Origin of the sequence: Serratia ureilytica (assembly GCF_013375155.1) — a bacterium.
In the GTDB taxonomy this organism is placed as follows: Bacteria; Pseudomonadota; Gammaproteobacteria; order Enterobacterales; family Enterobacteriaceae; genus Serratia; species Serratia ureilytica.
In genome coordinates this window covers 226,197-281,007 of the sequence record NZ_JABXOF010000006.1, presented here as the reverse complement: position 1 = coordinate 281,007, position 54,811 = coordinate 226,197, and the positions used below count along the sequence as shown (strand labels likewise).

At 59.7% G+C, this 54,811-nt stretch carries 58 protein-coding genes and 4 tRNA genes (1 of these 62 running past the window's edge); 41 read left to right on the top strand and 21 right to left on the bottom strand.

Going from position 1 to position 54,811, the window contains the following annotated elements:
* The first annotated feature begins 5 nt into the window (after nt 1–5).
* From HWW83_RS13535 to HWW83_RS13520, 4 genes are all read left to right on the top strand, one after another.
* Nucleotides 6–179, top strand: coding sequence for a hypothetical protein (locus HWW83_RS13535; protein ID WP_157993253.1), 174 nt, complete (start codon nt 6–8; stop codon nt 177–179).
* Entirely contained in the window at nt 176–958 is a 783-nt protein-coding gene (locus tag HWW83_RS13530) for an MrpH family fimbial adhesin (RefSeq protein ID WP_139120365.1), read from the top strand. The genes HWW83_RS13535 and HWW83_RS13530 overlap by 4 nt, the downstream gene beginning before the upstream one ends.
* Nucleotides 959–1,099: 141 nt before the next feature.
* Nucleotides 1,100–1,636: a helix-turn-helix transcriptional regulator gene (locus HWW83_RS13525; RefSeq protein WP_069100916.1), complete on the top strand. Its 537-nt coding sequence runs from the start codon at nt 1,100–1,102 to the stop codon at nt 1,634–1,636.
* Between the two features lie 137 nt (nt 1,637–1,773).
* Nucleotides 1,774–2,058: a hypothetical protein gene (locus tag HWW83_RS13520; RefSeq protein WP_069100915.1), complete on the top strand. Its 285-nt coding sequence runs from the start codon at nt 1,774–1,776 to the stop codon at nt 2,056–2,058.
* A gap of 974 nt (nt 2,059–3,032) precedes the next feature.
* Here HWW83_RS13520 and HWW83_RS13515 read toward each other — a convergent pair.
* The 6 genes from HWW83_RS13515 to aspA form a co-directional block, all read right to left on the bottom strand.
* Nucleotides 3,033–3,108: transfer RNA gene (locus tag HWW83_RS13515), tRNA-Phe, on the bottom strand.
* Nucleotides 3,109–3,268: 160 nt separating this feature from the next.
* On the bottom strand, nt 3,269–3,844 hold the full coding sequence (gene dicD, locus HWW83_RS13510) for a division control transcriptional repressor DicD (protein WP_015376374.1): 576 nt from the start codon (nt 3,842–3,844) through the stop codon (nt 3,269–3,271).
* Between the two features lie 39 nt (nt 3,845–3,883).
* Nucleotides 3,884–5,608: a protein-disulfide reductase DsbD gene (locus HWW83_RS13505; protein ID WP_069100393.1), complete on the bottom strand. Its 1,725-nt coding sequence runs from the start codon at nt 5,606–5,608 to the stop codon at nt 3,884–3,886.
* A complete protein-coding gene (gene cutA / locus HWW83_RS13500) occupies nt 5,584–5,907 on the bottom strand; it encodes a divalent cation tolerance protein CutA (RefSeq protein WP_004929657.1) in 324 nt (107 codons plus the stop codon). Before cutA ends, HWW83_RS13505 begins: the two co-directional genes overlap by 25 nt.
* 109 nt (nt 5,908–6,016) lie before the next feature.
* Complete coding sequence (locus HWW83_RS13495; protein ID WP_046897952.1) at nt 6,017–7,318, bottom strand: anaerobic C4-dicarboxylate transporter; 1,302 nt, start codon at nt 7,316–7,318, stop codon at nt 6,017–6,019.
* 249 nt (nt 7,319–7,567) lie between these two features.
* Entirely contained in the window at nt 7,568–9,004 is a 1,437-nt protein-coding gene (aspA, locus tag HWW83_RS13490) for an aspartate ammonia-lyase (RefSeq protein WP_176589361.1), read from the bottom strand.
* Nucleotides 9,005–9,373: 369 nt separating this feature from the next.
* Here aspA and HWW83_RS13485 point away from each other — a divergent pair, with 369 nt between their 5' ends.
* The 5 genes from HWW83_RS13485 to HWW83_RS13465 all read left to right on the top strand — a co-directional run bounded on the left by HWW83_RS13485 (nt 9,374) and on the right by HWW83_RS13465 (nt 14,536).
* Nucleotides 9,374–9,862: an FxsA family protein gene (locus HWW83_RS13485; protein WP_046688094.1), complete on the top strand. Its 489-nt coding sequence runs from the start codon at nt 9,374–9,376 to the stop codon at nt 9,860–9,862.
* A 189-nt stretch (nt 9,863–10,051) separates the two neighbouring features.
* Nucleotides 10,052–10,345: a co-chaperone GroES gene (locus HWW83_RS13480; RefSeq protein WP_004929661.1), complete on the top strand. Its 294-nt coding sequence runs from the start codon at nt 10,052–10,054 to the stop codon at nt 10,343–10,345.
* Nucleotides 10,346–10,389: 44 nt separating this feature from the next.
* Nucleotides 10,390–12,036, top strand: coding sequence for a chaperonin GroEL (groL, locus tag HWW83_RS13475; RefSeq protein ID WP_004929662.1), 1,647 nt, complete (start codon nt 10,390–10,392; stop codon nt 12,034–12,036).
* A gap of 226 nt (nt 12,037–12,262) precedes the next feature.
* The gene (locus tag HWW83_RS13470; protein ID WP_176589360.1) at nt 12,263–13,888 is read left to right on the top strand and encodes a methyl-accepting chemotaxis protein; all 1,626 of its coding nucleotides are present in this window, start codon (nt 12,263–12,265) and stop codon (nt 13,886–13,888) included.
* A 303-nt stretch (nt 13,889–14,191) separates the two neighbouring features.
* On the top strand, nt 14,192–14,536 hold the full coding sequence (locus HWW83_RS13465; RefSeq protein WP_025305007.1) for a DUF4156 domain-containing protein: 345 nt from the start codon (nt 14,192–14,194) through the stop codon (nt 14,534–14,536).
* A gap of 90 nt (nt 14,537–14,626) precedes the next feature.
* Here the strand turns inward: HWW83_RS13465 and epmB are convergent, their stop codons facing one another.
* The gene (gene epmB, locus HWW83_RS13460; protein ID WP_116286962.1) at nt 14,627–15,655 is read right to left on the bottom strand and encodes an EF-P beta-lysylation protein EpmB; all 1,029 of its coding nucleotides are present in this window, start codon (nt 15,653–15,655) and stop codon (nt 14,627–14,629) included.
* 42 nt (nt 15,656–15,697) lie between these two features.
* On the opposite strand from epmB, the gene efp reads away from it, so the two are divergent.
* The 4 genes from efp to sugE all read left to right on the top strand — a co-directional run bounded on the left by efp (nt 15,698) and on the right by sugE (nt 17,228).
* Nucleotides 15,698–16,264, top strand: a complete 567-nt coding sequence (efp, locus tag HWW83_RS13455; protein WP_004929666.1) for an elongation factor P — start codon at nt 15,698–15,700, stop codon at nt 16,262–16,264.
* Between the two features lie 70 nt (nt 16,265–16,334).
* Complete coding sequence (locus HWW83_RS13450) at nt 16,335–16,466, top strand: entericidin A/B family lipoprotein (protein ID WP_004929667.1); 132 nt, start codon at nt 16,335–16,337, stop codon at nt 16,464–16,466.
* Between the two features lie 120 nt (nt 16,467–16,586).
* The gene (locus HWW83_RS13445) at nt 16,587–16,718 is read left to right on the top strand and encodes an entericidin A/B family lipoprotein (protein WP_004929668.1); all 132 of its coding nucleotides are present in this window, start codon (nt 16,587–16,589) and stop codon (nt 16,716–16,718) included.
* A 192-nt stretch (nt 16,719–16,910) separates the two neighbouring features.
* Nucleotides 16,911–17,228, top strand: coding sequence for a quaternary ammonium compound efflux SMR transporter SugE (gene sugE / locus HWW83_RS13440; protein WP_004929669.1), 318 nt, complete (start codon nt 16,911–16,913; stop codon nt 17,226–17,228).
* Here sugE and blc read toward each other — a convergent pair.
* The 5 genes from blc to frdA all read right to left on the bottom strand — a co-directional run bounded on the left by blc (nt 17,222) and on the right by frdA (nt 21,142).
* On the bottom strand, nt 17,222–17,755 hold the full coding sequence (gene blc, locus HWW83_RS13435) for an outer membrane lipoprotein Blc (protein ID WP_101453608.1): 534 nt from the start codon (nt 17,753–17,755) through the stop codon (nt 17,222–17,224). The genes sugE and blc overlap by 7 nt on opposite strands.
* Before the next feature lie 84 nt (nt 17,756–17,839).
* A complete protein-coding gene (gene frdD, locus HWW83_RS13430; RefSeq protein ID WP_004929672.1) occupies nt 17,840–18,199 on the bottom strand; it encodes a fumarate reductase subunit FrdD in 360 nt (119 codons plus the stop codon).
* 12 nt (nt 18,200–18,211) lie between these two features.
* Nucleotides 18,212–18,604, bottom strand: coding sequence for a fumarate reductase subunit FrdC (frdC, locus tag HWW83_RS13425; protein WP_025305010.1), 393 nt, complete (start codon nt 18,602–18,604; stop codon nt 18,212–18,214).
* A gap of 14 nt (nt 18,605–18,618) precedes the next feature.
* Complete coding sequence (locus HWW83_RS13420; RefSeq protein ID WP_033648713.1) at nt 18,619–19,353, bottom strand: succinate dehydrogenase/fumarate reductase iron-sulfur subunit; 735 nt, start codon at nt 19,351–19,353, stop codon at nt 18,619–18,621.
* Nucleotides 19,346–21,142 carry a fumarate reductase (quinol) flavoprotein subunit gene (gene frdA, locus HWW83_RS13415; protein ID WP_047573004.1) on the bottom strand — a complete coding sequence of 599 codons (1,797 nt, stop codon included), beginning with the start codon at nt 21,140–21,142 and terminating at the stop codon, nt 19,346–19,348. The genes HWW83_RS13420 and frdA overlap by 8 nt, the downstream gene beginning before the upstream one ends.
* A 385-nt stretch (nt 21,143–21,527) precedes the next feature.
* Here frdA and epmA point away from each other — a divergent pair, with 385 nt between their 5' ends.
* A complete protein-coding gene (epmA, locus tag HWW83_RS13410; protein ID WP_004929681.1) occupies nt 21,528–22,505 on the top strand; it encodes an elongation factor P--(R)-beta-lysine ligase in 978 nt (325 codons plus the stop codon).
* A 73-nt stretch (nt 22,506–22,578) separates the two neighbouring features.
* Here epmA and mscM read toward each other — a convergent pair whose 3' ends face one another.
* The 3 genes from mscM to rsgA all read right to left on the bottom strand — a co-directional run bounded on the left by mscM (nt 22,579) and on the right by rsgA (nt 27,959).
* Nucleotides 22,579–25,926 (bottom strand): miniconductance mechanosensitive channel MscM, encoded by a 3,348-nt coding sequence (gene mscM / locus HWW83_RS13405; protein WP_033641615.1) that lies wholly within the window; start codon nt 25,924–25,926, stop codon nt 22,579–22,581.
* Nucleotides 25,927–25,939: 13 nt separating this feature from the next.
* The gene (gene asd / locus HWW83_RS13400; protein ID WP_176589359.1) at nt 25,940–26,833 is read right to left on the bottom strand and encodes an archaetidylserine decarboxylase; all 894 of its coding nucleotides are present in this window, start codon (nt 26,831–26,833) and stop codon (nt 25,940–25,942) included.
* A gap of 76 nt (nt 26,834–26,909) precedes the next feature.
* The gene (gene rsgA / locus HWW83_RS13395) at nt 26,910–27,959 is read right to left on the bottom strand and encodes a small ribosomal subunit biogenesis GTPase RsgA (protein ID WP_033641617.1); all 1,050 of its coding nucleotides are present in this window, start codon (nt 27,957–27,959) and stop codon (nt 26,910–26,912) included.
* A 245-nt stretch (nt 27,960–28,204) separates the two neighbouring features.
* On the opposite strand from rsgA, the gene orn reads away from it, so the two are divergent.
* From orn to HWW83_RS13375, 4 genes are all read left to right on the top strand, one after another.
* The gene (gene orn, locus HWW83_RS13390; protein WP_033641618.1) at nt 28,205–28,750 is read left to right on the top strand and encodes an oligoribonuclease; all 546 of its coding nucleotides are present in this window, start codon (nt 28,205–28,207) and stop codon (nt 28,748–28,750) included.
* Between the two features lie 192 nt (nt 28,751–28,942).
* Nucleotides 28,943–29,018 (top strand) — tRNA-Gly (locus HWW83_RS13385).
* Between the two features lie 66 nt (nt 29,019–29,084).
* Nucleotides 29,085–29,160, top strand: a tRNA-Gly gene (locus HWW83_RS13380).
* Between the two features lie 54 nt (nt 29,161–29,214).
* Nucleotides 29,215–29,290, top strand: a tRNA-Gly gene (locus HWW83_RS13375).
* 311 nt (nt 29,291–29,601) lie between these two features.
* Here HWW83_RS13375 and queG read toward each other — a convergent pair.
* Complete coding sequence (gene queG, locus HWW83_RS13370) at nt 29,602–30,741, bottom strand: tRNA epoxyqueuosine(34) reductase QueG (RefSeq protein ID WP_069100391.1); 1,140 nt, start codon at nt 30,739–30,741, stop codon at nt 29,602–29,604.
* On the opposite strand from queG, the gene nnr reads away from it, so the two are divergent.
* The 16 genes from nnr to HWW83_RS13290 all read left to right on the top strand — a co-directional run bounded on the left by nnr (nt 30,740) and on the right by HWW83_RS13290 (nt 49,365).
* The gene (gene nnr, locus HWW83_RS13365) at nt 30,740–32,254 is read left to right on the top strand and encodes a bifunctional ADP-dependent NAD(P)H-hydrate dehydratase/NAD(P)H-hydrate epimerase (protein ID WP_047572999.1); all 1,515 of its coding nucleotides are present in this window, start codon (nt 30,740–30,742) and stop codon (nt 32,252–32,254) included. The two genes, queG and nnr, sit on opposite strands and share 2 nt — an antisense overlap.
* Before the next feature lie 10 nt (nt 32,255–32,264).
* On the top strand, nt 32,265–32,735 hold the full coding sequence (gene tsaE, locus HWW83_RS13360) for a tRNA (adenosine(37)-N6)-threonylcarbamoyltransferase complex ATPase subunit type 1 TsaE (RefSeq protein ID WP_025305017.1): 471 nt from the start codon (nt 32,265–32,267) through the stop codon (nt 32,733–32,735).
* A gap of 7 nt (nt 32,736–32,742) precedes the next feature.
* Nucleotides 32,743–34,539 carry an N-acetylmuramoyl-L-alanine amidase AmiB gene (gene amiB, locus HWW83_RS13355; protein ID WP_169539841.1) on the top strand — a complete coding sequence of 599 codons (1,797 nt, stop codon included), beginning with the start codon at nt 32,743–32,745 and terminating at the stop codon, nt 34,537–34,539.
* Between the two features lie 22 nt (nt 34,540–34,561).
* Nucleotides 34,562–36,445, top strand: a complete 1,884-nt coding sequence (mutL, locus tag HWW83_RS13350; RefSeq protein WP_069100486.1) for a DNA mismatch repair endonuclease MutL — start codon at nt 34,562–34,564, stop codon at nt 36,443–36,445.
* Nucleotides 36,438–37,379 (top strand): tRNA (adenosine(37)-N6)-dimethylallyltransferase MiaA, encoded by a 942-nt coding sequence (gene miaA, locus HWW83_RS13345; protein WP_047025079.1) that lies wholly within the window; start codon nt 36,438–36,440, stop codon nt 37,377–37,379. The genes mutL and miaA overlap by 8 nt, the downstream gene beginning before the upstream one ends.
* Nucleotides 37,380–37,493: 114 nt before the next feature.
* On the top strand, nt 37,494–37,802 hold the full coding sequence (gene hfq / locus HWW83_RS13340; protein WP_004933678.1) for an RNA chaperone Hfq: 309 nt from the start codon (nt 37,494–37,496) through the stop codon (nt 37,800–37,802).
* 98 nt (nt 37,803–37,900) lie between these two features.
* Nucleotides 37,901–39,181 (top strand): ribosome rescue GTPase HflX, encoded by a 1,281-nt coding sequence (gene hflX, locus HWW83_RS13335; RefSeq protein ID WP_033641625.1) that lies wholly within the window; start codon nt 37,901–37,903, stop codon nt 39,179–39,181.
* A 68-nt stretch (nt 39,182–39,249) separates the two neighbouring features.
* Nucleotides 39,250–40,500: an FtsH protease activity modulator HflK gene (gene hflK / locus HWW83_RS13330; RefSeq protein WP_033641626.1), complete on the top strand. Its 1,251-nt coding sequence runs from the start codon at nt 39,250–39,252 to the stop codon at nt 40,498–40,500.
* 3 nt (nt 40,501–40,503) lie between these two features.
* Nucleotides 40,504–41,508 (top strand): protease modulator HflC, encoded by a 1,005-nt coding sequence (hflC, locus tag HWW83_RS13325; protein WP_004933669.1) that lies wholly within the window; start codon nt 40,504–40,506, stop codon nt 41,506–41,508.
* A gap of 63 nt (nt 41,509–41,571) precedes the next feature.
* Nucleotides 41,572–41,772: a DUF2065 domain-containing protein gene (locus HWW83_RS13320; protein WP_004933666.1), complete on the top strand. Its 201-nt coding sequence runs from the start codon at nt 41,572–41,574 to the stop codon at nt 41,770–41,772.
* Between the two features lie 98 nt (nt 41,773–41,870).
* Nucleotides 41,871–43,169, top strand: a complete 1,299-nt coding sequence (locus HWW83_RS13315; protein WP_025159583.1) for an adenylosuccinate synthase — start codon at nt 41,871–41,873, stop codon at nt 43,167–43,169.
* Between the two features lie 233 nt (nt 43,170–43,402).
* A complete protein-coding gene (gene nsrR / locus HWW83_RS13310) occupies nt 43,403–43,828 on the top strand; it encodes a nitric oxide-sensing transcriptional repressor NsrR (RefSeq protein ID WP_015376391.1) in 426 nt (141 codons plus the stop codon).
* A gap of 59 nt (nt 43,829–43,887) precedes the next feature.
* The gene (rnr, locus tag HWW83_RS13305) at nt 43,888–46,362 is read left to right on the top strand and encodes a ribonuclease R (protein ID WP_033651494.1); all 2,475 of its coding nucleotides are present in this window, start codon (nt 43,888–43,890) and stop codon (nt 46,360–46,362) included.
* 61 nt (nt 46,363–46,423) lie between these two features.
* Complete coding sequence (gene rlmB, locus HWW83_RS13300) at nt 46,424–47,155, top strand: 23S rRNA (guanosine(2251)-2'-O)-methyltransferase RlmB (RefSeq protein WP_004933653.1); 732 nt, start codon at nt 46,424–46,426, stop codon at nt 47,153–47,155.
* A 116-nt stretch (nt 47,156–47,271) separates the two neighbouring features.
* A complete protein-coding gene (locus HWW83_RS13295; RefSeq protein WP_176589358.1) occupies nt 47,272–48,900 on the top strand; it encodes an isovaleryl-CoA dehydrogenase in 1,629 nt (542 codons plus the stop codon).
* A gap of 66 nt (nt 48,901–48,966) precedes the next feature.
* Nucleotides 48,967–49,365 (top strand): DUF350 domain-containing protein, encoded by a 399-nt coding sequence (locus HWW83_RS13290; RefSeq protein ID WP_015376394.1) that lies wholly within the window; start codon nt 48,967–48,969, stop codon nt 49,363–49,365.
* On the opposite strand, the gene HWW83_RS13285 is transcribed toward HWW83_RS13290, so the two are convergent.
* Nucleotides 49,362–49,637, bottom strand: a complete 276-nt coding sequence (locus tag HWW83_RS13285; protein ID WP_025305027.1) for a YdgH/BhsA/McbA family protein — start codon at nt 49,635–49,637, stop codon at nt 49,362–49,364. The genes HWW83_RS13290 and HWW83_RS13285 overlap by 4 nt on opposite strands.
* Before the next feature lie 123 nt (nt 49,638–49,760).
* Nucleotides 49,761–50,069, bottom strand: coding sequence for a biofilm peroxide resistance protein BsmA (bsmA, locus tag HWW83_RS13280; RefSeq protein WP_033651492.1), 309 nt, complete (start codon nt 50,067–50,069; stop codon nt 49,761–49,763).
* Nucleotides 50,070–50,196: 127 nt separating this feature from the next.
* Here bsmA and yjfP point away from each other — a divergent pair, with 127 nt between their 5' ends.
* Complete coding sequence (gene yjfP, locus HWW83_RS13275) at nt 50,197–50,949, top strand: esterase (protein WP_042783520.1); 753 nt, start codon at nt 50,197–50,199, stop codon at nt 50,947–50,949.
* Between the two features lie 124 nt (nt 50,950–51,073).
* Nucleotides 51,074–51,448, top strand: coding sequence for a hypothetical protein (locus HWW83_RS13270; RefSeq protein ID WP_129993663.1), 375 nt, complete (start codon nt 51,074–51,076; stop codon nt 51,446–51,448).
* A gap of 99 nt (nt 51,449–51,547) precedes the next feature.
* On the opposite strand, the gene HWW83_RS13265 is transcribed toward HWW83_RS13270, so the two are convergent.
* Together HWW83_RS13265 and HWW83_RS13260 are read right to left on the bottom strand one after the other, a co-directional pair.
* Nucleotides 51,548–51,814: a YdgH/BhsA/McbA family protein gene (locus HWW83_RS13265; protein ID WP_033638913.1), complete on the bottom strand. Its 267-nt coding sequence runs from the start codon at nt 51,812–51,814 to the stop codon at nt 51,548–51,550.
* 10 nt (nt 51,815–51,824) lie between these two features.
* On the bottom strand, nt 51,825–52,031 hold the full coding sequence (locus HWW83_RS13260; RefSeq protein ID WP_127897167.1) for a hypothetical protein: 207 nt from the start codon (nt 52,029–52,031) through the stop codon (nt 51,825–51,827).
* 236 nt (nt 52,032–52,267) lie between these two features.
* Between HWW83_RS13260 and rpsF the strand changes: the two genes are divergently transcribed.
* The 5 genes from rpsF (at nt 52,268) to HWW83_RS13235 (ending at nt 54,182) form a co-directional block, all read left to right on the top strand.
* Nucleotides 52,268–52,666, top strand: coding sequence for a 30S ribosomal protein S6 (rpsF, locus tag HWW83_RS13255; RefSeq protein ID WP_004933634.1), 399 nt, complete (start codon nt 52,268–52,270; stop codon nt 52,664–52,666).
* An 8-nt stretch (nt 52,667–52,674) separates the two neighbouring features.
* Complete coding sequence (gene priB, locus HWW83_RS13250) at nt 52,675–52,992, top strand: primosomal replication protein N (protein ID WP_049233092.1); 318 nt, start codon at nt 52,675–52,677, stop codon at nt 52,990–52,992.
* A gap of 4 nt (nt 52,993–52,996) precedes the next feature.
* The gene (rpsR, locus tag HWW83_RS13245) at nt 52,997–53,224 is read left to right on the top strand and encodes a 30S ribosomal protein S18 (RefSeq protein ID WP_000135199.1); all 228 of its coding nucleotides are present in this window, start codon (nt 52,997–52,999) and stop codon (nt 53,222–53,224) included.
* Nucleotides 53,225–53,263: 39 nt separating this feature from the next.
* Entirely contained in the window at nt 53,264–53,716 is a 453-nt protein-coding gene (gene rplI / locus HWW83_RS13240) for a 50S ribosomal protein L9 (RefSeq protein ID WP_004933629.1), read from the top strand.
* A 112-nt stretch (nt 53,717–53,828) separates the two neighbouring features.
* Nucleotides 53,829–54,182 carry a DUF488 domain-containing protein gene (locus tag HWW83_RS13235; RefSeq protein WP_042783523.1) on the top strand — a complete coding sequence of 118 codons (354 nt, stop codon included), beginning with the start codon at nt 53,829–53,831 and terminating at the stop codon, nt 54,180–54,182.
* 3 nt (nt 54,183–54,185) lie between these two features.
* Here the strand turns inward: HWW83_RS13235 and HWW83_RS13230 are convergent, their stop codons facing one another.
* Nucleotides 54,186–54,811, bottom strand: the 3' portion of a protein-coding gene (locus tag HWW83_RS13230) for an OapA family protein (RefSeq protein WP_176589357.1). 49 nt of this gene lie beyond the right edge of the window; the window shows 626 of its 675 coding nt (coding positions 50–675); its start codon lies beyond the right edge, outside the window; the stop codon is at nt 54,186–54,188.

Genomic DNA, 54,811 nt, shown 5'->3' with positions numbered 1-54,811 from the left:
GAAAGATGACGCGGCTCAGTTTGGTCACCGTGATAGGGTTGCCGCCGACTGTTGCGGATAACCTGCAGCTGGAGAAAGCGCTGGGCGTGAGCGGCAAGCCGCTGTCGCTGACGTCGGGTGGCAATGCCCTGAAATGTAAATGTGAAAATCGCCAGTTCGATAGCGAGAAGAAAAAATGAAAAAAATACTCTTTTTATGGTTGTTGTTGCACGTTCCACAGGCGACTGCCAGTTGGGAGGTAGATGCACAATACTCGCCTTCTCAAAATAGGTTTATCGTGAAAGTAATTCGGTGGGATGAGTACGATCCTGCTCCGAATCCATTAAAAGATTGCAGGGGGCTTGATAACTGTAAACTGGCTTTTACGTACTCTAACCGCTCACATGCTATATCTACTTTTGGCGAAATGGATATGTCTGAGGCGGCAGGTTTAGAGACGATGGGAGAATTAGCCCAGGTATTCGCACGGAAAGGTTTTATCAATAAGGAAGCCAAATCGCAATTTGGCCTATACGCGGAGCCTTGTCTGGGTTTGGCTTATCCTTTGTTTAGCACTGGAGGGAAATCTTTTGTTCCTTTGCCCGGTGGCGAGTTTGAATGCTTTGCACCACAAATAGATCCAACCTATTGCAGGATTGCCGATTCTTATATCGAGCTGAATCACGGCACGATAGACACTAATTCAGTTAATGGGGATGTTGCAGCGAAGCAATTTCGCGTTGACTGCAATAATAAATTTAGCTTGGCTATCATCGCTGTAGATAAAAATGGTTCCGTCTCTCTTGGTGGTAGCATTATCAGTCATCTTAAAGTAAATGGTGTCGATATTGGTTCTGGTTATTTCGACCGGATTGGCCCTGAAGGGAAAACCCTCACATTGACGTCAACATTAAGCGGGTACAGCGGTGGCACTGGCGATTTTCAGGGGTATAAGGTCATTATGCTGACCCTTCCCTGATTTATAATCTTAGATTTATAAGGGTAAGTAAAAAAATGAGTTGAAACGTCCGTTGCAAATGATGGGCACAATAACGCTGTCAATCGTTTTTTTACTAAAATTTTAATCTAAATAGGGTGATGGATAAATTAGGAGGGGATAATGAAATCTCTCAATATCGTCATCGATGACGAGAACCGCTATTTTGCCGCCGGCTTGCGGTTAAGCATTGCGACATATGCGCAGCAGCATAATAACGTCGTGCATTTCCTGTCGCCAGGCAGTGATGAGCGGCCTGACATCGTGCTGACCTCGCCGGCACGCCGCATCCGGCGCTGGGCCGCCTATTCTGGAGCACATGTCGTCACCATTAAGGAAAAGCAGACCGTTGCCTCCGGGCGCGCGAGCCGGGTGCTGTACCGTACCGACGATCAGCAATGCCTGTTTAGGCTGCTGTCTGATACGCTGGCTAATCCGAGGCCGGTGTGTCGGTTTCCCGCTAAGCTGTTGACCCCCCGTGAGCGACAGGTTATCGGCTATTTGCGGCGTGGGTTTGACCAATCGCAAACCGCCAGGGTAATGGGGGTGAGCGTTAAAACGGTGCACAGCCATAAACGTTCGGTGATGGGTAAGCTGATGTTAAACCGCAGCCATGATTTTATTTATTGGCTGCTATCCCCTGAGGCAGAGTATTCCTAACCGTGATGGGGAATAATTTTAGTTGTTCTCATCTGCTATCTTTATAACGCTAAAAGACAATGGATTATGATTAATATTCCCCAGAGGAATATTAAATCTTGTTTTATTCAATTGCTAAATAACACAAAGGGAAAATTATGAAAAAGACAGCAACTTTGCTTTTCGGCGCCTGCATCATGATGGCGTCTTACGCGCATGCCGGTTTTAACGGTAATCAGAATGTGCAGGGCAATAATGGCAACGCCAGCGGTGCCGGCAATAGCGACTTTGGCCAATGCATCAATGGCCAGGGGAAAAATGGCGGGCAATGTGCAAGCAGCACCAACTCAGGCGCCAAGCCTAAAGAGAAAGATAAAGGCGAAGTCATGAATGCGATCTGCGAATCGCCGTTTATGAAAAAATACTCGCCGCTATGTCAATAATATTGATTTTTAAATCACAAGCAGGGTCATCCTCCCTGCTTTTTTTGTGACTATTGATTAAATAGCCTGTTGTTTCGACTCAAAGCATAATTTCGGTGAATTATTGTCGTTGGCAGCGAGGGTAGCTGTACGTAATTTACGTTAGGTATTATCTACACCAAGGGAAAGGTGAAGTGGATTTGTTTTATTTTGCGATATTCTTGTTCTGTTTAAGCATCTATTCATTCTACAAACATGCGCAGCGGATGAAGAAAAGGCAGTTGTCTATCCAAGACTACGGCCATTCTTCCTGGTGGTTGGCATTACTACGTCATCATTGACGCTGCTGCACATTGTATGAGGTAGCGTTTTTTACCAGAGAGTGAGTATCCGCCTCAACGAAATTGGGCATTGCTCGCCTGACGTCGCCACTTTCACGCTTAATGCCGAGAATGCGGTAATTCGCTTACCCTTGGAGCCAACGTTTCTGGGGGGGAGGGGGCCAAGTAGCAAGGGAACATTCGCCCTATGTCGCTCGCTGGCGCCGTGTTGAACAGCGCTTCAGCGCTGGCCCGCAAGGTGAGGTCTTTAGACCGAATAATCGAACGCAGTTCGATGGAGAGTCCAGTCCCTGAAAAGCAAAAACCCAGCCATAGGCTGGGTTCTCTAAATAGTGGTGCCCGGACTCGGACAACCGGCGCTGGCGCCGCGTTGAACAGCGCTTTAGCGCTGGCCCGCAGGGTGAGGCCCTTGGCCGAATAATCGAACGCAGTTCGATGGAGAGTCCAGTCCCTGAAAAGCAAAAACCCAGCCATAGGCTGGGTTCTCTAAATAGTGGTGCCCGGACTCGGACAGCCGGCGCTGGCGCCGCGTTGAACAGCGCTTCAGCGCTGGCCCGCAGGGTGAGGCCCTTGGCCGAATAATCGAACGCAGTTCGATGGAGAGTCCGTACCCCAGAAAGCGAAAAACCCGCCATAGGCGGGTTCTTCTGAATATGGTGCCCGGACTCGGAATCGAACCAAGGACACGGGGATTTTCAATCCCCTGCTCTACCGACTGAGCTATCCGGGCAACGGGCAGCATTAAACCGTATTGGCCGAAAGCCGTCAACGGCTTTATGCGTGAAATACGCGAAAATGCCTCCGGTTGCTGGCTTTTCAGGCAAAGGGCGCAAAAAATGCGCCTGTTGGGGCTATCGCCTCGGGTTGGTGGCGCTGCCAACCCTGCCGATTCAGCTCAACGCCCCGTTGCGGCGGCACTGCGCCACCTGCAAGATGTCTTCCGCCAGCCGTTTGGCGACCGATACGTCCTGGAGCTGGCGTTTTACCAGCAGTTTGCTCAGGCAGCCTTCCTGAATCAGCTCCATTTGCTGCGCCACCATGTCGGCGTCGTCGGCATCCATGTCGCGCAGCAGCTCGCGGGTCAGCTCCAGCGAGGTCAGCTTCTGTTGCTCCGCCAGTTGGTGGATCGGATGATCCGTTTCCGGGAAGAAGCTGCAGGCGGCGATAAACAGGCAGCCGGGGTAGCGGTCTTGCTGCACGTATTCCGCCAGCACGTCATAGCGCGCCAGCAGTTTTTGCTGCGGGCTCAGATTTTCGTCCAGCAGCAGCTGGCGGCGCCAGGTGTCGATCTGCTGGCCGTGGTAGCGCAGGCAGTCGTACAGCAGCGCTTCGCGATCCGGCCAGAACCGTTTGAGATCGCCGGGCTGAACGTCGAGTTTTTCCGCCAGCATCTCTAATGTGGCGGTCGCCAGGCCCTGTTGTTCCAACAGACCCAGCGCGGTATCAAGGACGTGTTCACGTTGCACTTGTGCTTCCTCCCATTCGCTTCCGATCTTCAGTGTCAGTTATCGCATCACTTTCTGCAAATGCGCGTTGAAGGCTTCTGCCTTCATAAAACCGGTGACCCGCTCGGCCGTCAGCTCGCGGCCCGCCGGATCGAAAAACAGGATCGTCGGCAGCCCCAACACCTGCAGGTGCTTCAGCAGCGCCGCCTGTTCCGCACCGTTGGCGGTCACATCCGCCTGCAGCAGCACCGCGTTGGCCAGGCTTGCCTGCACCGCGGCGTCGCTGAAGGTGTATTTTTCGAACTCTTTACAGGCCACGCACCAGTCGGCGTACAGATCCAGCATCACCGGCTTGCCCCGCGCCTGTTGCAGCGCGAGATCGAGCTGTTCGACGTTGTTGATGCGGGTAAAGGCCAGGTGCGGCTGAGCCGCCTGCTGCGCCTGGTCGGTGCCGAAAGCCCAGTCCTGCAGCGGCCGTGCGGCGATCACCGCCGCCGCCAGCAACAGAAGTTGCAGGGCGCGTGCCCAGCCGCGCGCGCTTCTCAGGCTCAGGGCGAAGGCCCAGCCGAAGAACGCCAGGCCGAGCAGGCTCCACAGGCGCATGCCCCACAGATCGCCGATCACCCGCTCCAGCAGGAACACCGGCAGCGCCAGAATGACGAAGCCGAAGGCCTCTTTCACGTACTGCATCCACGGGCCGCTACGCGGCAGCAGGCGGTTGCCGAACAGGGTGACGATCACCAGCGGAATGCCCATCCCCAGCGCGTACAGGTACAGCGTGCCGCCGCCGGCCCACAGATTGCCGCTCTGGGCGATATACAGCAGGATGGCGCTGAGCGGCGCGGTGGTGCAGGGGGAACAGATCAGCCCGGCCAGCGCGCCCATCAGGAATACGCCGGTCAGTGAGCCGCCGCGCTGGGTGTTGCTCCAGCTCGCCAGCCGGGTTTGCAGCGCCGAGGGCAGCTGCAGGGAATAGAGGCCGAACATCGACAGCGCCAGCGCGATGAACAGCGCCGACAGGCCAATCAGCACGTAAGGATGCTGCAGCGCCGCCTGGAACTGCAATCCGGCGGCGGCCACCACCAAGCCCAGCAGGGTGTAGGTGAGCGCCATGCCCTGCACGTAAACCAGCGCCAGCGCCAGAATGCGGCCGCTGCTTTGCGGCCGGTCTCGGCCGAGGATGATGCCGGAGATCAGCGGGTACATCGGCAGTACGCAGGGGGTGAAGGCGATGCCGATACCGATCAGCAATGCCCACAGCGGCGAGAACGGCAGGCTGGCTGGTGTTGCGGATTGTTCGGCTGGCTCAGAGGCAGCCGCCGGGAGCGGCGCGGCTGCGGTGGCGCTGACCGCGTCCAGCGGGATGGTTCGGGTTTCCGGCGGGTAGCAGAAGCCGGCCTCGGCGCAGCCCTGATAGGTGACGCTGAGGCTGGCGTTGGCCGCCGCCTGTTGCAGCGGCACCTGCAGATTCAGCTGCTGTTTGAAAATCGCCACTTCGCCGAAGAACTCGTCCTTGTGGCTTAGCCCTTCGGGCAGGGTAAAGGCGCCGAGCGTCGCCTGCTGCGGCACCAGTTTGATCTGCTGGCGATACAGGTAATAGCCGGGGCGGATCTGCCAGTTCAGCGTCACCTGGCCGCCTTGCTGTTTGAAATCGAAGGCGAAGGCCTGATCGACGGGCACGAACTGGCTGCCGCCCTTCGGCGCGAACAGCGAAGCCTGCGCCGCCTGCGGCAGGAAGCACAGGCTGCACAGCAGCAAAATCAGTTTAATGAAGCGTTGATCCATAACAGGTAGTCTTTATCTCCGGCCATCACCGGCAAGACCAGCAGCTCAGGCGTCTGGTATGGGTGATGTTGTTTCAGGGTGTCGAGCAGGGCTTGCTGACGGCGGCGATCGCTTTTGAACAGCATCTGCACTTCGTATTCCTGTTCCAGTTTCCCTTCCCAGTAATACAGCGAGGTGGCGCCGGGCAGCAGCGTGGCGCAGGCCGCCAGCTTATCGCCCAGGACCCGCGCCGCCAGTTCCTGGGCGCTGGCTTCATCGGGTGCGGTACAGAGTATGACGACAGCTTCGCAATCAGACATCTTCAGCCCTCTCATCGGTTCGAATGGGCACTATACCCTGAAGGCGGATTGGCTAGAAGGCGAGTTTATCGCCAGAAAGAAAACCGGGGCCGCAGCCCCGGTCGACGCCTTACAGCATGACGCTGCCGAGCAGGAAGCCGAATACCACCGCGAAAATCACGCCCATGGTGCCGGGAATGAAGAACGGGTGGTTGAACACGAAGCGGCCGATGCGCGTGGTGCCGGTATCATCCATCTGCACCGCGGCGACCAATGTCGGGTAGGTCGGCAGGATGAACAGGCCGGAAACGGCGGCGAAGGAGGCGACGGCGGTCAGCGGCGACACGTTCAGCGCCAGCGCCATCGGCATCAGCGCCTTGGCGGTGGCGGCCTGCGAGTACAGCAGCGCCGAGCAGAAGAAGAAGATCACCGCCAGCAGCCACGGGTGCGCCTGAATGACGCTGCCGGCCGTCTCTTTGATCCAATCGATGTTGGCCTGGACGAAAGTATCGCCCAGCCAGGCGACGCCGAGGATACAGATACAGGCGCTCATGCCGGCCTTGAAGGTGCTGGAGTTCAGCACCATGTCGGTGTCGACGCGGCACAGCAGGGTGGTCAGCGTGGCGACGCTCAGCATGATGATCAGAATGGCGTTGGTGGTGTTCATCAGCGGCTTGGCCACCAGACCCAGGCCCGGGCTGTTGATGATGGCGTAGGCGACCACGCACAGCACGCCGAGCAGGAACAGCAGCACCGAGGTTTTGGCGCGTGGTTTGATCGCCAGCGCGTTGTTGCCGCGCAGGGTGATCAGGCCTTCTTCCAGGCGTTTCAGGTACACCGGATCGTTAGACAGTTTGGAGTCGAACAGCCAGGTTACCAGCAGCGACATCACCAGCACCGCGCAGAAGGTGGACGGGATCACCACCATCAGCAGGTGCAGGTAGCTGACGCCGTGGCCTTCCATCACCGAAGACATGTACACCACCGCGGCTGAGATCGGCGAGGCGGTGATGGCGATCTGGGCGGACACCACGGCGGTCGACAGCGGGCGGCAAGGCTTGATGCCCTGTTCTTTCGCCACTTCGGCGATCACCGGCAGCGCCGAGAGCGAGATGTTGCCGGTGCCGGCGAAGATGGTCAGGAAGTAGGTGACGATAGGGGCGAGAATGGTGATGTGCTTGGGGTTCTTGCGCAGCAGTTTTTCGGTCTGTTGCACCAGGTAGTCCATCCCCCCGGCGACCTGCATGGCGGAGATCGCCGCAATCACCGCCATGATGATGGAGATGACGTCGAAGGGAATGTTGCCCGGTTTGACGCCGATCAGCGCCAGCGCCAATACGCCCAGTCCCCCCGCGAACCCGATACCGATACCGCCCAACCTGGCCCCTAAAAAGATGGCCAGCAGAACGATAACCAATTCTACGGCTAGCATAGTGTTTACTCCTTAAAATGAGATTTCCCGTCATCCTTGAAACTGCATCGGTGTTGGCTGCGAGCGCTCACCCCAGTCACTTACTTGAGTAAGCTCCTGGGGACTTGCGCTCTTGCCGCCTTGATGCAGTCCCAATGATTTAGGGTGTAAATTGAAAATAAAACGTTAAAATTTTGTGGGCGCCTAAAAGTAAAAAGGCACGCTATCCAGAGGATTTAGCGTGCCTTTCAGGGCTACCGGGTAGGTCTGTTATTGTTCATTTTCATCCGTATAGCGTTTAGCTTTATAGGCCGGGTGCATCAGGTTCTCCACGGAGAAGATGTCATCCAGCTCGGCTTCGGTCAGCAGGCCGCGTTCCAGCACCACTTCGCGCACGCTCTTGCCGGTTTCGGCGCAGATCTTCCCGACGATGTCACCGTTATGGTGGCCGATGAACGGGTTCAGATAGGTGACGATACCGATCGAGTTGAAGACGTAGTGTTCGCAGACTTCTTTATTCGCGGTGATGCCGTTAATGCATTTTTCCAGCAGGTTGTAGCAGGCGTTGGTCAGGATGTGGATCGACTCGAACATCGTCTGGCCGATCACCGGCTCCATCACGTTCAGCTGCAGCTGGCCCGCTTCGGCCGCCATGGTAACGCAAGTGTCGTTGCCAATCACCTTGAAACACACCTGATTGACCACTTCTGGCACCACCGGGTTCACTTTGGCCGGCATGATGGACGATCCCGCCTGCAGCTCCGGCAGGTTGATTTCGTTCAGGCCGGCGCGCGGGCCGGAGGAGAGCAGGCGCAGGTCATTACAGATTTTGGACAGTTTCACCGCCAGGCGTTTGAGCGCGCTGTGCACCATCACGTAGGCGCCGCAGTCGGAGGTGGCTTCGATCAGGTCTTCCGCCGGCACCACCGGCAGGCCGCTGACTTCCGCCAGTTTTTGCACCGCCAGCGGCTGGTAGCCTTCCGGGGTGTTGAGCGCGGTGCCGATGGCGGTGGCGCCGAGGTTCACTTCCAGCAGCAGCTCCGCGGTGCGGTGCAGGTTGCGGGTCTCTTCGTTCAGCAGCACGCTGAAGGCGTGGAATTCTTGGCCGAGGGTCATCGGCACCGCGTCCTGCAGCTGGGTGCGGCCCATTTTCAGGATGGTTTCGAACTCTTTCGCCTTGCGATCGAAGCCTTCGCGCAGCTGGTTGATGGCGTCGATCAGTTTCTGGTTGGAGGCGTACACCGCGATGCGGAACCCAGTCGGGTAGGCGTCGTTGGTGGACTGGCATTTATTGAGGTGATCGTTCGGGTTCAGGTACTGGTATTCGCCTTTTTGATGGCCCATCAGCTCCAGGCCGATGTTCGCCAGCACTTCGTTGGTGTTCATGTTCAGCGAGGTGCCCGCGCCGCCCTGGAATACGTCCACCGGGAACTGATCCATGCACTTGCCTTTATCCAGCACCTCGTCGCAGGCCTGGATGATCACGTCGGCGATTTTGCGCGGGATGGTTTTGAGTTCTTTGTTGGCCATCGCCGCGGCCTTTTTCACCATCACCATGCCGCGAACGAACTCGGGGACATCGCTGATTTTGCTGTTGCTGATGTAGAAGTTTTCAATCGCACGCAGAGTGTGAACTCCGTAGTAAGCGTCTGCGGGGACTTCACGTGTTCCTAACAGGTCTTCTTCGATACGAATGTTGTTTGACATGAGAACCTTCTCTATGTGTTGCTGCCGAATTAATAATTTGTCAGGTCAAGGCTAGTAAGGGCACAGCCTAAATTAATATTGCCGAAGGCTTGGGGCGTGAAACGATTAACCAAATCGCCCGTAGCTGCCCAGATCATATGCTGGTTGGTAAGAAATGACTGAATCCAGATCACCTTATGGTGTTTAAGGATATGCCCTTTTTCGGTTCTGTGACTTCTTTCACGTTTGTGAACTTTAGCAATAAAAACCGGCTCTCGGTTGAAATGGTGGGGGGATGCCCTCATTGTAATAGTGTCGGCCGTTTACGGCCTCTTTTTTCGCGCCGTCGCCCCGTGGCGGCCGTGCCTTACCTACCGATAGGAGAACCAGGTGCGCTGGTTACCGCTACTGCTGATATTTCTGCTGGCTTACATAGAAATATCCATCTTTATCAAAGTCGCCGCCGTGCTCGGCGTGGCTGTCACCCTGCTGCTGGTGGTGTTCAGCTCCTGCGTCGGCATTTCGCTGGTGCGCAATCAGGGCATGAAAACCTTCGTGCAGATGCAGCAAAAACTGGCGGCCGGCGAAAGCCCGGCGGCGGAAATGGTGAAAAGCGTTTCGCTGGTGCTGGCGGGCTTCCTGCTGCTGATACCGGGTTTCTTCACCGATTTCCTCGGCCTGTTGCTGCTGCTGCCGCCGGTGCAAAAATCGCTGACGCTGAAACTGATGCCGCACCTGTCGGTGTATCGCCCCGGCGGTTGGACGGGCGGCGACGCCGCCAACGGCAATACCTTCGACGGCGAATTCCAGCGCAAGGACGACGAACGCCCGGTGCTGGAACACCGCTCGGACGAGGATCGCAAACCTCACGATCGTTAAGCAAACGCGGCTCTGGCCGCGTTTTTCATCTCTGCGGCACTCGTCGGACCAAAAATGCGAAATTTTTTTTGTTCGCCCCCTTGAAGGGGGCTGGAACGCCCCCATCTCAAATGCCACGAGGCCGGTAATAACAACCATCCGGTGTACAACCCTAAATCTGATAGAGACCTTCTTACAGGAGAGCGTTCAATGAGTATTCGTCCATTGCATGACCGCGTTATCGTCAAGCGCAAAGAAGTTGAATCAAAATCTGCTGGCGGCATCGTCCTGACTGGCTCTGCTGCGGGTAAATCCACTCGCGGTGAAGTGGTTGCAGTGGGTAAAGGGCGTGTGCTGGAAAACGGCAACATCCAACCGCTGGATGTGAAAGTTGGCGATATCGTGATTTTCAACGACGGCTACGGCGTGAAAGCAGAGAAGATCGACAATGAAGAAGTGTTGATCATGTCCGAAAGCGACATTCTGGCAATTGTTGAAGCGTAATTGCGCTTTATCTTCTGAACTGAACGAGTTGAAGGGAAATACCAATGGCAGCTAAAGACGTAAAATTCGGCAATGACGCTCGCGTGAAAATGCTCCGCGGCGTGAATGTTCTCGCTGATGCAGTAAAAGTGACCCTGGGCCCGAAAGGCCGCAACGTAGTGCTGGATAAATCTTTCGGCGCACCGACCATCACCAAAGACGGCGTTTCCGTTGCGCGTGAAATCGAACTGGAAGACAAGTTCGAGAACATGGGCGCACAGATGGTGAAAGAAGTGGCCTCCAAAGCGAACGACGCGGCGGGCGACGGCACCACCACTGCAACCGTACTGGCTCAATCCATCATCACCGAAGGCCTGAAAGCGGTTGCTGCAGGCATGAACCCGATGGACCTGAAGCGCGGCATCGACAAAGCGGTTGTCGCTGCGGTTGAAGAACTGAAAAAACTGTCCGTACCTTGCTCCGATTCCAAAGCTATCGCTCAGGTCGGCACCATCTCCGCCAACTCCGACGAAACCGTGGGTAAACTGATCGCGGAAGCGATGGAGAAAGTGGGCAAAGAAGGCGTTATCACCGTTGAAGAAGGCACCGGCCTGCAAGACGAGCTGGACGTGGTTGAAGGTATGCAGTTCGACCGCGGTTACCTGTCCCCATACTTCATCAACAAGCCGGAAACCGGTTCTGTTGAGCTGGAAAGCCCGTTCATCCTGCTGGCTGACAAGAAGATCTCCAACATCCGCGAAATGCTGCCGGTGCTGGAAGCCGTTGCCAAAGCAGGCAAACCGCTGCTGATCATCGCTGAAGACGTTGAAGGTGAAGCGCTGGCGACCCTGGTGGTCAACACCATGCGCGGCATCGTGAAAGTGGCTGCCGTTAAGGCGCCTGGCTTCGGCGACCGTCGTAAAGCCATGCTGCAGGACATCGCTACCCTGACTGCCGGTACCGTTATCTCTGAAGAGATCGGTCTGGAGCTGGAAAAAGCCACCCTGGAAGACCTGGGTCAGGCGAAACGCGTTGTCATCAACAAAGACACCACCATCATCATCGATGGCGTGGGCGACGAAGCGACCATCCAGGGCCGCGTTGCTCAAATTCGTCAGCAGATCGAAGAAGCGACCTCTGACTACGATCGTGAAAAACTGCAGGAGCGCGTAGCGAAACTGGCCGGCGGCGTTGCCGTTATCAAGGTTGGCGCAGCCACTGAAGTTGAAATGAAAGAGAAGAAAGCCCGCGTTGAAGACGCCCTGCACGCGACCCGCGCCGCAGTGGAAGAAGGCGTGGTTGCCGGCGGCGGCGTAGCGCTGATCCGCGTTGCAGGCAAAATCGCCGCGCTGAAAGGCGACAACGAAGACCAGAACGTGGGTATCAAAGTTGCGCTGCGCGCAATGGAAGCCCCTCTGCGTCAGATCGTGGTCAACGCCGGTGAAGAAGCTTCCGTTATCGCCAACCAGGTGAAAGCGGGCGAAGGCAGCTACGGCTACAACGCTTACTCTGAAGAATACGGCGACATGATCGCGATGGGTATCCTGGATCCAACCAAAGTGACCCGTTCTGCTCTGCAGTACGCGGCTTCCGTGGCTGGCCTGATGATCACCACCGAATGCATGGTCACCGACCTGCCGAAGGCTGACGCACCGGATCTGGGCGCAGCAGGCGGCATGGGTGGCATGGGCGGTATGGGCGGCATGATGTAATCATCCCCCACACGCTTGTGTGCTGAAGGCCCCGGTCAAATGACCGGGGTTTTTTTTTAGCTTAAAAATCAATAAAAAGAATGTTTATTTAGCTTGTTATTAGTTCACTGAATGAATTATTGCATTATTTTTCTTTTACCCTAAACCGTTGTCGTTTCGTACCGATATAGCCCTTACCGAGCGGGGAATTTCCCCTCGCCGGTGTGACTGTCAACGGAGACGACTTATGCTGAAAAATATGAAAATAGCCACCTGGCTGATGTTAATGCTGTTGCTGCTGGGCTTGATGCCCATGGGAACCGGCGCCATCGCCTTCTATTTCATGCAGCAAAACGGCCACAGCATCGACAGGATGAGCACCTTCTCCGACGAGGAAGCGGCGCTGAACCGCAGTTGGCGTGCTTTGCTGCAAACGCAGACGCTGATCGACAACATGGCGTTCGAGCGCTGGGCGCAGACCAGCAGAGCCGATATTCAACAGGGTATCGATGAGGCGCGCGTTGAGCTGCGCAGCGCCGACGTCGCTTTCAATCTGTTTTGGGAGACGCCGGGCCTGACGGTATCGCGCCCGGATCTGGGCGAGGCGATGAAAAAGGTCTATCTGGCGCAGCAGGCGGTGCTGAAGCAAGAACTGACGCTGTTGGCCGACACGCCGCAGGCGGCGCTGATCGAGCGGCTGCACGCCATGGCGGCAGAGAAGCGCCAGGTGCGCCAGCGGCTGGATAACCAGTTTGCCGACTACATGCGGGCCACGGTGGCCGCCCACCGTCTGGCAGTGGAAGAGGCGGAGCAGACCCAAAAAGTCTTCGCCCGTCTGCTGAGCGGCACCCTGGCGGTGATCCTGTTGCTGCTGGTCGCCGTGCAGCGTGATTTCCGCCGGCGCTTGATTCTGCCGCTGCGCCAGATCGCCGAACACTTGCAAAAGGTTGGGCGCGGCGATCTACGCAGCGAGATCGCGGTACGCAACAACAATGAGATCGGCATGCTGTTCGCCAGCCTACGCGCGATGCAGCAGGAGCTGAGTGCCACCGTGCAGCAGGTGCGTGACGGTGTGGAGTCGATCAACCACGGTACGCACGAGATCGCCGTCGGCAACGCCGATCTCTCCAGCCGCACCGAAGAACAAGCCAGCGCGCTGACGGAAACCGCCGCCAGCATGGAGCAGATTACCGCCACGGTGCGGCAAAACGCCGATAACGCCACTCAGGCCGCCGGCATGGTCAATCAGACCGCCGCCATTGCCCGCAACGGCGAAACGCTGATGGCCAGCGCGGTCGACAAGATGCGGGCGATCAACGACAGCGCGCGTCAGGTGGGGGATATCACCAGCGTGATCGACGGCATCGCCTTCCAGACCAACATTCTGGCGCTGAACGCCGCCGTCGAGGCCGCGCGTGCTGGGGAGCAGGGGCGGGGTTTTGCGGTGGTAGCCGGCGAAGTGCGCAATCTGGCGCAGCGCTGCGCGACTTCGGCCAAGGAGATCAGCGGTCTGGTCGACGGCGTAACCGGCGATATCGCCGCCGGCGTGCGGCTGGTGGAACAGGCGGGCGAGACGATGAATGCCATCGTCGGCTCGGTGAACCAGGTGACGTCGCTGATGGATAACATCTCCTATGCGTCGGAAGAGCAAAGCAAAGGCGTCGAGCAGGTCGGGGTAGCGGTGACCCAGATGGATCAGGTGACCCAGCAGAATGCCGCCCTAGTGGAGGAGGTGGCGACCACCGCCGTCGGCGTGGAGGAACAGGCGGCCCTGCTGGCGCAGGCGGTGGCGGTATTCAAACTGGCGGAGGGGGAACCGCGTCAGGGCGAAGAGCTGGCGCAGGCATCGGCGGTCGTTGCCGGTTGGGTATAACGCCGCCGCACTGTATTTGATGATATTTTTGCCGCCCGGGGCGATTTAGCTGGTAAACTGGTAAGTCATCAGCTGTCGCTCAAGACGTTGGCCCGCTCGCGTGGCAACGGATGCTTAAGAGATGGCATCGCTTTCTGATATACCCTATGAATTTCAAGTTGTAGCTAGGCGGCCAGCTCGTGAGTCCCCAGGCGCTTACTTGAGTAAGTAACTGGGGTGAGCGAGTGCAGTCAACAACGCTACAGCTTGAAAGGCGACGGGTAGAAGATTTTGCGTAATTCTCAACATCGAATGGGGAACAAGATGCGGATTAAAGCCTTACTGGGTCTTTCGGCAGCGATGCTGCTGGCGGGTTGCAGCACCACTCATGAACTGACCGCTGCGGGTCAGCAGATCAAGTTCACCGACAGCAAGCCGGCGGCGGAATGCCAGCTGCTGGGGGAAGTGACCGGCACCCAGAGCAACTGGCTGTCCGGCAACGGCGGTGAAGGCAGCTCCATGCGCGGTGCGGCCAACGATCTGCGCAACAAGGCAGCGGCGATGGGCGGCAACGTCATTTACGGCGCCAACAGCCCAAGCCAGAACCTGCTCTCCAGCTTCGCGCCGCTGGACAGCAAAATGGTCGGCCAGGTTTACAAGTGCCCGTAAGGCGCTGAGGCCTAACGCCGCGAAGAGATAAAAAAAGAGGAATGCCACGGCATTCCTCTTTTCGTTTCGTCGAGCCCTGTGGCGCGCGCGTCACTCCTGCATCAGGCGCAGGTCGATCGGCGTTTTGCTCGGTTCGCCGCCCACTTCACGCGTCAGGCGCGGCACCAGATAACCGGACACCTTGCTCAGCAGCGCCTGCATGATGACGCGCGCTTCATCGTCGCTGACCATGAAATGCGCCGCGCCCTGCACCTTGTCCAGCACGTGGATGTAATAGGGCAGGATGCCGGCGTCGAACAGCGCGTTGCTGAGCGCCGCCAGCGTATCGGCATCGTCGTTGACGTCGCGCAGCAGCACGCTCTGGTTGAGCAGCGTGACGCCGGCGAGGCGCAGCTGGGCCATGGCGCTCTGCAGCTCGCGGTCGATTTCGTTGGCGTGGTTGATGTGCGTGACCATCAGCACCTGCAGGCGCGAGGCCGACAGCAGGCGGCACAGCGCCGGCGTAATGCGCGCCGGGATCACCACCGGCAGACGGGTGTGAATGCGCAGGCGTTTCAGGTGCGGGATGGCCTCCAGCTCGCCGACCAGCCACTCCAGCTCGCTGTCTTTGGCCATCAGCGGATCGCCGCCGGAAAAAATGATCTCGTCCAGTTCCGGGTGTTGGCGGATATAATCCAGCGCCTGCCGCCAGTTGTTCTTGTTGCCCTGATTATCCTGATAGGGGAAGTGACGGCGGAAACAGTAACGGCAGTTGACCGCACAGCCGCCTTTGACCAGCAGCAGCGCGCGATTGCGGTATTTGTGCAGCAGGCCCGGCACCACGCTGCGCTGTTCATCCAGCGGATCGGTGGTGAACCCTGGGGCGTTGATGAACTCCTCTCTGGCGGTCAGCACCTGGCGCAGCAGCGGGTCGTTGGCATCGCCGGGGCGCATGCGCGCAGCGAAGGCGCGCGGCACGCGCAGGGCAAACAGCCGACGGGCATCGCGCCCCCGCGGCAGTTCCGGGTGCGTATTCAGTGACAAAAGCTGCAGTAATTCATCGGGATCGGTAATAACATCGGCGAGTTGATGCAACCAATCTTCTCTATGTGCCGTACTTTGGGTTATAATGTGTGCCATTTTTTTGGCTAAGCTACCAGTTCAAATATTCAGAGGGCCATCATGGCGACTTATTCTAGCAACGATTTCCGTCCGGGTCTTAAAATCATGTTCGAGGGCGAACCTTACGCCGTCGAAGCCAGTGAGTTCGTTAAGCCGGGCAAAGGCCAGGCGTTCGCGCGCGTGAAAATGCGCCGTCTGCTGACCGGCACCCGCGTGGAAAAAACCTTCAAGTCTACCGATTCTTGCGAAGGCGCAGACGTGATGGACACCAACATGAACTACCTGTACAGCGACGGTGAGTTCTACCACTTCATGCACCCTGAGTCTTTCGAACAGCATCAGGTTGACGGCAAAACCGTCGGCGACGCGGCCAAATGGCTGCAGGATAACGCAGAGTGCATCATCACCCTGTGGGATGGCCGTCCAATCGCCGTTCAGCCGCCGAACTTCATCGAAGCGGAAATCACCGATACCGATCCTGGCCTGAAAGGCGATACCGCAGGGACTGGCGGCAAGCCGGCTACCCTGAGCACCGGCGCCGTGGTAAAAGTGCCGTTGTTCGTCCAGATCGGCGAAGTGATCAAGGTTGACACTCGCTCTGGCGAATACGTCTCTCGCGTCAAGTAAGTTTCAAAACAGAGGAACCCCCGCGGTTCCTCTGTTTTATCCCATCCCCGTTCGTTGGCAGAAAATCCGCATGTTCAAGAAAACGCTGTTGGCCGTGCTCTCCCTGTTGTTCCTTTTCTCCCTCAGCAGTTGCAATACGTTTCGCGGTTTCGGCGAAGACGTTCAGCATCTCGGCGGCGCCATCTCCCGCACGGCCAGCTGATCCCGCCTTTAACCCGATGTATTTGCGCCACAAAGCCGGTCACGATCCTACACCCTCCGTCAATTTTGACTACGCTTAGAAAGCCGTACTTTTTCATCAACGACAAATAAGGACTTTCTTATGCTGAAGAAAAGTATTATCGCGATCTTCTCTTTGATGATTTTGAGCTCGCTGACCGCCTGCAATACCACCCGCGGTGTGGGTGAAGACATTCAGGCCGGCGGCAAGGCTATTCAGCGCAGCGCGGAATAATCCGCATTCCACCCGGCGGCGTTCCGGCTGCGGAGAGCCGCCACATTTCTATCCCTTGCCTGAGCGTTAACGCTGCTGCTATCCTGCCGCAGTGCGGGTGAGGTTACCCGTCATGCATCACCTCGCTAAACGGGACGACCCGTTTACGCGTCATTTTATCGGGGACGACCCCAGTGGTAGGGAGGCCGTCTCATGGCCTGGATTATTCTGCTTATCGCCGGTTTGCTCGAAGTGGTTTGGGCTATCGGTCTGAAATACACCCACGGTTTTACCCGGCTGACGCCGAGCATCATCACCATCGCCGCGATGGTGGTCAGCATGTTGCTGTTGGCCAACGCCATGAAAACGCTGCCCGCCGGCACCGCCTACGCGGTGTGGACCGGCATCGGCGCGGTGGGTGCGGCCATCATGGGCATGGTGCTGTTGGGCGAATCGACCAATATCGCGCGCATCATCAGCCTGTGCCTGATCGTGGTCGGCATACTCGGGCTGAAGTTCAGCAGTCACTGATCGGCGGACTGCTGCACCCAGATCAGCTTGTCGGTGGCGAAACCGTAGCCTTTGGCTGTCTGCAATAAACGGTCGCGCACGGCGGCGTCAAGCGTCGGCGTGCGCGACAGGATCCACAGATAGTCGCGGTTCGGGCCGCAAACCAGCGCGTAGCCATACGCCGGATCCAGGGCAATCACGTTGTAGCCGCCATAGAAAGGGCCGAAGAACGACACTTTCAGCGCCGCGACCTGCGGTGAACCGATAAAGTAGGCTTTGCCTTCGCTTTCTTGCCATTGCTGTTTCTGCGGATTGAAGCCGCGATTGATGACGTTCAGTCCGCCGTCGGCGCGCGGGCTGTAATGGGCGGTCACCTGCTGCAAACCGCGTTCAAAACGATGATCCAGACGTGCGATCTCATACCAGGTGCCGAGATAGCGCTGGCTGTCGAAATTGTTCACGACCTTGATGTCTTTAGGCGGGGAGACGCTGCAGGCGACGGAGAGCAGGGCGGAAAGCATGACGCAAAGCTTTGACCATAAACGCATCGGTGACTCCTGTTTACCGGGGGCGAGTAGACAGTGTAGCCGATGAGAAAAGGGCGGCCAACGGGCGTTGGCCACCCGAGCGGTTTACAGAGTGACGACGCCGATGACGGTGACGACGCTGAGGATTGCCGCCAGACCGTAGAACACCCACTTGCCGGCCGGCACGTGGATCTTCAGATCGTGCATCGCATGGTGGATGCGGTGCAGGCCGCACCACAGCGGCAGAATGATCATCAGCAGCAGGAACAGGCGGCCGATCAGGCTCTGGCAGAACGCCAGCACGCGCTCGTAACCCAGCGCTTCACCGGGGAACAGCCCCAGCGGCAGCAGAATGCCGACCAGCAGTACGATAGCCGGCGCGACGATCGCGCCCCACATGCCGCCGGCGCCGAACAATCCCCAGAAAACCGGCTCGTCGGAGCGTTTAGGTGCTTGATTTATCATGTTTCCTCCGGATTAGAACAGGGCCACGGCCAGGATGACCACGCTGACGACGATCGTGACGGCCCACAGCCCTTTCACGATGGGGCCCGGTCCCATTTTCTCGCTGTTGACCACGATATTGGCGGCCTTCGGCGCCAGATCGAACCAGGTTTTGGTGTGCAGCGCCGCCGCCAGCAATGCGACGACGTTGATTAACAGCACCAGCGGATTCTGCAAGAAACCGACGAAGCCGGCCCAGCTCTCGGCGCCGCCCTTCAGCGCGAACACGCCGTAGAGCAGCACGATGCTGAACCAGACCGCCAGCACCGAGGTGCCTTCGCGCAGCATGTAGAAACGGTAGAAGCCGAGCTTTTGCCACCAGGTGGGCGTCATGGTGCGCACATAGGGCTTACGTTGAGTTGTCATGGCAATTTTCTCCCTTATTGCGGCTTCAACATGGCGATCATGAAGTCTTTGGCGCTCTCCACCTTGCCTTGCTGGATAGCGGCGGCGGGATCGACGTGTTTCGGACAGACTTCGGAGCAATAGCCGACGAAGGTGCAGCTCCAGACGCCGTTTTGGCCGTTGAGCTGCGGCATGCGCTGTTTCTTGCCGTGGTCGCGGTTGTCCAGGTTATAGCGGTGCGCCAGCGTGATCGCCGCCGGGCCGATAAACTCGGGGTTGAGGCCGAACTGCGGGCACGCCGCATAGCACAGGCCGCAGTTGATGCAGCCGGAGAACTGGTGGTATTTGGCCATCTGCGCGGGAGTCTGCACGTTCGGGCCATCCTCCGGTTTGCGATCGTTGCCGATGATGTACGGTTTGATCGCCTCCAGGCTTTCGATGAAGTGGGTCATGTCGACCACCAGATCGCGCTCGATCGGGAAGTTGCCCAGCGCTTCGACCTTCATGCCGCCGACGTAGTCGCGCAGGAAGGTTTTGCACGCCAGCTTCGGCACGCGGTTGACCATCATGCCGCAGGAGCCGCAGATCGCCATGCGGCAAGACCAGCGGTAGGAGAGGTCCGGCGCCAGGTTATCCTTGATGTAGCCCAGCGCATCGAGCAACGAGGTCTGTTCGTCGTAAGGCACGGCGTAAGTGACGAAATGCGGCTCGGCGTCGCTTTCCGGGTTATAGCGCATGACTTCGATCTTCAGGGTTTGCATCTCAGCCATTTGCCTGCTCCTTATTCTTTTTCTCCTGCGCTTCGGCTTCTGCGCCGTAGACGCGTTTGGCCGGCGGCAGCTTGGTGATTTTCACGTCGCTGTATTCAAGACGCGGCGCGCCCTGCGGATTGTGGAATGCCAGCGTATGCTTGAGGAAGTTGACGTCGTCACGCTCGGTGCAGCCTTCGTCCAGGCGCTGGTGGGCGCCGCGCGACTCTTTGCGGTTAAATGCGGAGTGCGCCATGCATTCAGCGACGTCCAGACCATAACCCAGCTCGATGGTGTACAGCAGATCGGTATTGAACACGCTGGTGTTGTCGGTGATTTTGACGCGCTTGAAACGTTCTTTCAGCTCGGCCAGCTTATCGATGGTTTTTTGCATCAGCTCCGGCGTGCGGTAGATGCCGCAGCCTTCTTCCATCGACAGCCCCATTTCGTCGCGGATCTTCGCCCAGTTTTCGTTGCCTTCCTGCTTCATCAGGTTGCCCAGGCGGGTTTCGACGTCGCGGGTTTGCGCATCCAGCGCGCTGCCGTTGGCCGGCGCGGTTTCCAGCGCGCGGCGCGCGGCGTGTTCACCGGCGACGCGGCCGAATACCACCAGTTCCGCCAGCGAGTTGGAGCCGAGACGGTTGGCGCCGTGCAGGCCGACGGAGGAACATTCGCCGACTGCGAACAGCCCTTTGATGCGGGTTTCGCAGTTCTGGTCGGTTTCAATGCCGCCCATGGTGTAGTGCGCGGTAGGGCGCACCGGGATCGGATCTTTCACCGGATCGACGCCGACGTAGGCCTTGGCCAGTTCGCAGATGAACGGCAGCCGCTCCAGCAGCTTTTTCTCGCCCAGATGGCGCAGATCGAGGTAGACCACGTCGCCGCGTGGGGTGGCGATGGTGCGGCCGGCGCGCCATTCGTGCCAGAAGGCCTGGGACACTTTGTCGCGTGGGCCCAGCTCCATGTATTTGTTCTTCGGTTCGCCCAGTGGGGTTTCCGGGCCCATGCCGTAGTCTTGCAGGTAGCGGTAGCCATCCTTGTTCACCAGGATGCCGCCTTCGCCGCGGCAGCCCTCGGTCATCAGGATGCCGGAACCGGGCAGGCCGGTCGGGTGATACTGCACGAACTCCATGTCGCGCAGCGGTACGCCGTGGTGGAACGCCATGCCCATGCCATCCCCGGTCACAATGCCGCCGTTGGTATTGTAGCGGTAAACGCGCCCGGCGCCGCCGGTGGCCATCACCACCGCGTTGGCGCGGATCTGCACGCGGGTGCCTTCCATCATGTTGAGCGCCACCAGGCCGCGCGCCTGGCCGTCATCCACCAGGATATCCAGCACGAAGTGCTCGTCGAAGCGTTGGATTTGCGGGTATTTCAGCGAGGTCTGGAACAGGGTGTGCAGCATGTGGAAGCCGGTCTTGTCGGCGGCGAACCAGGTGCGTTCGATCTTCATGCCACCGAAGCGCCGCACGTTGACCGAACCGTCCGGTTTACGGCTCCACGGGCAGCCCCACTGCTCAAGCTGGGTCATCTCGCGCGGGCACTGATGCACGAAGTGATCGACCACGTCCTGCTCGCACAGCCAGTCGCCGCCGGCGACGGTGTCGTGGAAGTGATAGTCGAAGGTATCGTGATCCTGGGTGACGGCGGCGGAGCCCCCCTCGGCGGCGACCGTGTGGCTGCGCATCGGGTAGACCTTAGAGATCAGCGCGATTTTCAGTTGGGGATTGGCTTCCGCTGCGGCTATTGCTGCACGTAAACCAGCGCCCCCGGCCCCAATAATGGCAAGATCGGCGTTAAAGGTTTGCACTGCATTCCTCCAATGTTCTTGTTAAGAACGGCAAGTTAAATATCTATGCTTAAAATTTAGCGAACTCTTCGGGTGCTAACTAATTGAACCGATTAATGTTGCTTAAAGGTTAAGGATAGATATCTCCCACCAATAATGGGGAATTAACTATACCTAAAGTTAAGTAGTCGAAATTTGATGTGATCGATTGTTTTGTCGATTAACGCTTGCCCGGCAGGCTTGTCTGTTTTTTTGCGCGTTCGGCCGGCTTTACCCTTTTTAACGCGCTTTTGCCGCCCTTTTATCGGAAATTGGCGTTATCGCCGGTTGCGCATCGTGAAGAATTTGTTTGGCTGCAAGGATGCGAGTAGACTGCATCCCCTGTTTGATTTCGGAGTTAATTACCATGAGCGAAACGGCAAGCTGGCAGCCTAGTGCACCCATCGCCAATTTGTTGAAACGCGCAGCGATTCTGGCTGAGATCCGGCGTTTCTTCGCCGATCGTGGCGTGCTGGAAGTTGAGACGCCCACCATGAGCCAGGCGACGGTCACCGACGTTCACCTGTTCCCGTTCGAGACGCGTTTCGTCGGGCCGGGAGCGGCAGAGGGCCTGACGCTATACATGATGACCAGCCCGGAATATCACATGAAGCGCCTGTTGGCGGCGGGCAGCGGCCCGATCTACCAAATGGGGCGCAGCTTCCGCAATGAAGAAGCCGGGCGGCATCACAACCCGGAATTCACCATGCTGGAGTGGTACCGTCCGCACTACGACATGTACCGCCTGATGAATGAGGTGGACGATCTGCTGCAACAGGTGCTGGACTGCGAGAGCGCGGAGACCCTGTCCTATCAGCAGGCGTTCCTGCGCCATCTGGACATCGATCCGCTGTCGGCGGAGAAGGCGCAGCTGCGCGAAGCGGCGGCCAAACTCGATCTGAGCAACATCGCCGATACCGAAGAAGATCGCGATACGCTGCTGCAGCTGCTGTTCACCGTGGGCGTGGAACCGCATATCGGCCGTGAAAAACCGGCGTTCGTGTACCACTTCCCGGCCAGCCAGGCGGCGTTGGCGGAGATCAGCACCGAAGACCACCGCGTGGCGGAGCGTTTCGAGGTGTACTTCAAGGGTATCGAGCTGGCGAACGGTTTCCGCGAGCTGACCGACGGCCGTGAACAACAGCAGCGCTTCGAGCAGGACAACCGCAAACGCGCGGAGCGCGGCCTGCCGCAGCAACCGATCGACTACAACCTGTTGGCGGCGTTGCAGCACGGCATGCCGGAGTGTTCCGGCGTGGCGCTGGGCGTGGATCGTCTGGTGATGCTGGCGCTGGGCGCCGAGAGCCTGAGCGACGTATTAGCCTTCCCGGTCGGGATCGCCTGACGTTTCAGGACGGGTCAAAAGCAAAAAAGGGGGTCGGCATTTGCCGACCCCCTTTTTTTATCGCGAGAAGCGCTTATAGCCCCCCGGCGTCGCGCTTGGTGTTCGGCGCCGGCGTGGACGGCGGCGTGCGGCCGTTGTTGGTTAGCCGCGACAGCGTCTCGGTACGCACCTGGAACGGCGGGTACGGCAGCGTGATGCCGTGCTCGCGGTAGCCCGCCAGGATCAGTTGGTGGATCTCATGGCGCAGCGGCATACGGTGGCCCATCTCGGCGGCGTAAATACGCATCTCGAAGATCTGAATGCCTTGTTGCAGATCGACCAGATAGACCTCCGGCGCCGGGTTATCCAGCACCAGCGCGCAGCGCTCGGCGGCGTTCATCAGGATCTTGGTCACTTCTTCGCTGTTGGCCTCGCCCGGCGCCGGTACGGTCAGCACCACACGGGTCAGGGTATCCGACAGCGACCAGTTGACGAACTGCTCGGTGATAAACGCTTTGTTCGGCACGATGATCTCTTTGCGGTCCCAGTCCGAGATGGTGGTGGCGCGGGTATTGATCTTGGTGACGGTGCCGGTCAGATTGCGGATCGTCACGGTGTCGCCGATGCGGATCGGTTTCTCGAACAGGATGATCAAGCCGGAGATGAAGTTGGAGAAGATCTCCTGCATGCCGAAGCCCAACCCCAGACTGAGCGCGGTAACCACCCACTGCAGTTTCGACCATTCGATGCCGATCCAGGCGAAGCTGAGCACCGCGCCGAACAGCAGCAGCAGGTACTTGGTGATGGTGGTGATGGCGTAGCCGGTGCCCGGGGACAGATCCAGGTGCTGCAGCACCGCCAGCTCCAGCAGCGCCGGCAGGTTGCGCACCAGCTGCATGGTGATGATCAACACCAGAATGGCGATCAGAACCGCGCCGAGGGTGATCGGATGGGCGGTTTCCACGCCGTTCACCGTCGAGGTCACATCCCACAGCGAGATGTTTTCCAGGAAGGCGAACGCGGAGTGGATCTCCGACCACAGTACGATCACCGACACCAGCGCGATCAGCGTCAGGATCGAACGCACCAGCCGCAGCGACTGGGCGCTGATGGTGTCCAGATCGAAGTCCGAATCGTCCGGATCGATGGCGCCTTCGGTGCTGTTCGGGGTATGTGAAGTTTCGTCTTCGCCGCGGGCGCGCTGGGCCAGAATGTCGGCGCGGCGCTGCTTGGCGCGATCGAAGGCGATGCGCCGCCGCTGGATCAACATCCAACGGCGGATGATGTGGTAGACGACCAGCAGCAGGAACCAGATCGCCACCGAAGTTTCCAGACGCGCCAACAGCGCCTGCGCGGTGGTGAGGTAACCGACGGTCGAGGCCAGCGCCGCCAGCAGCGGCGCCGACAGCAGCAGCCCCCAGAAGGCGCTGTTGAGCATGTTGTCGCCGGAGCCGTTTTTATCCAGATACAGCGGAATGCCGGCGCGTTTCAGGCTGTGGGTGACCAGCGCCAGCGCCAGACACAGCAGGATGAAGCACAGCCGCCCCAGGGTGTTGGCGAACTCGCGTTCTTTCAGGCTATCGAAGGTGATCAGCGCCATGATCAGCGGCACGATCAGCCAGATCGACATCTTGTAGTAGCGCATGGCGCGCGAAACCTGCTTCGCCGGCCAGCGGAAGTGCACGATGAACAGCCCCTGCGGGTGGGCGAAGGCGGCGCAGATCATGCAGATCCACAGGATCGGCAGCGTGGCGGTTACCCCTTTGCCGATCGCTTCCGCCACCGGGTAGTTCCAGGCGCTTTGCAGGCCGTAACCGAGCGCGGCCCACAGCACCGGCAGCGGCATCGCCACCAGAATCGACCAGAACACGGTGCGCACCGTCAGGAAGAATTCGTCCTGCGTCACCTTGCCGACGCGGCTGCTCGCGCGCTCGAGGAAGGCGTGGTAGTGCTTGCGCGAGCTGATGCTGAAAATCACCAGCAGCAGGGCGCCGAAGATCGGGATCAGCGTTTCGCGGCTGGTCACCATCATCATGAAGGCGCCGCCGAGTTGAGACAGCGTGTCCAGCGACAGGACGCGCGTCAGATCGTGCGCCACGTTGAGCGGGTAGGAGAAGTTGATCGGATTGACGTCCGGCACCCAGAACAGATAGCGGTGGGTGGCATCGCGAATTTCGTTCAAGGCTTCGATCAGCTGGGTGTTGGCCACCTTCAGCTTGGTCAGCTCGAGGATTTGGGTGTCGCAACCGGACAGCAGCGAATTGAGCAGCTCGCGCTGGGTGCGCAGCTGGGCATCGACGATGCGTTGCTCCTGGTTGGTCAGCGCGCTGCCGTCGTCGCGTTTGAATTCGCGCTGCGACAGTTTTTCCAGCTGGTTTTCAAACTGCAGGCGCTGCACGCGCAGTTGGGCCATGTCGCCGTCCAGCTGTTGCGGCTTGGGCATTTCCGGCAGTGTCGCCACCTGGGCGCGCAGGGTTTCCCCCAGCGCCGACGACGAACCGAGCCACTGGGCCTGCTCGATGATGGTGCTCAGCGCCTGGCGCACCTGCAGCGTCTGCGCCGCCGCCTGCCGCTGCTGCGATGAAATCAGATCCATGCGCTGCGCCTGGCTGTTCAGCGCGGCGGACAGTTCGCGGTTGATCTGCAGCTGCTGGCTGATGCTTTTTGGCAAATCGCCGTTCTGCTCGGCTAACTGCTCGGTTTTTTCCAGCGCCAGCTCTGCTTCGCGTTGGCGCTGGGCGTTGAGGTTATTGCGCAGCGCCTGCAGCTGAACGTCTATTTTCTCGTGGCGCTTTTTATAGACCTCGGCGCGCATGCGCGCCAGCTCCTGACGGTTGTTGGCCGACAGCTGCGCCAGCTCCAGCTCGTCCACTTTGGCTTTGCGCGCCGCGGCTTCGGTCTGCAGCAGGGCCAGGGCGGCCTGCGCATACGGCGTGGTCGGGTTGGCGGGCTGCGCCTGCAGGCGGCGCTGCACTTCCGTCAGCGCACGGCGGGCGTCGGTCTGCTGCTGCGGCAGCTGGCCGAGCGAATCGCTGATCTCCCGCGTGCGATCCTGTTCTTGCTGCAGCAGGCGCGCCTGTTCCAGCAGCAGGCTGCTGGTTTGCAGGATCTGCTGTTCCAGCTCGGCGGCCGGCAGATCGTCGCCGTTAGGCAGGATCTTGTTGCTTTCCAGCACCAGCTGACGGCGCAGCTCCTGCGTCATCTTCGGAAAATCGTCGATCACCCTCTGATACTGCTCGGAGCGAGTCTGCGACTCTTTGCGCTCCGTCAGCCAGTTGAGGGCGCTTTGCAGCGCCTCGGTGGTTTCCGCCTGATTCGGCGCGTTTTTGCTGCTTTCCGCCTGCTTCAGCTCCTGTTTGAGCTGGGTCTCGGTCGGCACGGGGGCGGCCAGCGCCGGTTGCCACAGCAGGCAACCGAGCAAAAGCGTGATGAAAAGGCGCACGGCGTCGATTCCTTTAGAGCGGGGTCTGTGGCGTTTCAGCGGCGGCCGGGATTTCGGCGAAGGCCTCACCCATGCGGGTGACGGTGCCGTTATGCAGCTGCGGCGCGAACTGCACGCTGCCTGCGGTAAACAGGTTGATCACCGTGGAGCCGAGTTTGAAGCGGCCCATCTCGGCGCCTTTTTCCAGCGCGATGGCGCCTTCTTCACCGGCGGCCGGGTAGGTCCAGCGTTTGATGATGCCTTCGCGCGGCGGCGTGACGGTGCCGGCCCAGACGGTCTCGATGCTGCCGACGATGGTGGCGCCGACCAGGATTTGCACCATCGGCCCGATGTCGGTGTCGAACACGCAGATCACGCGCTCGTTGCGCGCGAACAGGTTAGGCACGTTGGCGGCGGTGAGCGGGTTGACCGAGAACAGATCGCCCGGCACATAGATCATCTCGCGCAGCACGCCGGCGCACGGCATGTGCACGCGGTGGTAGTCGCGCGGCGCCAGATAGGTGGTGGCGAACAGGCCGTTGCGGAACGGCTCGGCCAGCAGGTAGTTGCCGGCCAGCAGCGCTTCCAGGCTGTAGTGGTGGCCTTTGGCCTGGAAGATTTGATCGTCGCGGATCGGGCCGAGCTGGCTGATGACGCCATCGGCAGGCAGCGCCAGCCAGTTGGCGTCGGCGACGATCGGGCGCGCGCCGTCGCGCAGCGGGCGCACGAAGAAGTCGTTGAAGGTGGCGTAAGACGCCAGGTCCGGATTTTGCGCTTCCTGCATGTCTACGCGGTAGAAGCGGGCGAAGGCCTTGACCACCAGTTGGGTCAGCCAGCCGGCCCGTTTGTCGGCGCCCCAGCCCGCCAGGCGGGTCAGCGCCAGCTTCGGCAGCCAATATTGCAGTTTAATCTTGATGCTATCCAGCACGTTAACCTCGTGAATCAGGGTAAAGGGCGCGCATTGTAACGAGGGCTCCGCCGTCGTCAATGCTCGCTCGTCAGTGTCAGTCTGCGGCGTCCGTGAAGTTCTTGCGAACCTTCACCTGCGCCATGCTTTCCAGAATACGGTGATAGTTGTCGAACCGCTCTTGCGCGATATCGCCTTTCTCCATCGCCGCGCGAATGGCGCAGCCGGGATCGGTATCGTGGCGGCAGTCGCGGAATTTGCAACCGCCTAAATAATCACGGAATTCGACAAAGCCGCGGGTGATTTGTTCCGGCTCCAGGTGCCACAGGCCAAACTCGCGCACCCCCGGGGAGTCGATCACGTCGCCGCCGTGCTGGAAATGGTACAGCCGCGCGGCGGTGGTGGTATGTTGCCCGAGGCCCGAGACGTCGGAAACCTGATTTACCAGAATTTGCTCTTCAGACGGCGGCAGCAGCGCGTTCAGCAAGCTGGACTTGCCGACCCCGGACTGACCGGCGAAGATGCTGATGCGCCCGGCCAGCGCCTGTTCGAACTCCGCCATGCCTTCCCGCGTTTGGCTGGAGACTTCCAGCACCCGGTAGCCAATCTTGCGATAGATATCCATCATGCCGTCGACCAGCTTGCGCGCTTCGGCGTCCAGCAGGTCAATTTTGTTGAGCACGATCAGCGGCTCGACTTCGAGCGTTTCGCAGGCCACCAGATAACGGTCGATGATGTTCAGTGACAGCTCGGGCAGGATCGCCGACACGATGACGATCTGATTGATATTGGCGGCGATCGGCTTCACGCCGTCATAGAAGTCCGGGCGCGTCAGCACCGAGGTGCGTTCGTGCACCGCTTCCACAATGCCTTTTACCCCTTCATGGGCGCCCAGGCCGGGGCGCCACACCACGCGATCGCCGGTCACCAGCGAACGCAGCGTGCGGCGGATGTTGCAGCGGTGCTGAGTGCCATCCGGCGCCTCAACGTCGGCGTGCATGCCGAAACGGCTGATGACGACGCCTTCCTGCGGCTCGCCCAGCTGGGAATCATCCGGTTCCGGTTTGTTATCGGCGCGCTTCAGACGGCGCTGATGGTTCGCCTGCACGCGGCGTTGCTGACCTTTGGACAGTTTGTTCTTACTCACTGCGCCTCACTTGAATCGGTTTTATACCTTTACGTATACGCACAGCCGCGGCGGGGGACTTGCCCCGGGCGCAGCCTTGAACCCGTCAGGGTATATGTCGCCCATGGCGACCAAAAAGACTATGATACACGCTATTTTATATTAAATAACCGTTGTTAGCCGCCGGCTGCGGCGCGTCGCCATCGGCGGCGGCCGTCGTCTCGTCCGCACAGCGTTTTTCTCTCGGCTTTTAGGCAGGAAACATCATGACAGCAAACGAAAATAACCTGATTTGGATCGATTTGGAGATGACCGGGCTGGATCCCGAGCGTGACCGCATTATCGAGATCGCCACGCTGGTCACCGACGCCAATCTGAACATCCTGGCGGAAGGGCCGGTGATCGCCGTGCACCAATCCGACGAGCAGCTGGCCTTGATGGACGAGTGGAACGTGCGCACCCATACCGGCAGCGGGCTGGTGGAGCGGGTGAAAGCCAGCCGGCAGGACGATCGCGCCGCCGAGCTGGAAACGATAGCCTTTCTGCAGCAATGGGTGCCGGCCGGCAAATCACCGATCTGCGGCAACAGCGTGGGCCAGGATCGCCGTTTCCTGTTCCGCTACATGCCGGAGCTGGAGGCCTACTTCCATTACCGCTACCTGGACGTCAGCACGCTGAAAGAACTGGCGCGCCGTTGGAAGCCGGAAATTCTCGGCGGCTTTAAGAAGCAGGGCACCCATCAGGCGCTGGATGACATCCGCGAATCGGTGGCCGAACTGGCTTATTACCGCGAACATTTCATTCAGCTTTAAGGCGATGGCGGCCTCTGCGGGGAAAAAACGCCGTTTTTAGCCGCTTAATTCGCCAATCTGGCGCTTTAATCGGCAATCAAACAAAAATCGCGTTTTTTTGCTTTCAGGGGCTTGCGACAAAAAGGATTTCTCGTATAATGCGCACCCCGTACCGATGAAGAATTTCGTAACGTTCCACCATCGATACGCCGGGCGGGAATAGCTCAGTTGGTAGAGCACGACCTTGCCAAGGTCGGGGTCGCGAGTTCGAGTCTCGTTTCCCGCTCCAAATTCAACAATGTCGCGATGCGGCATGATGAATAAATAAAGCAGTATCAAGCAGTACCTATGCGACGCGGGAATAGCTCAGTTGGTAGAGCGCAACCTTGCCAAGGTTGAGGTCGCGAGTTCGAGCCTCGTTTCCCGCTCCAAAAATTCAAAGGTCACGCCAGTGTTTGGTGACCGGATGCCAAAAGCATCTCAATGCGGGAATAGCTCAGTTGGTAGAGCACGACCTTGCCAAGGTCGGGGTCGCGAGTTCGAGTCTCGTTTCCCGCTCCAATTTTCTCTTCGTTTCAAACTCAAATCCAACGCCTTATCCGGCGCGGGTTTTTGTCCCGTTTTACACACCTGCTAAAAACGTTGTGAACAGAGTTATCCACAGCCTCTGTACATAAACCCGCCAGCCTGAAAAATCAACGTCATACAAATTAAATATTTATACATTTGATTTATAAGCTTATTTATTTATCCCAAAACGTTATGCCGATCACTTGCTCTTTTTGTTGCAGTTGAAAGACAACGTGTTTTTATTTTTATGCACAAATCCACAGAGTGAGATTTCGGGCGATACGCCCGCGCGGCGCACCCCGTCAGGCATCCCTTGGCAAACCTTTTTCCACAGCCCGTATCAACCGTTTTTTCTGCGCCGTTTGCACCTCGATGCCCTGTGCTTCACGGCGAGCGAGCTGTTGCGCCAGTGCCCAGTGGATATGTTCGTCCAGCATGGCGTCCTGGCCCAAACGCGTGCGCAGCGCGAGCACGATGCTGTCCTCATAAGGCGCATTGCCCAGCGCCACGGCGATATTGCGCAGCCAGCGCAGGTGACCGATGCGGCGTATCGCCGAGCCTTCGGTGATGCGCAGGAATTTTTCTTCCGTCCAACTGAACAGATCGATCAGCTGCGGCGCATGCAGCGCGGCACGCGGGCTGAAATCGTCTTCGTCGGTGAGTTGCGAAAATCGGTTCCACGGGCAGATCAGCTGGCAGTCGTCGCAGCCGTAGATACGGTTGCCGAGCAGCGGCCGGAATTCCTCCGGGATCGCGCCTTCCAGTTCGATGGTCAGATAGGAAATGCAGCGCCGGGCATCGACGGTGTAGGGCGCGACGATGGCCCCGGTCGGGCAAGTGGTGATGCATGCGACGCAGCGGCCGCACTGCTCTTCCTGCGGCTTATCCACCGGCAGCGGCAGGTCGATCAGCAGTTCGCCGAGGAAAAACCAGGATCCGGCTTCGCGGTTAAGAATTAGTGAGTGTTTACCAACCCAGCCGATGCCCGCCTTGGCGGCCAGCGCGCGCTCCATGACCGGCGCCGAGTCGACAAAGGGGCGGAAATTCAGTTCGCCGCAGTAGGCCTGGATCTGATCGCCCAACTTTTTCAGGCGCTGACGCAACAGCTTGTGATAATCGCGCCCCAGCGCATAGCGGCTGACGTAGCCCAATTGCGGGTTCTGCAGGGTGCTGGCGAACGCCGCCTTGGCCGGCAGGTAGTTCATGCGCACGCTGATCACCCGCAGCGTGCCCGGCAACAGCTCGTGGGGGCGCGCGCGCAGCATGCCGTGGCGCGCCATCCACTCCATCTCGCCGTGGTACTGTTTGTCGAGCCAGGCCTGCAGCTTCGGCTCTTCCAGGCTGAGATCGGTATCGCAGATGCCAACCTGCTGGAATCCTAGCGATTGCCCCCATTGCTTGATATGTTGGGCGAGTTGATGGAGATCGAGGGGGTGCGTCATGACGGGCCACAGTGAAAAAGCATACGCTGACAGTTTACCACACTCTATCTGGCCTGCGGATTGGATCCGTCGTTCGGAACCTGCGGCGGCGGCCTCGCTCGGTCTTTCTCTTTACGATTTAATGCTGCGCGCCGGTCAGGCGGCCTACGTACTGGCGCGCGACACTTATCCCTGCTGCAACCACTGGCTGGTGCTCTGTGGCCACGGCAACAACGGCGGCGACGGCTATGTGGTGGCGCGTTTGGCGAAGGCGGCGGGCGTGCAGGTGACGGTGATCGCCTGCGAAGGCGCACGCCCTTTGCCGCCGGAGGCCGCAGCGGCCCGCGAGGCCTGGCTGGCCGCCGGCGGCGATATTCTGCCGGCGAACAGCCGCTGGCCGGCATCCGTCTCTCTTATTATCGACGGTCTGTTAGGCACCGGCCTGGGCAGTGCGCCGCGTGCGCCTTACGATGCGCTGATCGAGGCCGCCAACCGCCATTCGGCGCCGGTGGTGGCGCTCGATATTCCGTCCGGGCTGCTGGCGGAAAGCGGCGCGGCGCCGGGCGCGGTCGTGCGTGCCGCGCATACCGTCACGTTCATTGGCCTCAAGCCGGGCTTGCTGACCGGGCAGGCGCGCGACTGGGTCGGGCAACTTCATCAGAATACGCTAGGCTTATCGGATTGGTTGGCGAAGCAACCGGAACAGATTCAGCGGCTTACCGCCGAGGCGTTGCCGCGCTGGCTGCATCCGCGGCGCCCCTGCGCCCATAAGGGCGAGCATGGCCGTCTGCTGCTGGTGGGCGGCGACCGCGGATTCGGCGGCGCCATTCGCATGGCGGCGGAAGCGGCGCTGCGCAGCGGGGCTGGATTGGTGCGAGTGCTTACTCACATTGAGCACGTCGCGCCGCTGCTGGCGGCCAGGCCGGAGTTGATGGCGCAGGCGCTGGACGAGACGACCTTGCGGCAGGCGATGCAATGGGCGGACGTGCTGGTGATTGGCCCGGGGCTGGGCCAGGCTGAGTGGGGCAAAAACGCCTTGAACGTGCTGCAAACCAGCGATAAACCGGCCTTGTGGGACGCCGATGCGCTGAACTTGCTGGCATTAAATCCCGAGAAACGGCAGAATCGCGTGATGACTCCGCATCCCGGAGAGGCGGCGCGGCTGTTGAGCTGCAGCACTGCCGACATCGAGAGTGATCGCTTACTTGCCGTGCGTAACCTGACGGCGCGCTATGGCGGCGTGGCGGTGCTGAAAGGCGCCGGCACGCTGATCGCCGATGAGCAGGGCCAGATGGCGATCGCCGACGTCGGCAATGCCGGCATGGCCTCCGGCGGCATGGGCGATGTGCTGTCGGGCATCATCGGCGGTTTGCTGGCGCAAAAGCTCTCGCTGTATGATGCCGCCTGTGCGGGCTGCGTCGTACACGGCGCGGCCGGCGATCGCGTAGCGGAAAGACAAGGAACAAGAGGCATGTTGGCGACCGATTTACTGCCGGACATCCTTCATTTCGTTAACCCTGAGTGGGCAAAATAGACTTTATCGAATGAAAGAACTCGTTTTACCTCTGCCGGACGAGGCAGCGACTGTCGCTTTGGGCACCACTTTGGCCAAGGCCTGCGATCGCGCCAGCGTCATCTATCTCTACGGCGACCTGGGCGCCGGTAAAACCACCTTCAGCCGTGGCTTCCTGCAGGCGTTGGGACATCAGGGCAATGTCAAAAGCCCGACCTACACGCTGGTGGAGCCCTATGCCTTGCAGCCCTTGGCGGTATATCACTTCGATCTGTATCGCCTGGCCGATCCGGAAGAGCTTGAATTTATGGGCATTCGCGATTACTTCGCGCAAGACGCCATCTGCCTGGTCGAATGGCCGCAGCAGGGCACTGGCGTGCTGCCGGAGCCGGATCTGGCGCTGCACCTCAGCTATCAGGGCGAGGGGCGAGAGGCGAAGATCGAGGCGATTTCTGCTTACGGCAGCCAGCTGTTAGACCGTATTCATGGATCACAGGGATGATGCTGCAATGACGCATGCGTTGAAAAAATTTGCGGTCATCATGCTGATCGCCGTGCTGGGGCCGCTCGGCGCGTTGAACGCGCTGGCGGCGTCCTCGCTGTCCGATATCAAAGTGTCCAACGCCCAGCGCGAAGCGACGGTGTCGGTGAACTTCAATGGCCCGCCGGACTACGCGTTTTTCCCGCTGCACGGCCCGGAGCGCGTGGTGCTGGACGTCAACCAGAAAGGCAAGGTCGGCGGGCTGCCGCTCAATTTCAGCGGCCAAAACCTGGTGAAAAGCATTCGCTCCAGCGCGCCGAAAGACGCTCAGAGCGTGCGCCTGGTGTTTGATCTGACTCAGCGCGCTAAAACCCGCGTCTCCACCCGCCAGAACGGCGGCGTGCACACCGTGGTATTCACCCTTACGGCCGAAGGCGGCGTCAATACCGTGGCGCGTAAAGCGCCGGTCCAAACGCCTGCGCCGGTCGCCGTCAGCCAACCGCCGCGTCAGGCGCCGGTCGCGGTGCGTGAAGCGCCGGAGCCGCCGCTGCGCAAAGCGCCGACGGGATCGAATCCCTTTACCAATAAACAGAGCGTTGTCGCGGGCACCGCCACTGAGGTGACGCCGCGCAGCAGCCGCGTTTCCGCCGGTTCCGGCGATCGGGTGGTGGTGGCTATCGACGCCGGCCACGGCGGCCAGGATCCGGGCGCCATCGGCCCGAGCGGGTTGAAGGAGAAGAATGTCACTATCGCCATCGCGCGCCGCCTGCAGGCGATGCTGGACGCCGATCCGCAGTTCAAGCCGGTGCTGACGCGTAACGGCGACTATTTTATTTCGGTGATGGGGCGCTCCGACGTTGCGCGTAAACAGGGCGCCAACGTACTGGTCTCCATCCACGCCGACGCCGCGCCAAACCGCAGCGCCAGCGGGGCTTCCGTCTGGGTGCTGTCCAATCGCCGCGCCAACAGCGAAATGGCCGGCTGGCTCGAACAGCATGAGAAGCAGTCCGAGCTGCTCGGCGGCGCCGGCGACTTGCTGGCCAACAGCCAGGCCGACCCTTATCTGAGCCAGGCGGTGCTGGATCTGCAGTTCGGCCACTCGCAGCGCGTCGGGTACGATGTGGCGGTGAAGGTGCTGCAGCAGCTGCAGAGCGTCGGATCGTTGCATAAACGCCGGCCGGAACACGCCAGCCTGGGCGTGCTGCGTTCGCCGGATATTCCATCGCTGCTGGTGGAAACAGGATTTATCAGTAATAGCACGGAGGAGCGGCTGCTGGGCAGTAGCGCGTATCAGGAGAAGATTGCCAAGGCCATTCATAACGGCTTGCGCAGCTACTTCCTGGCGCATCCGCTGCAAGCCGACCCAAAGGTGGAAAACCGACCGCTGGACGTCGCAGCGGCGGTTAACACTTCAACACCAGACGTGCGCCAGCCTGAGCCTATCGTCAGCTCGACCGGCGCGAGCCGCAGCGTAAGCGGCAAGACCCAGATCCACGTGGTGAAACGGGCGGAGACGCTGTCCGGCATCGCCGACAGCTACGGCACGACCATGGCGGCGCTGCGGGATCTGAACAAACTGAAGAAAGACGGCGTGTGGGTCGGGCAACGCCTGAAGGTGCCGGCGGGGAAAACCGCCGCCGTCACCGCCGTCGCCAAAGCGAAAACGCCGGCGAAGAAGCCGTCTAAACATAAAGTGGCCCGCGGGGACACGCTGTCCTCCATCGCTTCTCGCTACGGGGTCAGCGTCGGCGATTTGAAACGGGTCAATAATCTGAAGTCGGACGTCGCGCCGCTGGATCGGACGCTGACCATTCCGCAGGCCTAGCGCCACCGCTACAGGAGTCAGCATGCCTATCCAGGTGTTACCGCCACAGCTCGCCAACCAGATCGCCGCCGGAGAGGTGGTCGAACGCCCCGCGTCGGTCGTCAAAGAGCTGGTGGAAAACAGCCTGGACGCCGGTGCGACGCGCATCGATATCGATATCGAACGCGGCGGCGCCAAGTTGATCCGCATTCGCGACAACGGCTGCGGCATCGGCAAGGACGATCTGGCGCTGGCGCTGGCGCGGCACGCCACCAGTAAAATTAGCACGCTCGACGACCTGGAAGCGATCGTCAGCCTCGGTTTTCGCGGCGAAGCGCTGGCCAGCATCAGCTCGGTTTCCCGTTTGACCCTGACGTCGCGCACAGCAGACCAGAGCGAAGCGTGGCAAGCCTATGCCGAAGGGCGCGAGCAGGCGGTGACGGTCAAACCCGCCGCGCACCCGGTCGGCAGCACGCTGGAAGTGCTGGATCTGTTTTACAACACCCCGGCGCGCCGCAAATTCATGCGCACCGAGAAAACCGAATTCGGCCATATCGATGAAGTGGTGCGGCGCATCGCGCTGGCGCGCTTCGATGTGGCGATCAACCTCAGCCACAACGGCAAACTGATCCGCCAATATCGGGCGGCGAAGGAAGAAAGCCAGCACGAGCGCCGTTTGGGCAGCATCTGCGGCCCGGCGTTTTTGCAGCATGCGCTGAACATCGACTGGCAGCACGGCGATCTGAGCATCCGCGGTTGGGTGGCGGATCCGGACGGGGCGCGCCAGCTGGGTGAAATGCAGTACTGCTACGTCAACAGCCGCATGATGCGCGATCGCTTGATCAACCACGCCATTCGTCAGGCCTATCAGGATCAGCTGAAAGACGATCAGCAGCCCGCTTATGTGTTGTATCTGGAGGTGGATCCGCACCAGGTGGACGTCAACGTTCATCCCGCCAAGCACGAGGTGCGTTTCCATCAGGCGCGGCTGGTGCACGATTTTATCTACCAGGCGGTGACCACGGTGCTGCAACAGGCCGGACAGACGCCGTCGCTGCCGTTGGCGGAAACGCCTGACGAGGCGCCTGCGCCGGTCTGGCAGCAGGAAAACCGCGTCGCCGCCGGCGGCAACCATTTTTCACAGCCGGCGCCGCGTCGCGAAACGCCGCCACCGGCCGACGCCGCCCGCGAGCGCGCGCCGCAGCCCGGTTGGCAAACGGCGGGCGGTTACCAGAAACGCGAAGGCGAGCTGTACGGCAAACTGATGCGGCCTGCCGCCGAGCCGCAGGCCGAGGCCGCGCCGGAAGCCCCGAGTCGGCCGCCGCTGTTCCCACCGGTGAAAGCCGCCGTGGAAACGCCGTTGGCGAGCGGGCAACACAGCTTTGGCCGGGTGCTGATGATCCATCCGCCGTGCTACGCACTGATTGAACAGTGCCAGCAGCCGGCGTTGCTCAACCTGACGGTGGCCGAGCGCTGGCTGCGCCAGGCGCAGCTCAATCCGCCGACGGAAGGGCTGCGGCCGCAGCCGCTGCTGATCCCAGTCAAGCTGACGTTGGACAAGAACGAAGCGGCGGCCATCGCGCGGCATCAGGCGCTGCTGACGATGATGGGGCTGGACTTGCAGACGGATCACGGCCGTGTGACGCTGCGCGCAGTGCCTTTACCATTACGCCAACAAAATTTACAAAAACTGATACCCGAACTGTTAGGCTATCTGGCCGAGCATCAGGAGATGTCGCCCGCGGTGTTGGCCACCTGGCTCGCTCGCCGTCTCGGCAGCGAACATGAACAGTGGAACACCTCGCAAGCGATACAATTGCTGACCGACGTTGAACGACTTTGCCCGCAGCTGGTCAAATCGCCACCGAGCGGACTTTTACAACCCGTTGATTTACAGGCCGCACTGGCGGCCCTCAAGCATGACTGAAACTGAAATGACATCACGTCCCCCGGCTATTTTCATCATGGGGCCGACCGCCTCGGGCAAGACCGCGCTGGCGATCGCGCTGCGCGAGCGCCTGCCGGTGGAACTGATCAGCGTCGATTCCGCGCTGATTTATCGCGGCATGGATATCGGCACCGCCAAGCCGAGCGCCGAAGAATTGGCGCAGGCGCCGCATCGGCTGATCGATATTCGCGATCCCGCCGAAGCTTACTCGGCTGCGGAGTTCCGCGCCGATGCGCTGAAAGAGATGGCCGACATCACCGCCGCCGGCCGCATTCCGCTGTTGGTGGGCGGCACCATGTTGTATTTCAAGGCGTTGCTGGAAGGATTGTCGCCGTTGCCGTCCGCCGATCCCGCGGTGCGCGAGCGCATCGAACGGCAAGCGGCGGAGCAGGGCTGGGAGGCGCTGCACCGTCAGTTACAGGCGATCGATCCGGTCGCGGCAGTGAGAATTCATCCGAATGATCCGCAGAGACTGTCCAGAGCACTGGAAGTTTTTTTTATTTCGGGTAAAACTTTAACGGAACTGACTAAAATTTCGGGTGAATCGTTACCGTATCAAGTTCACCAATTTGCGATAGCGCCGACCAGCCGTGAGTTGATCCATCAACGCATCGAGCTGCGGTACCATCAAATGTTGGCGGCGGGTTTTGAGACGGAAGCGCGTGCACTTTTCGCACGGGGTGATTTGCATACGGACTTGCCCTCCATTCGCTGTGTCGGTTACCGCCAGATGTGGTCATACTTGTCTGGTGAAATTAGTTACGATGAGATGGTTTATCGTGGTATTTGCGCAACACGTCAGTTGGCTAAACGCCAGATGACCTGGTTACGGGGTTGGGAGTCGGTCCATTGGTTGGACAGTGAAAAGCCGGGAGAGGCTTTGGACTCGGTGACACAGGTTGTTAGTGCATAGGTTGGGTGATTGTGTACAATTGCTGAGTATTCAGCGCGCAAATTTTTTACGTCGTTTATTTTAGAGCCGACAGGTTCTTAGTTACAAACAACAAGCAAATAAGGAAAAGATAGAATGGCTAAGGGGCAATCTTTGCAAGATCCGTTCCTGAACGCATTGCGTCGTGAACGTGTTCCGGTTTCTATTTATTTGGTGAATGGTATTAAGCTGCAAGGCCAGATTGAGTCTTTTGACCAGTTTGTCATCCTGTTGAAGAACACGGTTAGCCAGATGGTGTACAAGCACGCTATCTCTACCGTTGTCCCGTCACGCCCGGTCTCGCATCACAGCAACAATCCGAGCGGCGGTTCAAGCAACTATCACCATGGTAACAATCCGTCTGCGCAGCAACAGCCGCAGCAGGAAAGCGATGACGCTGAATAAAGCGCGTTGCAAGTCAACCATGACGGGGAGCATAAGCAGCCGCGTGCTGTTTATGTCCCCCAAACTCACGGTGAGTGTCCGTTTGAGAGGTTGCACGCTTGTTTGACCGTTATGAAGCCGGTGAGCAGGCCGTACTGGTTCATATCTATTTCTCGCAAGACAAAGATACGGAAGATCTCAGCGAGTTCGAATCGCTGGTCTCCTCAGCCGGTGTCGAAGCTTTGCAAGTGGTGACTGGTAGCCGCAAAGCCCCACATCCGAAGTACTTTGTCGGCGAAGGAAAGGCCGAAGAAATTGCAGATGCGGTGAAAGCCAGCGGCGCGTCTGTTGTCCTGTTTGATCATTCCCTTTCCCCGGCGCAGGAAAGAAACCTCGAGCGCCTGTGCGAATGCCGGGTGATCGATCGCACCGGGCTGATTTTAGACATTTTCGCCCAGCGTGCCCGCACCCATGAAGGTAAGCTGCAGGTGGAGCTGGCGCAGCTGCGTCACATCGCCACGCGTCTGGTACGCGGCTGGACGCACCTGGAGCGGCAAAAAGGGGGGATAGGCCTGCGCGGGCCGGGGGAAACCCAGCTTGAGACCGACCGTCGCCTGTTACGCGATCGCATCAGCTTGATTCTGCGCCGCCTGGAGCGGGTAGAGAAGCAGCGTGAACAAGGCCGACGTGCGCGGACCCGCGCCGATGTGCCGACCGTATCGCTGGTGGGCTATACCAACGCCGGCAAATCCACCCTGTTTAACCGAATAACGTCTGCCGAGGTGTATGCGGCGGACCAGCTATTTGCCACCCTGGATCCTACGTTGCGGCGCATTGATGTGCCGGACGTGGGGGATACCGTGTTGGCGGATACCGTAGGCTTTATCCGGCACCTGCCGCATGATCTGGTGGCCGCCTTCAAGGCGACGCTGCAGGAGACGCGCCAGGCCTCTTTGCTGCTGCACGTCATCGACGCGGCGGATCCGCGCGTCGACGAGAACATCGACGCGGTGAACACCGTGCTGGCGGAGATAGACTCGGATGAAATCCCTACACTGTTAGTGATGAACAAAATAGATATGCTGGACGATTTTGTGCCGCGTATCGACCGCAACGATGAAAACCTGCCGATCCGGGTGTGGCTGTCCGCCGCCAGCGGAGAGGGTATTCCGTTGCTGTATCAGGCGTTGACGGAGCGCTTATCGGGGGAGATCGCGCATTACGAATTGCGCTTACCGCCACGGGCAGGCCGTCTTCGCAGCCGTTTTTACCAGCTTCAGGCGATTGAAAAAGAGTGGAACGAAGAGGACGGCAGCATTGGCGTGGTGGTGCGAATGCCGATCGTCGAATGGCGTCGTCTCTGCAAGCAAGAACAGGACCTGATTGACTTTATCGTATGATCATATCCTGTTACATTTATGCTTCGCGAAAGCCTGAAGTACCCAATCACAGAATATGGAGCTAAAACATGGCGTGGAATCAGCCCGGTAATAACGGACAGGACCGCGACCCGTGGGGGAGCAGCAATAACAATGGCGGCAACTCTGGCGGTAACAACAAAGGCGGTCGTGATCAAGGGCCACCTGATTTGGATGATATCTTCCGCAAACTGAGCAAGAAATTGAGCGGTTTTGGCGGGGGCAAAGGCTCCAACAGCAATAGCGGCGGCACCGGGGCCTCCGGTCCGGGCTTCAGCGGCCGCATTATCGGTATCGCGGCGGTTGCCGTGGTGGTGATCTGGGCCGCCAGCGGCTTCTACACCATCAAGGAAGCCGAGCGCGGCGTTGTGACGCGTTTCGGTAAGTTCAGCCACCTGGTGCAGCCGGGCCTGAACTGGAAGCCGACCTTCATCGACGACGTGCGTCCGGTGAACGTGGAATCCGTGCGTGAGCTGGCGGCGTCCGGCGTGATGCTGACCTCCGATGAAAACGTGGTGCGCGTGGAAATGAACGTGCAGTACCGCGTGACCAACCCGGAAGCGTACCTGTTCAGCGTCGTCAATGCCGACGACAGCCTGAGCCAGGCGACCGACAGCGCCCTGCGCGGCGTGATCGGCAAATACTCGATGGATCGCATCCTGACCGAAGGCCGTACCGTGGTGCGTAACGATACGCAGCGCATGCTGGAAGAGACCATTCGTCCTTACAACATGGGCATCACGCTGCTGGACGTCAACTTCCAGGCGGCGCGTCCGCCGGAAGAGGTGAAGGCGTCGTTCGACGATGCGATCGCCGCGCGTGAGAACGAGCAGCAATACATCCGTGAAGCGGAAGCTTACGCCAACGAAGTTCAGCCGCGTGCGAACGGCCAGGCGCAGCGTCTGCTGGAAGACTCCAAGGCTTATAAAGACCGCACCGTCCTGGAAGCTCAGGGTGAGGTGGCGCGCTTTGCCAAGCTGTTGCCGGAATACAAGTCCGCCCCGCAGATCACCCGCGAGCGTCTGTATATCGAAACCATGGAAAAAGTGCTGGGCCATACCCGTAAGGTGTTGGTGAGCGACAAAGGCAACAACCTGATGGTGCTGCCGCTGGATCAGATGCTGCGCGGCCAAGGCGCGGCGACGGAGAGCGGCAACAAGGATACCAGCCTGATTCGCCTCAATCCGAATCCAGCGCCGGCTGCCAACAGCAGCACCCCGCGCACCAGCAGCGGATCGGTTATGGATCAGCGCCGGGCGAATGCGCAGCGTGACGACACCACTCGCGTAGGGAGAGAGTAATCAATGCGTAAGTCTTTTGTAGTTATTGTCCTCGCGGTGCTGGTGGTGCTGTACGCTTCGCTGTTCGTGGTGCAGGAAGGCCAGCGCGGCATTGTGCTGCGCTTCGGCAAAGTGCTGCGCGACGGCGAAAACAAGCCGCTGGTGTATGCGCCGGGTCTGCACCTCAAGATCCCGTTCATTGAGACCGTGAAGAACCTGGATGCGCGTATCCAGACCATGGACAACCAGGCCGATCGCTTCGTGACCAGCGAGAAGAAAGACCTGATCGTTGACTCCTATCTGAAGTGGCGCATCAGCGACTTCAGCCGCTACTATCTGGCGACCGGCGGCGGCGACGTCTCCCAGGCCGAAGTGCTGCTGAAGCGTAAGTTCAGCGACCGTCTGCGTTCCGAAATCGGCCGCCTGGACGTGAAAGACATCGTGACCGACTCGCGCGGCAAGCTGATGTCTGACGTGCGTGACGCGCTGAACACCGGCACCGTGGGTGACGGCGAAGAAGTGGCGACCACCGAAGCCGATGACGCTATCGCCTCTGCGGCGGCGCGCGTTGAGCGGGAAACCACCGGCAAACAGCCGCAGGTGAACCCGAACAGCATGGCGGCGTTGGGCATCGAAGTGATCGACGTGCGTATCAAGCAGATCAACCTGCCGGCCGAAGTCTCCGACGCCATCTACCAGCGTATGCGCGCCGAGCGTGAAGCGGTAGCCCGTCGCCTGCGCTCGCAGGGCCAGGAAGAAGCCGAGAAACTGCGTGCCAGCGCGGACTACGAAGTGACCCGTACCCTGGCGGAAGCCGAGCGTCAGGCGCGTATCACCCGTGGTGAAGGCGATGCTGAAGCAGCCAAGCTGTTCGCCAATGCGTTCAGCCAGGATCCGGACTTCTATGCCTTTATCCGCAGCCTGCGTGCCTATGAAGCCAGCTTCAAGGACAACCAGGACGTGCTGGTACTGAGCCCGGACAGTGATTTCTTCCGCTACATGAAGTCGCCTGATACCCTGCGCAAATAAGCGCGGCAGGCAATCTGATCGAGGGCCCGTTTTCGCGGGCCCTTTCTCGTTTTTGGGGGATGCATGAACTCAACGATTTGGCTGGCGCTCGGGCTGGTCCTGGTGCTGGAAGGACTGGGGCCGATGCTGTTTCCGCAGGCCTGGCGCAAAATGATTGTGGCGATGTCGCAGTTGCCGGACGCGACGCTGCGGCGATTTGGCGGTGGAATAGTGGTTGCGGGCTGCGTGATCTACTACATGTTGAGCGGCCGCACGGGTCTTTAAAGTCTAGCCCAAAATTTATGCAATCGTATGCTAAAAGTGCTGAAAATCGAAAATTACGGTGGTAGAATCCATTTTTAAGCAATCGGTGATTTTGAAAAATGGGTAAGAACGTCGTCGTACTGGGCACCCAATGGGGTGACGAAGGTAAAGGCAAGGTTGTAGACCTGCTGACTGAACGGGCTCAATATGTTGTGCGCTACCAAGGTGGCCATAACGCTGGCCACACTCTGGTAATCAACGGTGAAAAAACCGTTCTTCATTTAATTCCTTCAGGCATTCTGCGTGAAAACGTCACCAGCATCATCGGCAACGGTGTTGTTCTGGCGCCGGACGCATTGATGAAAGAAATGGGTGAACTCGAAGCGCGTGGCATCCCGGTACGCGAACGTCTGTTACTCTCTGAAGCTTGCCCGTTGATCCTGCCTTACCACGTTGCGTTGGATAACGCGCGTGAGAAAGCGCGCGGCGCGAAAGCGATCGGCACCACCGGTCGCGGCATCGGCCCGGCTTACGAAGATAAAGTGGCTCGTCGCGGTCTGCGCGTCGGCGATCTGTTCAACAAAGAAACCTTCGCCGTTAAGCTGAAAGAGATCGTCGATTACCACAACTTCCAACTGGTCAACTACTACAAAGTTGAAGCCGTCGATTATCAGGCGACGCTGGACTACGTGCTGTCTATCGCCGATATCCTGACCGCGATGGTGGTTGACGTTTCCGAACTGCTGGACGGCGCGCGCAAGCGTGGCGATCTGATCATGTTCGAAGGCGCTCAGGGCACCCTGCTGGATATCGACCACGGTACTTACCCGTATGTGACCTCTTCCAACACCACCGCCGGCGGCGTGGCTACCGGTTCCGGCATCGGCCCGCGTTATGTGGACTACGTGCTGGGCATCGTGAAAGCCTACTCCACTCGCGTGGGTGCAGGCCCGTTCCCAACCGAACTGTTCGATGAAACCGGCGAGTACCTGTGCAAGCAGGGTAACGAGTTCGGCGCCACCACCGGCCGTCGTCGTCGTACCGGCTGGCTGGACGCGGTAGCGGTGCGTCGCGCGGTGCAGATCAACTCCCTGTCCGGCTTCTGCCTGACCAAACTGGACGTCCTGGACGGCCTGAAAGAAGTGAAGATCTGCGTGGGTTACCGCATGCCGGACGGCCGTGAAGTTGACACCACTCCGCTGGCGGCTGAAGGCTGGGAAGGCATTGAGCCTATCTACGAAACCATGCCGGGCTGGAGCGAAACCACCTTTGGCGTGAAAGAGCACAGCAAGCTGCCTCAGGCTGCGCTGAACTACATCAAGCGCATCGAAGAAGTGACCGGCGTACCGGTAGACATCATCTCTACCGGCCCGGATCGCAGCGAAACCATGATCCTGCGCGACCCGTTCGACGCATAATCAGGCTTTGCGGCATTAAACAAACCGGGCGCGTCCCGGTTTGTTTTTATCCTGACTCCCTCCGATTGCGGTTTCACGTCAAAAAATCCTTTCATAAACCCGCCTTAGGGCGCGGGATTCGCTAAATAATTAGCGACGAACTCTCCGGCTGGTTTATTATCCAATGAGTAATCTTTTGAATAGCGCCGAAAAGCGGCGTATCAGACGGGTAAAGTCATACCCAGAGGTAAGATGTGCAGTTAACAAGTTTTACTGATTATGGTCTGCGGGCGTTGATCTACATGGCCTCGTTGCCGCAGGACAAGATGACCAGTATCTCGGAAGTGACCGAGGTGTATGGCGTGTCTCGCAACCATATGGTGAAGATCATCAATCAGTTGAGCCGGGTCGGTTTTGTCACGGCGGTGCGCGGCAAGCATGGCGGCATCCGTTTGGGCAAACCGGCCGAGAGCATTCGCCTCGGCGATGTCGTGCGGGCGCTGGAGCCGCTTGCGCTGGTTAACTGCAGCAGCGAGTTTTGCCACATCACCCCTGCCTGCCGATTGAAGCAGGTGCTCCAACAGGGCGTACAGAATTTCCTTGAAGAGCTGGATAAGCATACGTTGGCCGACATGGTCGAAGACAATCCGCCGCTCTACAAGCTATTGCTTGTCGAATAAAACGACGTTGAGAAGACAAGGCTCAACGTCATCCTGCTGATGACAACGGAGGAACCGCAATGTCACAAGATCCATTCCTGGAACGAGAAGCAGAAAAATACGAATCTCCCATTCCCAGCCGTGAATATATCCTGGCCCATTTGGCGAAACGAGAAACGCCGGCCAGCCGCGAAGAACTGGGCAACGAATTGGGCCTCAGCGGCGAAGAACAGCTGGAAGCGCTGCGCCGCCGCCTGCGCGCCATGGAGCGCGATGGCCAGTTAGTGTTTACCCGCCGCCAGTGCTACGCGCTGCCGGAGCGTTTGGACCTGCTGCGCGGCACGGTGATCGGCCACCGCGACGGCTACGGCTTCCTGCGCGTTGAAGGCAGCAAAGACGATCTGTACCTGTCCGCCGAACAGATGAAAATGGCGATCCACGGTGACGTGGTGCTGGCGCAGGCGCTGGGCGCGGATCGCAAAGGGCGTCGCGAAGCGCGCATTGTGCGCGTGCTGGTGCCGAAAACCAGCCAGATCGTCGGCCGCTTCTTCATGGATGCCGGTACCGGCTTCGTGGTGCCGGACGACAGCCGTCTGAGCTTCGATATTCTGATCCCGGCAGACAGCGTCAGCGGCGCGCGCATGGGCTACATGGTGGTGGTGGAGCTGACTCAGCGCCCGACCCGCCGCACCAAAGCGGTCGGCAAGATCGTCGAGATCCTCGGCGACAAAATGGGCACCAGCATGGCGGTGGATATCGCGCTGCGCACCCATGAGATCCCGCATACCTGGCCACCGCAGGTGGAAAAGCAGGTGGCCGATCTCAGCGAACAGGTGCCGGAAGCGGCCAAGAAGGGCCGCGTCGATCTGCGCAAGCTGCCGTTGGTCACCATCGACGGTGAAGACGCGCGCGACTTCGATGATGCCGTGTACTGCGAGAAAAAACGCGGCGGCGGCTGGCGCCTGTGGGTAGCGATCGCCGACGTCAGCTACTATGTGCGTCCACGCACCGCGCTGGACGACGAAGCGCGCAGCCGCGGCAACTCGGTGTATTTCCCGTCGCAGGTGATCCCGATGCTGCCGGAAGTGCTGTCCAACGGGCTGTGCTCCCTGAACCCGCAGGTCGATCGCCTGTGCATGGTGTGCGAGATGACCATCTCCGCCCAGGGGCGCCTGTCCACGGCCAAGTTCTACGAGGCGGTGATGAGCTCCCACGCCCGCCTGACCTACAACAAGGTGTGGCACATTCTGCAGGGCGATCAGGAGCTGCGCGAGCATTACCACCCGCTGGTCAAGCACCTGGAAGAGCTGCACGCCATGTACAAGGTGCTGGATAAGGCGCGCGCCGAGCGCGGCGGCATCGCGTTTGAAACCGAAGAAGCCAAATTCATCTTCAACGCCGAACGCCGCATCGAGCGCGTGGAGCCGACGGTGCGCAACGACGCCCACAAGCTGATCGAAGAGTGCATGATCATGGCCAACGTGGCGGCCGCGCGCTTCGTCGAGAAACGCAACGAGCCGGCGCTGTACCGCGTGCACGATCGTCCGAGCGATGACCACATCTCCGCGCTGCGCAGCGTGCTGAGCGAGCTGGGGCTGACGCTGGGCGGCGGCAACAAGCCGCAGCCGAAGGACTATGCGGTGCTGATGGATGAAGTGTCCGAGCGCCCTGACCACGAAATGCTGCAAACCATGTTGCTGCGCTCGATGAAGCAGGCGATTTACGATCCGGAAAACCGCGGCCACTTCGGCCTGGCGCTGGCCTCTTACGGCCACTTCACCTCGCCGATCCGCCGTTATCCGGATCTGGCGTTGCACCGCGCGATCAAATACCAGCTGGCCAAAGAGCATGGCGAGCCGAAAGAGCGCTGGACGCCGACCGGCGGCTGGCACAGCGAATTCGAAGAGATGTTGCAGCTGGGCGAACACTGTTCGATGACCGAGCGCCGCGCGGACGAAGCGACGCGCAACGTCGCCGACTGGCTGAAGTGCGACTTCATGCAGGATCACGTCGGTGAAGTGTTCAGCGGCATCATCTCCAGCGTGACCGGCTTCGGCTTCTTCGTGCGCCTGAACGATCTGTTCATCGACGGGCTGGTGCACGTATCAACGCTGGATAATGATTACTATCGCTACGATAATATCGGCCAGCGCCTGATCGGCGAGTCTTCCGGCACGGTCTATCGCCTGGGGGATACGGTGGAGATCCGCGTGGATGCGGTGCATATGGACGAGCGCAAGATCGACTTCGCGCTGGTGTCCAGCACCCGCAAAGCGCGCGGTGAAGGCAAAACCGAGCGCGATCGCGCTAAGAAGGGCGGCCAGCGCACGCTGCGCGACAGCGGCAATGCGGGGCGCGGCAAGCGCCGCGGCGGCAAACCGCCGGCCAACTTCGAGCCGGACAGCGCCTTCCGTAAGCAGGATGACGCCAAGCCCGCGGACAACGTGAAGAAGGCGAAAAAGAAAGCCAAGAAAGCGTCCGACAAAACGCGGAAAATCGCGGCGGCGACCAAAGCCAAACGCGCAGCCAAGAAGAAAGGTGCCGAGCAGGCTTAACCTGCCGCACATCGTTACCATCGGCCGGTTATCGCCGGCCGCACGACTTTAAAAGAGCATCATGAGCGAAATTATTTACGGCATCCACGCCGTCAAAGCCCTGTTAGAGCGCGATCCGCAACGCTTCCTGGAAGTGTTTATCCTGAAAGGCCGCGAAGATCGCCGCCTGCAGCCGCTGATCGCCGAGCTGGAAGCGACCGGCATCGTGATCCAGGTGGCGAACCGCCAATGGCTGGATGACAAGGTTGAAGGCGCGGTGCACCAGGGGATCATCGCCCGGGTGCGCGAAGGGCGTCAGTATCAGGAGAACGATCTGCCGGGCCTGTTGGAGAGCGTGGAAACGCCATTCCTGCTGGTGCTGGACGGCGTGACCGACCCGCATAACCTCGGCGCCTGCCTGCGCAGCGCCGATGCGGCCGGCGTGCACGCGGTGATCGTGCCCCGCGATCGTTCCGCCCAGTTGAACGCCACTGCCAAGAAAGTGGCCTGCGGCGCCGCCGAAAACGTGCCGTTGATCCGCGTGACCAATCTGGCGCGCACGCTGCGTCTGCTGCAAGAGATGAATGTCTGGGTCGTCGGCACCGCCGGCGAAGCCGACCATACGCTGTATCAAAGCAAAATGACCGGCCCGATGGCGCTGGTGATGGGCGCGGAAGGCGAAGGCATGCGCCGCCTGACCCGCGAACACTGCGATGAGCTGATCAGCATCCCGATGGCCGGTACCGTCTCTTCACTGAACGTGTCGGTCGCCACCGGCATCTGCCTGTTCGAAGCGGTGCGCCAGCGCGGCTGATTCTTCTGACGGGGGCGCCGTGCTCCCGTTAATTCCCCCTCTTGTGATCCCGCCTGCGGCAGAAATCTCTGCGCCGACCATACTTACTCCTGACGCTTTTTTCAGGGAGCACTCTCATGGTCTGGACTACGCACACCGTTTTTAACCAACCCAAGCCGCTGGGCAACAGCAACCTGTTTCTCTCCGATACGCCGCTGCGCGAAGCGTTGCAGCGCGAGCAAGGCGGTTGGGACGCCGAGGTATTGGCTTCGCTGGGCCAGCAGCTCGGCACGCAGGAGTCGCTGGAGCTGGGGCGGCTGGCCAACGCCAACCCGCCGGAGCTGCTGCGCTACGACGCCACCGGCCAGCGGCTGGACGACGTTCGCTTTCACCCGGCCTGGCATATCCTGATGCAGGGGCTGATCGCCAACCGGGTGCACAACCTGCCCTGGCAGGAGGATGCGCGCATCGGTTCCTTCGTGGCGCGCGCCGCGCGTTTTATGCTGCATGCGCAGGTCGAGGCCGGCACGCTCTGCCCGGTGACCATGACCTTCGGCGCCACGCCGCTGCTGCTGCAGGCGTTACCGGCCGAGTTTCGCTCCTGGCTGACGCCGCTGCTGTCGGATCGTTATGACGCTCACCTGCTGCCGGGCGGGCAGAAGCGCGGCTTGCTGATCGGCATGGGCATGACGGAGAAACAGGGCGGCTCCGATGTCTTGAGCAATACCACCACCGCCACGCCGCTCGGCGCGCGCGGGCCGGGCGAAGCCTACCGGTTGGTGGGGCATAAGTGGTTCTTCTCGGTGCCGCAAAGCGATGCGCACCTGGTGCTGGCGCAGGCCGAAGGCGGGCTGTCCTGTTTCTTCCTGCCGCGCATTTTGCCGGACGGCAGCCGCAACGCCATTCGCCTTGAGCGGTTGAAAGACAAGCTGGGCAACCGCTCTAATGCCAGCAGCGAGGTGGAGTTTCAGGACGCCACGGCCTGGCTGCTGGGCGATGAGGGCGACGGGGTGCGGCATATCCTGAAGATGGGCGGCCTGACCCGTTTCGACTGTTCGCTGGGCAGCCACGGCCTGATGCGCCGCGGGCTGTCGGTGGCGCTGTATCATGCGCTGCAGCGGCAGGCGTTCGGCAAATTGTTGATAGAACAACCGCTGATGCGCCAGGTCTTGGCGCGCATGGCGCTGCGGCTGGAAGGGCATACCGCGTTGCTGTTCCGGCTGGCCCGCGCCTGGGAGAGCCGCAGCAATGAAGGCGAACTGATCTACAGCCGGCTGCTGACCCCGGCGGCCAAATACAGCATTTGCCGTCAGGGCATGCCGTTCATCGCCGAGGCTATGGCGGTGTTGGGCGGCATCGGTTACTGCGAGGAGAGCGAGCTGCCGCGCCTGTACCGTGAAATGCCGGTGAACAGCATCTGGGAGGGCTCCGGCAACATCATGTGTCTGGACGTGTTGCGCAGTCTGCATAAACTGCCGGGCGCGCTCGAGATGTTGCAGTTCGAGCTGCAGCCGGTGCGCGGCCAGAATCGGTTGTTCGATCACGCCTGGCGGCAGTGGCAGCAGCGTGCCCGGCAACCGAGCGAGGAGATGGGGCGGCTGCTGACTCAACAGCTGTTCGATCTGTGCTGCGCCGCGCAGCTGCTGCAGCACGCCAGCCCGCTGATCGCCGACGCCTGGTGTCATCTGACGCTGGATCACCGCGGCGAGAGCCTGCTGTCGGCCGAGGCGTGCGAACTGCTGCTGAACCGCGCCATCGGCGGTTAGGGAAAAGGGTGGCGCCCGGCGGCGAAAACCTTTTTAATTCAGCCTCACTCTGACAGGAAAATGCACATGGATATTCTCAGCGCGTTGGCGGCGTTCGCCTCTTACTTCTTCAGCGGCTTCGCCATGATTTTGGTGTTTCTGTTCGTCTATACCCGCATCACCCCGCACGACGAATGGGCGCTGATCAAGGCCGATAATCAATCCGCCGCCTTTGCTTTTATCGGCGCTTGCCTGGGATATGTGATCCCGCTGGCCAGCGCGGCGATCAACTCGATCAGCCTGCTGGATTACCTGCTGTGGGGCGTGGTGGCGCTGGTGGTGCAACTGCTGCTGTTCGCCGCCGTGAAGATCTACATGCCGCGCATCAGCGACAAGATAGAAGCGAATCACCTGGCCGCCGGGATTTTCCTGGGGGGCGTCTCCGTCAGCGGCGGGGTGTTGAATGCGGCTTGCATGAGCTACTAAAGGTATAAGATGGCCGAGGCGCGCCAGCCAAGCGGGTGCGCCTGCTCTTCCATCCGCAGGATGCGGTAATAGCTGGCGCCGTGTTGGTCGGCGGTGCGGGCGATGGCCAGTTCCGCCTCCTGCGGTGAGCCGGGCAAATCGTTGAAGGTGATCTCGGCGATTTCACTGAGCGGCGTCACGCGATCGGCGGGCGCCAGCTCGGCGGACTGTGCGCCGGTGCTGAGCAATCCCATGGAAAGCAAGAGGGAGGTGAGTGCGGTGGAGCGTTTCATGGCGTTCCCCTTCGTCAGATCCTGAATCGACACCCGCAACATGCGGCATGCTGTCCCTCAGTGTGCAACACCCTTCTTCAGCCAGTGCAAAGCCAGTGTAAAGCTGCTTAAAAAATCCCCGCCTTAACGATACAGGATCGCCTGGGAATACCATTGGCCCGGCACGACGGTTTCGCTGTTCATGATGATCACGTAATAACGGGCGCCGGCGGCGGTGGCCTTGCGTTGGATCTCCGCTTCCACGTCCATCGGGCTGCCGCGCACCACGGCGGTGACGGTGCCCATTTTCACCAGCTCGGCGGTCTGCGCGCGGACGATCTCCTGCGCCTGAGCGGTGGGGGGCGGCGGCGGTTTCGGCGTGGTGGTCATGATGCCGCAGGCGGAAAGCTGTGCGGCCAGCGTCAGGGTAATGAGTGTGCGGGCAATCGTCATGGTGACCTCGTAAGCGCCGGTGCGATGGCTTCAGTGTAACGCAATATAAGCTGTAACAGATTGAGCTAACGCTGCTTCGCGCAAGTTTGTCATGATGAATGCCAACAGGTGAGTTGAGGATGAACGGATGATCGAAATTCATGACGAGCAGGCTGGCGATATCGCGGTGATCCATGCGGTGCCGGCGGGGCAGTATCATCGGCCGCTGCCGACGGTGTTCTTCTGCCATGGCTATACCTCGTCGAAAGAGGTATACGCTTATTTCGCCTATGCGCTGGCGCGCGCCGGTTTTCGGGCGGTGTTGCCGGATGCCGATCGGCACGGCGAGCGATTCGACGGCGATGAGGCGCGGCGCCTGGCGTCATTCTGGGAGATCCTGCGCAGCAATATCGACGAACTGCCGCAGATCAACGCGCATTTTGAGCGGCTTGGCCTGATCGCCGACGGCCGCATCGGCGTCGCCGGCGCCTCAATGGGCGGCATGACCGCGCTTGGCGCCTTCGCGCGCTTTCCGTGGATCCGTGCGGCCGCCAGCCTGATGGGTTCCGGCTATTACCGTGCGCTGGCGCAAACGCTGTATCCGCCGTTGGGCGAGACGGGCGAGGCGCTCTCGCCGACGGCGTTTGCGGCGCGCACCGCCGTGCTGGCGGAGTATGAGCTGGAAGGACGTTTGGCGCAGATTGCAGGGCGGCCGCTGCTGCTGTGGCACGGCGAGACGGACGACGTGGTGCCGGCGGCGGACAGCCTGCGTTTGGCGGCTGAACTGCGGCAGCAAGGTGCGGACGGCCGTTTGACATCGCTCGTCGAGCCGGGCGTGAAGCATCGCATCACGCCGCTGGCGCTGTCCGCCACCACCGATTTCTTTCGCCGCGAATTGTAATGCGCCTCCGGGCGCGATGCGTGGAATTGCGGTGCTCTCTGTAGGCTGTTTCGGTCATTGTTTGACGCATGGCGGAGGAGAATGTCAGCGTGAATTCTTTCAGGGGCGGCAAGGAGCGGAGAGCATGATAAAGGGTATCAGCAATACGGCCGAGACAGCGCGCGGGCTGGCGGGAACGATGAAAGCGCGCGCCGATCTTAACTCAATGGCCTTCAGTGAGATGCTGGGGGCAGCCGACGGCAAGTCGCGGCAAAACAAGGCGAATCCGCTGTCGCGCATCACCGCGCATACGGTGCATAACATGACGGCGCTGTTCGCCTCCGCGCCGAAAGCGGCGGCCGCGCAAACCGCGAAGGCCGGCTCGCTCTCCTTCGAGCAGCGGGCGACGCTGGAGGAAAGCGCCGAACTGCTGCAGGTACGGACAAACTATATGCGGATGGCGCTGCAATTGCACAATCCGGGCAAGGCGTTCAGCGCGCCGACGTTGCTCAAACTGTGATGGGTGAGGAAGTGGAGCGCCCGACAGGCGGCGCTCCGATGCGGACTGAACGGGCTTTCTGATGAAGCCCTGGGGATTTCCCTGGCGTGGCGCGTCTTTTTAACGGTACAGCTCGGCGCTAACGTGCATCGTGCTGTTGTCGCCCGGTTCATGCAGGGCGATGATGCGATAAGAGCTTGCACCGCGTTGATCGGCGATTTTACTGACCTGGCTACTGGCGTCATCCGGCGAGACCACGTTCTGGTTCAGGGTGACGAAGCCAACGCTCTGGCGTTGATCGGCCTGGTGCGAGGAGATCTCCGTCGCGGCCATCACGTTGGCGGAGAACAGGGCGGCAAGCGCCGTCGCGAGAATGATGCGTTTCATAGTGCCTCTCTTACTTTTTGCCGTTACGGCCTGACAGCGAGTGTCGCTGCGGCAAAAAGTCATTTATCTGCATTGAATAACCTGGAATCTTTTTCGTCGCGCTGTCTGCGGCGGATAAGGTTAATTTTAGTCGGTTGCGGCGGATTAAAAAGCGGGGCGTTTTGATGGCCTCTTTCAAAAAAAATGAAATAGATTTGTGACTCAGCGCTGATTTCATTGAAAGATTTTTGAAACTGATGGATTGGCGTACATAGGTTTCCCCGCCAGCAAATCGTGCTATTTCCCATACCCCCTCTCAATAACGCGAATAAAACCCACGCAGTCCTTGAGTTTCCCGCCCTGCGTCAGTATGATTACGCGTCATTTTTCAGCCGCACACTAAACACGTTCCTTGCTTCCATGGGCCGCGGTTGACCCTGACAGGAGGCTGAATAATCCGTAAGGAGCAATTCGATGCGTCATTACGAAATCGTTTTTATGGTCCATCCTGACCAAAGCGAACAGGTTCCGGGCATGATCGAGCGTTACAGTGCTACCATCACTAACGCGCAAGGTCAGATTCACCGTCTGGAAGACTGGGGCCGCCGTCAGCTGGCTTATCCGATCAACAAACTGCACAAAGCTCACTACGTTCTGCTGAACGTTGAAGCGCCGCAGGAAGCGATCGATGAGCTGGAAACTAACTTCCGCTTCAACGACGCCGTTATCCGCAGCATGGTTATGCGCGTTAAGCACGCGGTAACTGAAGCATCTCCGATGGTTAAAGCGAAAGACGAACGTCGTGGCGATCGCCGCGAAGACTTCGCTAACGAAACCGCAGATGATGCAGATGCTGGGGATTCTGAAGAGTAATTGCCGCCGTGACGGCTAATCGTCTGGTTTTGTCGGGCACTGTGTGCAAGGCGCCGGTTCGAAAAGTGAGTCCTTCCGGGATACCGCACTGCCAATTTGTGCTAGAGCACCGTTCGCAGCAGATGGAAGCCGGATTCAGCAGACAAGCATGGTGCCGAATGCCCGTGGTTGTCAGCGGACAACAGTCACAAGCACTAACTCAAAGATTAACGGTCGGCAGTCAGATTACCGTGCAAGGCTTTGTAAGCTGCCATCAAGGGCGCAACGGGCTGAGCAAATTGGTTCTGCATGCCGAGCAGATTGAATTGATAGATTCTGGAGACTAGCCAAATGGCACGTTATTTCCGTCGTCGCAAGTTCTGCCGTTTCACCGCGGAAGGCGTTCAAGAGATTGACTATAAAGACATCGCTACGCTGAAAAACTACATCACCGAAAGTGGTAAAATTGTACCGAGCCGTATCACCGGTACTCGTGCAAAATATCAGCGCCAGCTGGCCCGTGCTATCAAGCGCGCGCGCTACCTGTCTTTGTTGCCGTACACTGATCGTCATCAGTAATCGGCCACTGTCCATTAACGACTTTGAGAGGATAAGGTAATGCAAGTTATTCTGCTTGATAAAGTAGCAAACCTGGGCAGCCTGGGTGATCAAGTTAACGTTAAAGCGGGCTACGCTCGTAACTTCCTGGTACCACAGGGCAAAGCTGTTCCTGCTACCAAGAAAAACGTTGAGTTCTTCGAAGCACGCCGTGCTGAACTGGAAGCCAAACTGGCTGACGTTCTGGCTGCTGCTGAAGCTCGCGCAACCAAGATCAACGAACTGGGTTCAGTGACCATCGCTTCCAAATCTGGCGACGAAGGTAAACTGTTCGGCTCTATCGGCACCCGCGACATCGCTGACGCAGTGACTGCGGCAGGCGTTGAAGTTGCCAAGAGCGAAGTTCGTCTGCCGAACGGCGTTCTGCGTACCACTGGTGAGCACGAAGTGCACTTCCAGGTACACAGCGACGTGTTCGCACAGCTGAATGTAGTTGTGGTTGCAGAAGCGTAATTTACGCTGCTGTTAACCCGGTTAAAACGCCAGCCTCGCGCTGGCGTTTTGCTTTTCTGCGCCCGGCAAAACGCGCTACGCTAGAAGACGGGATGAAAAGGGAGAGCGTGTGATGGCAACGATTACGCTACAGCGGGTTTACGATTTCAGCGCGCCGGCGCCGGCGCATTGCTATCTGATAGACAGGCTATGGCCGCGCGGCATCAGCAAGGAGAGGCTGGCGGGCGTGCAGTGGTTGAAACAGGTGGCGCCGGATGACGAGCTGCGCAAGTGGTTCCATCAGCATACCGACCAGTGGGAAGCCTTCGAGGCGCGTTACCGCCAACAGCTGGCGGCCAACGACGCCTGGCAGCCGCTGGTGGCGCTGTTGCGGCAGGGGGAGGCGCTGACGCTGCTGTATGGCAGCAAAGATACCGAGCACAACCAGGGCGTGGTGCTGCGCGAGTTTTTGCTGGCGCAGCTTTAGCGATTAGCGTTCCCGGCGGTAGCTGCCGTCGGCCTGGCGGCGGAACAGCGCCTGGCTGTTGTCCACGGTGGTGACCGACAGCGCGTTAATCACGCCGTTGGCGTCGCGTTCGATGCGCACTTCCTGACCGGCTTTCATGTTGCTCAGCGGTTTGTCGCCGCCTTCCACCTGCGCCATGGCGAACACCTCATTCACCGGCAGATTGTTGTCGCGAAACAGCTGGGCCAGCGTCTGGCCGGGCTGGATCTGATAACGCTGCCAGTTGCCCGCCGGCGTCGGTTCGTTGGCCGGCGTGGCGGCGCCACCGCCGTTTTGCAGCTCAGCCTGCAGCGGCACGCTGGTTTCCTGCTGAGAGACCGGGAACGGCTGTCTTTCGGGCGAGTAGGGCCACAGCAACGCCAGCAGCAGAATGATGCCGAAGATCAGCACCCAGCGGCGGTGAAAGTAGGGCAGTGGTTCCATCCAATGGAAACCGTCCGGCAGATGCCAGACTTTGGCCAGCAGCGCTTTGACCCGCTGCATCTTGTCGTTGGCCGACGGCGGTTCCGATGGCGACTCCGCGTCTTCCTGCGTGGGTGCGGCGCAGGGTTTCAGGCGCTGGCTGATGTTCAGCCAGGTGCGCAGCAGCG

Excerpts from the sequence above, each read along its gene's own strand:
- HWW83_RS13535 (WP_157993253.1), top strand. The coding sequence starts at position 6 with ATGACGCGGCTCAGTTTGGTCACCGTGATAGGGTTGCCGCCGACTGTT.
- HWW83_RS13530 (WP_139120365.1), top strand. The coding sequence starts at position 176 with ATGAAAAAAATACTCTTTTTATGGTTGTTGTTGCACGTTCCACAGGCG.
- HWW83_RS13525 (WP_069100916.1), top strand. The coding sequence starts at position 1,100 with ATGAAATCTCTCAATATCGTCATCGATGACGAGAACCGCTATTTTGCC.
- HWW83_RS13520 (WP_069100915.1), top strand. The coding sequence starts at position 1,774 with ATGAAAAAGACAGCAACTTTGCTTTTCGGCGCCTGCATCATGATGGCG.
- HWW83_RS13505 (WP_069100393.1), bottom strand. The coding sequence starts at position 5,608 with ATGGATCAACGCTTCATTAAACTGATTTTGCTGCTGTGCAGCCTGTGC.
- cutA (WP_004929657.1), bottom strand. The coding sequence starts at position 5,907 with ATGTCTGATTGCGAAGCTGTCGTCATACTCTGTACCGCACCCGATGAA.
- HWW83_RS13495 (WP_046897952.1), bottom strand. The coding sequence starts at position 7,318 with ATGCTAGCCGTAGAATTGGTTATCGTTCTGCTGGCCATCTTTTTAGGG.
- aspA (WP_176589361.1), bottom strand. The coding sequence starts at position 9,004 with ATGTCAAACAACATTCGTATCGAAGAAGACCTGTTAGGAACACGTGAA.
- HWW83_RS13480 (WP_004929661.1), top strand. The coding sequence starts at position 10,052 with ATGAGTATTCGTCCATTGCATGACCGCGTTATCGTCAAGCGCAAAGAA.
- groL (WP_004929662.1), top strand. The coding sequence starts at position 10,390 with ATGGCAGCTAAAGACGTAAAATTCGGCAATGACGCTCGCGTGAAAATG.
- HWW83_RS13470 (WP_176589360.1), top strand. The coding sequence starts at position 12,263 with ATGCTGAAAAATATGAAAATAGCCACCTGGCTGATGTTAATGCTGTTG.
- HWW83_RS13465 (WP_025305007.1), top strand. The coding sequence starts at position 14,192 with ATGCGGATTAAAGCCTTACTGGGTCTTTCGGCAGCGATGCTGCTGGCG.
- epmB (WP_116286962.1), bottom strand. The coding sequence starts at position 15,655 with ATGGCACACATTATAACCCAAAGTACGGCACATAGAGAAGATTGGTTG.
- efp (WP_004929666.1), top strand. The coding sequence starts at position 15,698 with ATGGCGACTTATTCTAGCAACGATTTCCGTCCGGGTCTTAAAATCATG.
- HWW83_RS13450 (WP_004929667.1), top strand. The coding sequence starts at position 16,335 with ATGTTCAAGAAAACGCTGTTGGCCGTGCTCTCCCTGTTGTTCCTTTTC.
- HWW83_RS13445 (WP_004929668.1), top strand. The coding sequence starts at position 16,587 with ATGCTGAAGAAAAGTATTATCGCGATCTTCTCTTTGATGATTTTGAGC.
- sugE (WP_004929669.1), top strand. The coding sequence starts at position 16,911 with ATGGCCTGGATTATTCTGCTTATCGCCGGTTTGCTCGAAGTGGTTTGG.
- blc (WP_101453608.1), bottom strand. The coding sequence starts at position 17,755 with ATGCGTTTATGGTCAAAGCTTTGCGTCATGCTTTCCGCCCTGCTCTCC.
- frdD (WP_004929672.1), bottom strand. The coding sequence starts at position 18,199 with ATGATAAATCAAGCACCTAAACGCTCCGACGAGCCGGTTTTCTGGGGA.
- frdC (WP_025305010.1), bottom strand. The coding sequence starts at position 18,604 with ATGACAACTCAACGTAAGCCCTATGTGCGCACCATGACGCCCACCTGG.
- HWW83_RS13420 (WP_033648713.1), bottom strand. The coding sequence starts at position 19,353 with ATGGCTGAGATGCAAACCCTGAAGATCGAAGTCATGCGCTATAACCCG.
- epmA (WP_004929681.1), top strand. The coding sequence starts at position 21,528 with ATGAGCGAAACGGCAAGCTGGCAGCCTAGTGCACCCATCGCCAATTTG.
- orn (WP_033641618.1), top strand. The coding sequence starts at position 28,205 with ATGACAGCAAACGAAAATAACCTGATTTGGATCGATTTGGAGATGACC.
- nnr (WP_047572999.1), top strand. The coding sequence starts at position 30,740 with ATGACGGGCCACAGTGAAAAAGCATACGCTGACAGTTTACCACACTCT.
- queG (WP_069100391.1), bottom strand. The coding sequence starts at position 30,741 with ATGACGCACCCCCTCGATCTCCATCAACTCGCCCAACATATCAAGCAA.
- tsaE (WP_025305017.1), top strand. The coding sequence starts at position 32,265 with ATGAAAGAACTCGTTTTACCTCTGCCGGACGAGGCAGCGACTGTCGCT.
- amiB (WP_169539841.1), top strand. The coding sequence starts at position 32,743 with ATGACGCATGCGTTGAAAAAATTTGCGGTCATCATGCTGATCGCCGTG.
- mutL (WP_069100486.1), top strand. The coding sequence starts at position 34,562 with ATGCCTATCCAGGTGTTACCGCCACAGCTCGCCAACCAGATCGCCGCC.
- miaA (WP_047025079.1), top strand. The coding sequence starts at position 36,438 with ATGACTGAAACTGAAATGACATCACGTCCCCCGGCTATTTTCATCATG.
- hfq (WP_004933678.1), top strand. The coding sequence starts at position 37,494 with ATGGCTAAGGGGCAATCTTTGCAAGATCCGTTCCTGAACGCATTGCGT.
- hflK (WP_033641626.1), top strand. The coding sequence starts at position 39,250 with ATGGCGTGGAATCAGCCCGGTAATAACGGACAGGACCGCGACCCGTGG.
- hflC (WP_004933669.1), top strand. The coding sequence starts at position 40,504 with ATGCGTAAGTCTTTTGTAGTTATTGTCCTCGCGGTGCTGGTGGTGCTG.
- HWW83_RS13320 (WP_004933666.1), top strand. The coding sequence starts at position 41,572 with ATGAACTCAACGATTTGGCTGGCGCTCGGGCTGGTCCTGGTGCTGGAA.
- HWW83_RS13315 (WP_025159583.1), top strand. The coding sequence starts at position 41,871 with ATGGGTAAGAACGTCGTCGTACTGGGCACCCAATGGGGTGACGAAGGT.
- rnr (WP_033651494.1), top strand. The coding sequence starts at position 43,888 with ATGTCACAAGATCCATTCCTGGAACGAGAAGCAGAAAAATACGAATCT.
- rlmB (WP_004933653.1), top strand. The coding sequence starts at position 46,424 with ATGAGCGAAATTATTTACGGCATCCACGCCGTCAAAGCCCTGTTAGAG.
- HWW83_RS13295 (WP_176589358.1), top strand. The coding sequence starts at position 47,272 with ATGGTCTGGACTACGCACACCGTTTTTAACCAACCCAAGCCGCTGGGC.
- HWW83_RS13290 (WP_015376394.1), top strand. The coding sequence starts at position 48,967 with ATGGATATTCTCAGCGCGTTGGCGGCGTTCGCCTCTTACTTCTTCAGC.
- HWW83_RS13285 (WP_025305027.1), bottom strand. The coding sequence starts at position 49,637 with ATGAAACGCTCCACCGCACTCACCTCCCTCTTGCTTTCCATGGGATTG.
- bsmA (WP_033651492.1), bottom strand. The coding sequence starts at position 50,069 with ATGACGATTGCCCGCACACTCATTACCCTGACGCTGGCCGCACAGCTT.
- yjfP (WP_042783520.1), top strand. The coding sequence starts at position 50,197 with ATGATCGAAATTCATGACGAGCAGGCTGGCGATATCGCGGTGATCCAT.
- HWW83_RS13270 (WP_129993663.1), top strand. The coding sequence starts at position 51,074 with ATGATAAAGGGTATCAGCAATACGGCCGAGACAGCGCGCGGGCTGGCG.
- HWW83_RS13265 (WP_033638913.1), bottom strand. The coding sequence starts at position 51,814 with ATGAAACGCATCATTCTCGCGACGGCGCTTGCCGCCCTGTTCTCCGCC.
- HWW83_RS13260 (WP_127897167.1), bottom strand. The coding sequence starts at position 52,031 with ATGAAATCAGCGCTGAGTCACAAATCTATTTCATTTTTTTTGAAAGAG.
- rpsF (WP_004933634.1), top strand. The coding sequence starts at position 52,268 with ATGCGTCATTACGAAATCGTTTTTATGGTCCATCCTGACCAAAGCGAA.
- rpsR (WP_000135199.1), top strand. The coding sequence starts at position 52,997 with ATGGCACGTTATTTCCGTCGTCGCAAGTTCTGCCGTTTCACCGCGGAA.
- rplI (WP_004933629.1), top strand. The coding sequence starts at position 53,264 with ATGCAAGTTATTCTGCTTGATAAAGTAGCAAACCTGGGCAGCCTGGGT.
- HWW83_RS13235 (WP_042783523.1), top strand. The coding sequence starts at position 53,829 with ATGGCAACGATTACGCTACAGCGGGTTTACGATTTCAGCGCGCCGGCG.